Below are 57,671 nucleotides of genomic sequence, written 5' to 3'. Positions count from 1 at the left end.
CCCGATCTCGACGCCGCGCACGCGCACCGCGGCGTCGGGATCGAGCACCAGTCCGGTGCGCGGCGCGTCCACCACGACCGTGGCGGTCGGCTGGAAGCGACCCGTGTACAGCGCCATGGCGAGCACTAGCACCCCCACGATCGTCGAAACCAGCGCCATCCCGGCGATTTTGAGCCGCAGCGTCACCCACGCGGCCCACAGGTTCGGGAAGCGCCCCCGGAAGGACTGTTGCCGTACGTCCAACTCTTCACCCCTTCGCGAGGGCCCTGCGCGCGATCGCGCGATCGCGTATCCCTTGCTCGCGTCCGGCCGACAGTAGTACTGTCCAGACACGTGTCCAGCATATGTCTGGACAGGTATCTGTGGAAGGATTTCCGATGATTCTGGCGAAACCACAGCGCGTCTCCGGCGGCGAGCACGAGCACGGACATCTCGAGGAGTTCCGCTCCGACCCGATCGCGCTGATGCGCCGGGTGCGCGCCGAGTGCGGCGACATCGGCGCCTTCGAACTGGCGGGCAAACAGGTCATCCTGCTCTCCGGGGCGGAAGCCAACGAGTTCTTCTTCCGGGCCGCCGACGAGGATCTCGACCAGGGCGCGGCCTATCCGTTCATGAAGCCGATCTTCGGCGAGGGCGTCGTCTTCGACGCCAGTCCGGAACGCCGCAAGGAGATGCTGCACAACCAGGCGCTGCGGGCCGAGCACATGCGCGGCCACGCCGCCACGATCGCCGCCGAGGTGGAGCGGATGCTGGCGCGCTGGGGTGACGAGGGCGAGATCGACCTGCTCGACTTCTTCGCCGAGCTGACCATCTACACCTCCTCGGCCTGCCTCATCGGCGTGAAGTTCCGCAACGAACTGGACGGCAGGTTCGCGCACCTGTACCACGAGCTCGAACGCGGCACCGACGCGCTGGCCTACGTGGACCCCTACGCACCGATCGAAAGCTTCCGTCGCAGGGACGAGGCCCGCGCCGCGCTCGTCGACTTGGTGCAGGGAATCATGGATCAGCGGGCCGCCCGCGCTCCCGCCGAGCGTGGCGACCGCGACATGCTCGACGTGCTCGTCTCGGTGCCGGACGAGGACGGCGCGCCGCGCTTCAGCGCCAGCGAGATCACCGGCATCTTCATCTCGATGATGTTCGCCGGACACCACACCACCTCGGGCACCGCGGCCTGGACCGTGATCGAACTGCTGCGCCACCCTGAGCTGCTGGACAGCGTCGTCACCGAGCTGGACGAACTGTACGCCGACGGCTCGCCGGTGAGTTTCGGTGCGTTGCGCCAGATCCCGCGCCTGGAGGCGGTGTTGAAGGAAACGCTGCGGCTGCATCCGCCACTGATCATCCTGATGCGTGTCGCCAGGGGCGATTTCGAGGTCTGCGGTCACCGCATCACCGAGGGCGACCACGTCGCCGCCACACCGGCCATCTCGAACCGGCTGCCCGAGGACTTTCCGAACCCCGACGCCTTCGATCCGGGCCGTTATATCGACCCGAACCAGGAGGACATCGTCAATCGCTGGACCTGGATCCCGTTCGGGGCGGGGCGGCACCGCTGCGTCGGCGCCGCGTTCGCGCTCATGCAGCTCAAGGCGATCTTCTCGATCTTGTTGCGAGACTGGGAATTCGAGATGGCCCAGCCCTCGGAGAGCTACCGCAACGACCACTCGAAGATGGTGGTGCAGCTGGAGCAGCCATGCCGGGTGCGCTACCGCAGGCGGGGCGGGCTGGGCGACTGAGCGCAGGGACTCCGGCGGACATGCGCGGACGGCCGCGGCGCCACACCGCGGCCGTCCGAGCGTCACCGGCTCACTCGTAGCGGACCTGCCAGCTCTTGACCCCGTTGATCCAGCCCGACCGTAACCGCACCGGATCCGAGACCTGGCGCAGTGCGGGCATCGCGTCGGCGATCGCGTTGAACATCAGGTCGATCTCCAGCCGGGCCAGGTTCGCGCCGACGCAGTAGTGTGCGCCCGTCCCGCCGAAGCCGACGTGCGGATTGGGATCGCGCAGGATGTCGAAGACGAACGGGTCGGCGAAGCCGTCCTCGTCGAAATTGGCCGAGCTGTAGAACAATCCGAGCCGCTGGCCGGCCCGGATGCGCTGACCGCCCAGCTCGACGTCCTCGGTCGCCGTGCGCTGGAACGCGGTGACCGGAGTGGCCCACCGGACGATCTCGTCGGGTGCGGTGCGGGGGCGGCGCTCGCGGTAGATCTCCCACTGCTCGGGATGATCCACGAAGGCCTTCATGCCGTGCGTGATCGCGTTGCGGGTCGTCTCGTTGCCCGCGACCGCGAGCAGGATGACGAAGAAGCCGAACTCGTCGGAGGCCAGCGCCTCGCCGTCGACGTCGGCGTGCACCAGTTCGGAGACGATGTCGTGCGCCGGGCAACCGCGCCGCTGCTCGGCCATGTTCCACGCGTAGCCGAGGATTTCGGCCGAGGCCACCGTCGGGTCGCCGTACTCGGGATCGTCGTAGTTGAGCATCTGGTTCGACCAGTCGAAGAGCTTGCGCCGGTCCTCCTGCGGCACGCCGAGCAGTTCGGCGATCGCCTGCAGGGGTAGCTCGCAGGCCACCTGCTGCACGAAATCGCCACCGCCCGTGCGCTTCGCGGCGTGCACGATGCGCTCGGCCCGTTCGGTCAGGGCCGCGCGCAGGCTTTCGACCGCGCGCGGGGTGAATCCTTTGGAGACGATCCGGCGGATCTTGGAATGCTTGGGTGCGTCCATGTTCACCAGCAGCGCGCCGGTCAGTTCCATCTGCTCCGGGGTGATGTCGCCCGGCAGGCGAATGATCGCGCCCTTGCGCTGCGAGGAGTACGCCTCCGGATGGCGCGAGATCTCCCTGACGTCCTCGAGTTTGCTCACCACCCAATAGCCCCCGTCGCGGAAGCCGCCCGAGGCATCGTCGGATTGCGCGTTCCACCACACCGGCGCGGTGCGGCGCAACAGTGCGAATTCCTCGACGGGACTGCGGTTCTGCCACAGCGCGGGATCGGTGAAGTCGAAACCCGCCGGCATCGACGGTGCGGTCATGTCTACCTCCTGGGATGGAATGCCATGCTGCGGTGCGTTTCAGGGGGATCGGTGATCGGGCGCGCGGCTTGTGACGTGGTCCTCGGCCCAGCGGTAGTCCGGTTTGCCGCTGGGCGAGCGCGCGATGGCGTCGGTGACCCAGATCTGTTTCGGCACCTTGTATCCGGCGAGGTGACGGCGCACATGCTGTTCCAGCGCACCGAAATCGATCGGGCCGGACCCCGCCGCGTTCACGACAGCGGCGACCTGACGGCCCCAGCGCTCGTGCGGTACGCCGACCACCACCGCGTCGTAGATCCGCGCGTGCGCCTTCAGCACGCCCTCGACCTCCTCGACGAACACCTTCTCGCCGCCGGTGTTGATCACCATGTCGCCGCGCCCGATGAGGGTCACCGAACCGTCGGTCTCGGCCCTGGCGCGGTCGTCGGTCACCACGACGCGCGCACCGTCCACGGTTTTGAACAGCCGGGCGGACCTCTCGGGATCCTTGTAGTAGCCGAGCGGCACCGCCCCGGTCTTCGCCAGCCAGCCTTCCGCGCCCGGCGCCACCGGGCGGCCCTCGTCGTCGACCACCACCGCGCCGCGACCGGTCCGCACCCGGGGTCCGCGCGCCGGATCGTCGTCCTTCTGCGCGAAACCTATCCCGCCGAAACCTGTTTCGGACGACCCGATGGAGTCCGACACGACCGCCGACGGGAACATCTCGAGCAGGGTGTTCTTCGTCGCCTGCGAAAGCAAAGCCGCACCGGAGGCGATGGCCAGCAACGAGGACGCGTCGGCGGGCCGCCGCCGGTAGGCGTCGATCAGCGGCCGCGCCATGGCGTCCCCGGTGATCACCAGCACCTGCGGCCGATGCCGCGCCACGCGCGCCCACACCGCGGCGGGATCGAAGCGGCGCTCGAAGATCACCGCGTTGCCCGACCACAGCGCGGTGAAGGTCGGCATCATCGCCGCCGCGTGGATCAGCGGCGGCAGTACGAACCAGGTGCCCGGCTCGCCCGCCGCGCCGGCGCGCGACTGCTGGTACTCGTCGGCGACGGGTTCACCGGTGTAGAAATCGATGCCGCCGCCGAGCACCCGCCACATGTCCTCTTGCCGCCACATGACGCCCTTCGGCAGCCCGGTGGTGCCGCCGGTGTACATCATGAACAGGTCGTCGGGACCGCGCCGCACGGCGGGCCTCGTCGAGGGACGCTCCGCCAGCGCGCTCTCGTACGGCAAGGCGTCGGCGTCGTCCGGGTGCACGGTTTCATCGTCGACGCGGAGCGCGTGCCGCACGCGCGAGGCCCGAGACCTGGCCTCCCGCACCGCATCCGAATAGCTGGCGTGGTACACGAGCGCGTCCAGATCGGCGTTGTCGTAGACGTAGGCGAGTTCCGCCGGGCCGTAGCGGTAGTTGATGTTGATCGGGACCGCCGCGAGCTTGAAGCAGGCGATCAACGTCTCCATGGTCTCCACGCTGTTGTGCATCTGGAAACCGACGTGGGCGCCGGATCCGACGCCGGAGGCCGCGAGGTGGTGCGCCAGCCGATTGGCCCTGGCGTCCAGCTCCGCGAATCGCACCCGGCGCCCGCCCTGGAGTACCGCGATCCGGTCGGGCATGGCGTCGACGGCGTGCTCGAAAAGGTCGGCGAAATTGTTGGCCATCTGATGTCGTCTCGCTCGTCGGCCGTCACACCACGGTGAGCGGCAAAGGTTTTCCGCGATCGGCGAACTCGAAGCCCGCGCCGGTGCTGAAGCGTGTGACCGCCACCTCGGCACATTCGCGAAACGGTGTGTCGGCGAGTCCGAAATCGACGGTGAGCACGCCGTCCTCGACATCGACGGCCGTGGCGAACCAGCGCGGGTTCACCGCTCGGGCCAGGGCGTCCAGCGGCGCGAGCTGGTCGGCGGCGAGCATGGCGGGCCACGTGCCGTCGGCTCCGGCGCCACTGTCGCGCGGAATACGCAGGCGCACACCGCTGTCCGCATGGTCGATGGTGATGCCGGTGTAGGCCAGCGGGTTCAGCGCCGGATGCGCCGCGAGCACAGTGGCGAGAGCCTCCGCGTCGTCGCCGAGGCGCAGGCAGCGCCGGATGCGGTCCGCGGTGAGCCCGGCGATGCCGGTGAACTGCTTGCGCGCGATCGCCGTCGCGGTCGGCGCGTCGGCCCTGGCCCGTACGGCCAGCACGAAGCCGAGGGTGAGCAGGTGGTGCTGGAGGCACACCTCTTCGGCGATGCGCACCAGCGCCGAGTGCGAGAAGTCCGCGAAACGCAGGTCGCTCAGCAGCGGTCCGGCATAGTCGGACAGCCCGTCGTCCGCGGCGTCGATGGGTTCCAATTCCGTTCGGGCGGCCTCGGATTCGGCGACGAGACCGGCGTTGCGCGGCGTCGGCGGCGGCTCGTGCGTCGGATCGATGCTGACCCGCCATGCGCAGACCGGCGTGCGGTCGGCGGGATGGCGTGGTGGACGGTGGATCGGGCGCACCTGCGCGTGCGGATTGGTCGCCAGCGCGGTGGCGTCGAAGGTCGGGTCCTCGATGTCGTGGCACATCGAGACGACGAAGTCCTCGCCCATCGGCTCCACGTCGGCCAGCGCGCCGCAGTGGTCGAGCCAGAACTCGCCATGATCGCGGTCCTCGACGCGGAAGCGGAAATCCATGAACTGCGGCGGCGCGCCGATGTCGAGCTGCAACCCCTTGAAGATGGTCGGCACGCTGTCGCCCGCGAAACCCAGCGCCCGCTGCATCCTGCGCGTGTACACCGGACTGGCCAGCTGCCACTCCTCGATCGCGACCTCCGCCATGCCCGTCCTGCCGAACGCGGCGATGGAGTGCGCCATTCCGGAGCGGTCGATGAGGTGCCCACACAGCAGCAGTTCCGGCACCAGCGCGGCCAGCGTCTGCCGGGAGAATCGCGCGTAGCGGCTCGGTGTCGTGCTCATCGCCGTCACCAGAGCGCGACAGGCGCTTCGCCGACGCGGTACCAGCCCGGCAGCGGCGTACCGGAGGTCGAGCGGGCGATGCGCTGCTGCATGCCGGGGGTCAGCGCGTTGTTCGTGATCATCTCCATGAACAGCGCCGAGACGTTGCCGAAGTCGAAGAAGTCGCGCTGCCACGACCATTGGAAATCACCGCCGTAGCGGAACCAGCTGCCGCCGATGCCCTCCGGGCTGTACGGGCGCCCGTCGGGGCGTTGCGCGTCGGCGACCTGCTTCCAGAAACCGATCACCGTGCCGGAGCGGTCGTCGACCACGAATTCCTGGTACGGGTAGGTCCAGCCCTCCAGCCCGGTCATCTCCTGCCCGAGGGCGATTTCGCGGATCTCGTCGCGGCCGACCGCCATGAATTCCTGAGTGGGACCGTAGTTCCAACCGTAGGTGGCGTCCACGGTGTACATCTCGGCGAGGGGCTTCCAGTCGCCCTTCTCCTCGCAACGCTGGTTCTCCAGAATCCAGCGGCGGATCATCTCGTCGAGTTCGGCGCGGTCGTAAGTCGCCATCAGCGAGCACCTTTCGCGGCGTGGTGGGTCTCGTCGTCGGTGCGGGAGAGCGCTCCGGTCGGGCAGTAGCGGATCGCGCTCGCGACCGCTTCGCGCTGCTCAGGACCCGGGCTGGGATCGAGGATCTCCACTTGGCCGCGTTTGGGCACGGCGAAGACGGCGGGCGCCTCGGACTGGCAGACGGCGTGCCCCTGGCACAGATCGAGGTCGACGGAGATCTTCACGGCGCTCTCCCCACCTCAGCGCCGGACACCCTGGCTGTCATCACACACACCTCGATTTCGAGAACAGGTTCATCCAGGCCCCGCTCTGACGGATACAACCGTTGGGACAGATAGCTGGACATGTGTCTGGACAGTACCACCGTGACGAGCGGCCAACAACGGTTTCGACGACAAGCCATTCGGCGCTTCCGGGCGGCGGGCGCTCCCGGGTCACCGCCGACCGATTCCGCCGCCGCCGGCTTTTCGGCCCGAGGAACAACCGACCGAGACAGCCGACCCGTCCAAGATCACGACGCGTTGCCAAAACCGTTATCACACAGCGATGTTCGCGCATCTGTACTTGCATCTGTATCGAACACCGACCTACACTCGCCCCGAAAACAGAGGAGCTTCACCGAGCCGTGTCAGCGTTGCCACGAGACTCCTCGCTACATCCCGAAGGTCTTTCACATGGATCAGCCGCTACATCGCTCCCGCCGGCTCGGCGTCGCCGATATCGCCGCCGTCTACGGCACCGAGGCCCTGCACCGACGCATCGCCCAGTTGCGCGCTCGTGGCCAGCACTACGCCGCGGTCGCAATAGAACGCGAGATCCACAGCGGCGCAATGGAAGACGGATCGGAGTAGGCCGCGATCCGAGCGCCCGTGATCGGTACGGACGCCTCGGCTGCCATATCCGGCACGCGTCCCGGCTCGCGCTCGGTCCGGCTCCGGCCGAGCGTGAGCGCGGGCGAGCGCTCGAAGGCGAGGTCGACTACCGCCGCGTCGATCGGTGACCGGCATCGGCGGCCGGCGCGACCGGGCAACCCTCGCCGAGAAGCTCGGAATGCGCGGCCCCGCTGTGACCGTCCCGGACACTTCACGCGCGGTGGCACTCCGTGCCGCGCTCGGGTCGCCGGACGCCTTTCACCCGCCCGGTATTTGGAGCCGCGCACAACAGGGCTGCGGTGTAATCGATCTCGGAGAACACTCGCCCAGCCCATAACCGTTTCGTATAGTGATGCAACGATTCGGGCGCCGTTCCATTACGTCCGACGTGGCACTGGAGCACAGATGACCTTCACCGCGCTGGACCTGTCCGCCGACCCGTCCGCCACGGCGCTCGAAATCGGCGGTCAGCCGGCGTCGGTACCGCTGCAGAACACCGACGGCGTCGCGTCGCGGATGGTCGCCTACTTCGCCACCTGCGTCGCTCCGTGCCGCACGCTGCCCGGTGAGCAGATGCGCGGCGACGTCACCAAGGTGACCCGGTTCTGTCTCGCGCTGGCCGCCGAGATGCTCGACCGCAGGACCGTGCCCGACGACGACCAGCTCGGCGAGGTCAGGGAAGCCGCCGCCCAGTGGGCGCGCGAAGCGGTGCCGCTCGGCACCATCCTGCGCGCCTACCACGAAGGACTGCGCATCGCGTTCGGGATGGTCACCGAGGGCGCCAAGGCCGACGACGTGGACGAGGTGATCGTCGCGACCGACCTGGTGCTGGAACTGCTCGAGGCCATCACGGCCGCGGTCTCCGACGCGTACGTCGACGAGCAGCACCTGGTCGCCCGCGAGCACCAGACCGCCGCGCAGACCCTGGCGTCCGCGCTGCTCAGCGGGCGCGGCAGTTCCGCGCTGGCCAGGCAGGCGGGCATCCCGATCGCGGAGTCGTACCAGGTGGTGGCGCTCTCCGTACCGGAGCACCCGGACGAGCGCGATCCGCGGATCGACGCGCAGGTGGCCGCGCGCCGCAAACTACGCCGACTACAGTCCGAGCTCGCCACCGTCTTCCGCTCGCGGGCGCTGGCCCTGCTGTCCACCAAGGGCGGCACACTGCTCATTCCCGTCGGCGAGGACATCCCCGAGCTCACCCCCGAAACTCTCGACGCTCTCTCCGCCGGGGCCGAGGTCGCGCTCACCGCCACGGTCATCGTCGGGGACACCGATCAGATCCCCGATTCCGCCGAGCAGGCCCACGAGCTGCTGAATCTGGTCCGGGTGGGCGGCCGCCCCGCCGGGCTCTACCAGATGTCCGATCTGGCGGTGGAATACCAGCTCACCCGCGGCGGACCCGCCGCCCGCAGGCTCGCCACCATCCTCGACCCGCTCGACGCCCACTCCGAACTCTTCGACACCATGCGCGCCTACCTGGGCAACGACATGAACCGGCAGCTCACCGCGCGCCAGCTGTATGTGCACCCGAACACCGTCGACTACCGGCTGCGCCGCATCGCGCAGCTGACCTCCATCGACCTGGCCACCTCGGCGGGCATCTCGCAGGCGGCCATCGCCCTGCTGGCCAGGGATCTCGACCGCAGCGTCGCGCGGCGCCTGTAGTCGCTGCGACGCACGCGCACGGCCGGACGCGAAGGCCGCGGTACGCCTGTCGCGACACGACCGCGCAACGATGCGGATTCGTGCTGGTCACACGGTCCCGAACTTGCGATCCTGGAACCCCGTGAGTCTGGATGGTGAAAAGTATGCGAATCGCGGAGATCTTGCGCAGGAAAGGTAGCGAAGTCGCCACGGTGCCGCCCGACACGACGGTGCGCAGTCTGCTGGCCACGCTGGCCGAGCACAATATCGGCGCGGTGGTGGTCTCCCCCGACGGGATACGGATCGCGGGCATCGTTTCCGAGCGCGATGTGGTGCGCCGCCTGCACGAGCTCGGCGCCGACCTGCTGGACACACCCGTAGCGGACATCATGACCGTCGAAGTCCGCACCTGTGTCCCCGACGACCACGTCGACAGCTTGCGCCGAACCATGACCGACCACCGGATCCGGCACTTGCCGGTGGTGCGGGACGGCGTGCTCGTCGGCATCGTCAGCATCGGCGACGTGGTCAAGAGCGCGATCTCGGAGCTCGCGACCGAACGCCAGCACCTGGTCGACTATCTCCAGGGCCGGTACTGAGCTCCGCGGTATCGAGCCGCGGGCGTTATAGCGCCGATAGGTCGCCGAGGTCGGCGGACAACCAGTGCTCGGGTCGCATGTACACGGCGACTTGCTCGCCGTACGCCTCGGCGGCCCGCAGGTAGGCGTCGACCTTGTCCGGCGGCAGGTAGCGGGCGACCATTTCACGGTGCAGCTCGTCGGTCATCGGCGTGATGCGGGTGACCGGCCCTTCCACGCTGACGTAGCGCACCGTCGGCTCCAGCCGCTGCACCATCAGGCTGAAGCGGCCGGTCTGCCGGATGTGCCGCATCTTCTCGGACTCAGGGCCGGTCAGCACCCATACTTCGGCGCCGGGAGAGTACTGGTACCAGATCGGCACGTTCAGCGGGCCGCGATCCTGGCCCGCCGCCACGGCCAACGCCGCGATGTGCGGCTGCGCGAGAAACTGTTGACGCTCGTCTTGGCTCAACGGCATACGCTCCAGGCTAGCGCGTGAATCACGTTGTCCACCTGAAACCTTCGATCACGGTTCGAAATGTGCGTATCGTTGAATGGTGTCCAGGGCATCAGTTTCGACGCCGCTCCTCTCCGACAAGGTACGCGCACTGTTCCCCGCGCTGGCCGAAACGAACGAGGTCTACCTGGACAGCGCGGCCACCACCCAGAAGCCGCTGCCCGTCGTCGAGACCATCCACCGCTACCACTCCTCCCGTACCGCCAACGCCGGTCGCGGCACCTATCCGTGGGCGACCGAACTGACCGCGCGGATCTCGGAGGTGCGCGTCCGCACCGCCGCGTTCCTCGGCGCCGAACATCCCGACGAGGTGGTCTTCACCGGCGGCGCGACCGCGGCGCTCAACGCGGTCGCACTGTCCTGGGGGCTGGCCGAGCTCGCCGACGGCGACGAGATCCTCTACAACCCGCGCGATCACGCATCGGCCGTGCACCCGTGGCACCATCTGCGCGGGCTGCTCGCCCGATTCGGGCGCCGCATCGAACTGATCCCTTATCGGACAACCGAACTCGGTGAAGCCGACACCGCAGACATTCTCGCGAAGCTCACGCCGCGCACCCGGCTGATCGTCACCAGCCATCTGCACCACGTCTTCGGTGCGGTCACCACGCTGGAGGAGCTGCGCGGGCGCATCGATCCGTCGGTGCTGCTGTGCTTCGATTGCAGTCAGAGCGGCGGCCACCTCCCGGTCGACGTGACCGAGCTCGGCGCCGATTTCGCTGTCTTCGCCGCGCACAAGATGCTCGGCGCGCCCGGCACCGGAATACTCTACTGCCGCAGACGGATTCACGATCGGCTGCTGCCCTTCCTGCCGGGCGGCAATTCGGGGGTGCGGCTCACCGAATCGGGGCTGGCCGGCGCCGCCATGCCGGAGCTCCTCGAAGGCGGCACCCACAACCTTCCCGGCATCCTGGCGCTCGGCAGCGCGCTCGACGTGCTCGAATCCTTCGGCATGGCGGCCATCGCCGCGCACAACCGCGAGCTCACCTCGAGGCTCGTCGACGGGCTGCGCGCGGTGCCCGGCGTCGAGTTCCTTCCCGGCCCCGCCTACGCGCCGTGCGCTGTCGGCTATGGCATCGTCTCGTTCCGTATCGCCGGAATCACCTCGGCCGACATGGGTTTCGTACTCGGCCGACTAGGTTTCCTGGTGCGCACCGGCCTGCACTGCACTCCCGCGGCCGGCCCCGGCACCGACGACCTGGACTCGGTGCGGGTCAGCACACACGTCTACAACACCCTCGACGAGATCGACCGGTTCACCGCCTGCGTCACGACGATTGCCGAGGAGGTCACGTGAACACCGACGCCCCGCGCTACGACCGGAGGGCGGCGTCCCGTGTCATCGCCGGACTCGCCCAGCCGGGCCTGTTCGGCGACGTGGCGGTGCCGCCCGAGCCTCGGCGGATCGATTTCACCCGCGCCGCTTTGGTTCCCGAGGAGAACGGCCATCTGACCTATTCGCAGCGGCTGTACCTGGAGCGTTTCATGCGGCCGTGTCGCCCGCAGCAGGTGACCAGCGCGACCCACCGCATGGCGTGGACCGACAGCGACGGGGTCCCCAACACCGGGCACTTCCGCTCCGACGGTCTCGGTCCCCTGGTGCCGATCGCGGTGCGCGAGACCGTTCTGGCGCTGTGGCACGCGTTGCGCGCCGACACCGCGCTGGCGCAGCGCGCCGGGCAACTCGGCCCCCGCGACCGCGCCGTGCTGGCGGGCACCACCACCGACCACGACCCGCTCGAGATCTTCCGCGTCGGCATCGAGGCGACCGGCCGGGCACTGGCACAGCACGCCTTGCTCGCGCGCCAGACGCCCTACCGCGACGCGGTCGAATTCGCGAGGGGCATGCAGGATTCCGGGCTCTTCGCGGCGATCGCGACGCGCTGGTTCTGGGAGTTGCAGGCCTCGACCTACCGGCGCGGCATGATCGCGGCGACCCTGGTCACCCAGCCCGACGGCACCGTCCGCTACACCGCCGAATCGGTGGCCACGCTGCGCGCCATGAAAGACGCCACCATCGCCGAGGCGCACACGGTAATGCGCCGTGCCACCACGGTCGAGGGCCTGAGCGTCGCCGATGCCATCGCCAAGTACCACGAGGATCTCGACCTCATCTCGCGTCAGTACGCGCTCCTGCCGCCGGGCACCCGGCCTTCCTGCCTCGCCGCGATGCCGCATCAGCTCGACGGCGCGCACTACAGCTTGCTGTCCGTGGTGGTCGACAAGTTCATCGAGGTGTTCACCGAGATCGTGGCGGGTTGCCGCCCCGTCGAGACCGCCGCGACGCCGAACGAGCGGACCACCGACGATCCCGCGACCGCGGAGGACCGGACCTTCTACGTCCCGGACATGAACTGCAAGCACTGTGTCCGCACCATCACCGGCATCCTGGAGTCGATGGGACTCGCGGTCGCCGAGGTGGACCTGCTCACCAAGCGGGTGATCGCCGAGTTCCGCAGCCCGCGCAACCGGGCGCGCGCGTTCGAGGCGATCCGCGACGGCGGCTACAACCCCGTCGCCCAGCGGCCCGATCCGGCCGACGACGCCGAAATCGCCGTCCAGCGCTCGGAATCCGCGGTATGACGGCGCCGCTACCGGCGCTACCCGCGAAGATCCATCCGCTGGTTCGCGCCTTCCTCGACACACGCGACGCCCTCGACGAGACCCTGATCCGGTTCGGCTCGCCGGTGCATCTGGTCTTCCCGCAGGTCTTCGCCGAGAACCTGGAACAGCTGCGCGCGGTCCTCGATCGAGAGCTGACGGGGTACCGAATCTGCTACGCGCACAAGGCCAACCAGTCGCGCTCCTTCGTGCGCACCGCGGAACGGGCAGGCATCGCGATCGACGTGGCCTCGCCGCAGGAGCTGGCCAGCGCCATCGGGGCCGGGTTCGGGCCGATGCGGATCGAGGCGACCGGCCCGAAGGGCGAGGCGTTCCTGCGCAGGCTGATCGAGTGCGGCGCGACGATCAACGTGGACAACCTCTGGGAACTACGCCGGATCACCGAGCTGGCCGGTGACCGCGCCGCCGTGCCGGTGCTGCTGCGCGTCTCCGGCTTTCCCGGATCGCCGCTGAGCCGTTTCGGGGTTCCGTTCGAGCACGCCGATCACGCGTTGGATCTGCTCAGCGCCCATCGCGGCCGGATCTCGTTTCTGGGCTTCGCCTTTCACATCGATTCCGGCGAGAACGCCGAACGGGTCCGCGCGATCGAGACCTGCCTGACCTTGGTCGAACGGGCGTACTCGCACGGGCTTTCGCCCCGCGTGCTCGACCTCGGCGGCGGCCTGCGCCAGGTCTTCACCGCCGACGCCGACCGGTTCGACGGCTACGTTCGCGCGTTGCGGGCGGCGCTGGGCGGCCGTGGCGCGCCGATGAGCTGGGGAGACAACACCTTCGGCTATCACGTCGACGGCGCGGCGGTGCACGGCACGCCGGTGTTCCACAAGTACTCCAACACGATCCCGGCCACCCGGATGCTCGCCGAGCTGCTCGGCGCACCCCTGGAAGGGCAGGGTGGGCGCACGGTCGCCCAGGTCGCCGCGGACAACCTGCTCGAGCTCTGGCTCGAGCCGGGCAAGGCCCTCGTCGACCATGCCGGCGTGACGGTGGCGCGGGTCGAATTCGTCAAGGAGCTCGGCGACGGGACCGTGCTGGTGCACGTCGACCTGAGCCGCGACGCGGTGACCCCCGCCGACCAAGAGGTGATGGTCGATCCGATCGTCCTGCCGCGCGCGGCGCACGACACGGGTACGGGCGAGCGCTACGACGACGGTGCGATCACCCCGTTGCGCTCGGCCGCCGACACGGCCCACGCACTGCCGCCGGTGCGCGAAACCGATCCGGTCGGAGTGTATTTCGCCGGACGACTGTGCCTCGAGCGCGACCTCGTCACCAATCACAAGGTCTGGCTGCCGCGGCGTCCCAGGTCCGGTGATCTGGTCGTGTTTCCCAACACCGCCGCCTACCACATGGACCTGTCGGCCGCCTCGGCCTCGATGCAGCCGCCGCCCCCGAAACTGGCCGTGGCCCACCGTGCGGGCAGTTTCCAGGTGTGCCACGACGTCGACTACGAGCCCCCTGTCCCGGTGGGTCCGCCGCCCACCCCGTGGGCTCCGCCCCGGATGCCGGTGCCGAGCGAAACGGAGGCGCGCTGATGCTCTACGGCCACATCACCGAACTGATCGGCAACACGCCGCTGCTTCGCCTCGACCCCGCGGTGCACGGGCTCGAGCGCGTCGAGCTGTACGCGAAACTGGAATCGCACAACCCCTTCGGCTCGGTCAAGGACCGCGTCGCCTGGAGCATGATCCGCGACGAGCTCGACGACGTCACCGCCGCGGGACAGACACTGATCGAGGCGTCCAGCGGCAACACCGCCAAGGCGCTGCGCGTGCTCGGAGCGCTTTCGGGCGTCGGGCTGCGCGCGGTGACCAACCGGATCAAGGTGGCCGAGGTCCGCGATCTGCTGCGGCTGCTCGGCACCGACATCGTCGAGCTTCCCGGGCTTTCCGAGTGTCCCGACCCGACCACGCCGAACGACGTGTATTCAGTGATCGAGTCGACAATGGCGAAAGAGCCCGGCGTCTATCACCATCCCTCGCAGTACACCAACGAGAAGAACGTCGAGGCCCACTGCCTCGGGACCGGGCGGGAGATCCACGAGGACCTGGCGGCCGAGGGTGTCGACCGGGTGGACTATCTCGTCGGCGGGCTCGGCACCACCGGGTCCACCCGCGGCGCCGCGACCTATCTGCGCAAGCACAATCCCGAATTGCGCACGGTCGCGGTGGTTTCCGAGCGCTCGGATTTCATCCCCGGCATCCGCTCGGAGACGGAGATGTGGGACGTGGGTCTGTTCCAGCCCGATTTCTACGACCGCATCGTCAGCGTCGCTTCGGGCGACGCCGTCGACGCGACGCTGCGACTGGCCACCGGATACGGGGTGCTGGCGGGGCCGACCAGCGGCGCGGCCTACGCCGCCGCGCTGGAAACGCTTGGCGCGCTGGATCTTTCGGAACGCTATGCGAGCGATCCCGTGGTCGCGGTGATCATCGTCTGCGACCGGCTCGAACCCTATCTCTCGTACCTGAAGAAGCGCAGGCCCGAGTTGTTCGGCAGGCCGGATCGCCGAAGGGAGCCGACCGCCGCCGAACTCGCCGCTACGCCACGGATGACGCCCGCCGAGCTCGCCGAGCTGGACCGCACCGGACGGCCCACCGTCGTCGACACCCGCGGCGCGATGGCCTATCGGATCGGCCACGTGCCCGGCGCGGTGAACATCCGCGACGATCAGCTCGACGACATGCTCACCCACGGCGTCCCGTTCCCGCGTTCGCGACCGGTGGTGTTCGTGTGCCCGGTCGGTGAGATCTCGCTGCGCTTCGCCGCGCTCGCACGGCACGCCGGATTCGACGCGGCGAGTCTGGACGGCGGCATCGTGTCCTGGCGCGACGCCGGGATGGCGCTGGAAAGCGGGGCCTGAACGGCCGATGCCCGGCAGGCATTACTGTGAATCGGTGCAGACAGGCCAGGAATCAGAGGACGCCGGTCCCCGCATCTGGGGCGGGACGACGCTCACCGAACGCCGGGAGGCGCGGCGCTCCGCGCTGCTGGAGGCCGCCCTGGATCTGATCGGCGAGGCGGGGGCCGCGGGCGTCACGATGCGTGCGGTGTGCCGCCGCGCCAACCTCACCGACCGGTACTTCTACGAGAGTTTCAGCAGCCGCGACGAACTGCTCGACGTGCTCTACCGGCAGGTCGCCGAGGAGTTCCTGGAACCGATGACCGCGTTCGCCGCGTCCGACGATCGGTCGAGGGACCGGGCGCTCTCGGAGGTCCTCGTCGACAAGGTGCTGGAGGATCCGCGCAAGTCGCGCCTTTTCCTGGTCGAGCCGTACTCGAGCACCGGCCTCGGCCAGACCACCATCGCCGTGATGCCCGCCTTCACCCGGCTGATCCAGGACCACCTCTTCGCGCACATCGCGGACCCCGTCCGGCGCCGACTCGCCGCGGTCAGCATGGCCAGCGGCAACGCCGGCATGTTCTCCGCGTGGCTGAACGGTTCGCTGCGCGCGACCCGCGAGCAAATCGTGGAACACTGCGTCGCCACGCTCACGGCATACCGCTCGCTCTACCACTCCTGATACCGGAACTCCACGGCCCCGCCGCCTCCCCGAGGCGCGCGGGCCGTTGTCGTTTGCGGTCCGGTTTCAGGACAAGCATTGACGGCGGATGCCATCACTTCTAAATTGATGGCACCTGCCATCAGATGAAAGGCGCCGTCGCCATGACCCTGTTCAACCCGAAGACCGACACCTTCGCGGAGTTCGACCCGACGACCCAGCGGCTGCTGACCTCGCTCGTCGGCTTCTTCGAGAGCAAGGGCAAACAAGCGCTCACCGCCGACGCGCACCGCGGCGAGTGGTACGACGACTGGATGGCCTTCCTGAAGGAGTCGAGGATCCTCGCCTACATGGCCACCCCGAAGGCGCACGCGGGCGGCGATCCGGACAAGCGCTGGGACACCGCCTTCATCTCCAAGTTCAACGAGATCACCGGGTTCTACGGCGCGCAGTACTGGTACGCGTGGGGCGTCTCGACTCTCGGGCTCGCCACCATCTGGCAGAGCGGCAACGACAAGGCGCACGTCCGCGCGGCCGAGGAACTCGACCGCGGCGGCATCGTCGCCTTCGGCCTGTCCGAAAAGGACCACGGCGCCGACATCTACTCCACCGACATGCTGCTCACCCCCGACGGCGCGGGCGGGTTCACCGCCAACGGCAGCAAGTACTACATCGGCAACGGCAACGTCGCGCGACTGGTGCCGACCATCGGGCGCCGCACCGACATCGAGGGCCCGGACGCCTACGTCTGGTTCCTCGCCGACAGCGGCCACCCCCGCTACACCCTGGTGAAGAACGTCATCCACGGCCAGAACTACGTCAGCGCCTACGATCTGGCCGATTATCCGGTCACCGCCGACGACGTGCTGCACACCGGCCGCAAGGCCTTCGACGTCGCGCTGGCCGCGGTGAACTGCGGCAAGTTCAACATCGGGATGGTCACCCTCGGCATCGTGCAGCACTGCTTCTACGAGACCGTCGATCAGGCGGCGCACAAGATCCTGTTCGGACACCCGGTCACCGAGTTCGGTCAGGTGCGACAGATTTTGTCCGACAACTACATTCGCATCACCGCCATGAAGCTCTACCACGAGCGAGCCATCGACTACATGCGCGAATCGTCTCCGGAGGACCGGCGTTTCGTCATGTTCAACTCGATCGGCAAGATGAAGGTGACGCGCGAGGGCGAGCGCGTCTTCCGTGAACTCTCGGATGTCATCTCCGCCAAGGGTTTCGAGAAGGACACCTACTTCGCGGTGGCGCGCGGCACCATCGACTCGATGCCGCGCCTCGAGGGCACCGCGCACGTCAACATGGCGCTCACGCTGAAATTCATGCCGAGCTTCCTCTACAACGCCGCCGACCTGCCGCCGGTGCCGGTGCGCCGCGACGCGGGCGACGACGAGGCGCTGTTCCGGCAGCCCGGCGCGGCCGGGCTCGGCAAGGTGCGCTTCGCGGACTGGCGGTCGGCGTTCGCCGACTATCGCCACCTGCCGAACGTCGCGCTGTTCCTGGAGCAGGCGGAGCGGTTCGTGCAATTCCCGGTGCAGGCCCCGACGACCGACGCGCAGCTGGCCGACCTGGACTACCAGCTGGCCGTCGGCGAGTTGTTCACGCTGTTGCCCTACGGTCAGCTGATCCTGGAGCAGGCGAAGCTCGCCGGCACGCCCGACGACCTCGTCGACGCCATCTTCGAGCTGTTCGTCCGCGACTTCTCGGCCTACGCCCTCGGAGTCTTCGCCAAGGCGTCTTCCACTGAGGCGCAACAGGAATGGGCCCTCGGTTCGTTGCGCAAACCGATCGGCGACGCCGCAAGGGCCGAGCGCGTGTACGCGGAGGTGCTCGGCCACGCGGGCACGTACCGGATGAATCCGTAGCCCCCGCACACGTCAGCGGCTGCCCGCCGGTACGGCCACGCACCGGCGGGCAGCATGCTGCGCCGAACCGGCGCGATGCCGCTCACAAGTCGTTTGCCAGGCCAGCGCTCCAAACCGGCTGCCCGTGGCGGTCGAGGAACAACCCGTCCGCTACGCGTTCGCGGCGGTGACCACCGACGCGCGCGAGGCGCACGTGCGCGCGCTGCTGGTCCAGGCGTTGACCCGCACCGACTTTCGGCTGATCTCGGTGTCCAGCGCCGGCACCGGCGACACGGGCCGCGTCGAGGTGCGCGCCGAGCTGACCGGCGATCGGCGCGACGACCGCCAGATGGAGTCGGCGGTCAGCACGATCGGCCTGGAGCCGTCGGTGACCAGCGTCGGCCGGCGCAGCTCGTCTCCGCCCCGGCGACGCGCGGGTCTGACCGGTCAGGACGACTCGAGCTCGACGAGCTGGGCGAGCCGCTCGAGATCGCCGCGAAGGGCGCGCGAACGATCGCGGTGGGCGGGGACGAAGCGGTAGATCACCCTGTCGAGCCAGACCGGGAGCGAAAGCACTCGGAACGTCTGCTCGATACACGTCCCGTCGGGAGTGGCGCGCAGCCGGAAGCGCCATTCGGAGTTGTCGCCCAGGACGCCGTCGGTGACCCAGACCAGTTCCCGCGGCTTGTCGGCGACCGTACAGGTGCAGACGCGTCGCCAGCGCCACGGACCCGATTTGTTGCTGCCGCGGAAGCGGGCGCCGACCTCGGCGCGGGTGCTGTCGCCGAGCCAGTCGGCGCCGCGGCATTCGTGGCTCCATTCGCCCACGCGGGGGACGTCGGCCAGCACCGCCCACACCGCATCCGGCGGCGCGGCGCAGAACACCTCGTTCCTGCCGCCCAAAGGCACACGCAGCGGGGAGAATTCGGCGGTGCGCCAGCGCCGGAACGCGGCCTTGCGGTACCGCTTGATCATGAGGGGCAGCATCAGCCGACGTGGCCCGGCGGAAACGATGTCGCCGATCGCGGCGGTGTCGTCGGGCGAGGCGCCGTCCACGATGAACAGTCCCTCGTCGAACAACTCGATCGGGCCGAGCGGTTTGACGTTGTACTCGTCGGCCCAGCGCCGCCATTCGCCCTCGGTGATGGCGGCCGAGACCACCGGCATCATCTGGCGCTCCTCACGTTCCAGCTGCGGGAGCAGCACGGCCTCCAGCTCGTCGAGCGCCGCGAGAACATCGGCGCGAGCCTCAGCGGCGGCACGGTAGGTCACCGCCGCGTCGACCAGCCGATCCATGGCGGGCACGATGGCGCGGTGATCGGCGTCCATCCGGTCGAGCAGCCGCGCCGACGCCGGGTCGTGGTCGCGGACCAGCGGGGAGAGGTGCTCGTCCTCGGATTCGTGGAGGTGGCGCAGGAAGCGCATGATCCAGAGCAGATGCTCGGCGATCGCGACGCGTTGTTCGTCGAACGGGTAAGGCCACGCGCTCAGCGCGCTTCTGGCCCGGCGCAGGTCACGGCGCATCGCCGAGTGCACGATTCCCAGCACGCGGGTATCGGCGGGCCGTTCCAGGTCTGCGGAGGTGGTCATGTGGATAACTCCTCGGCGAGGTCGAGCAGCCGAATCACGGTGTCGGCCGCCCAGTTTCGATATTTGGCGGGCGTCCACGCCGACTCCTCGGTGAGCGCGAGATAGACCTCGCCCCCGAGCACGGCGTGCAGCGAGTCGGTCTCGGCGTCGGTGAGCGGCCTGCCCGTCACCGCCTCGAGCCCCGCCCGCATGGACGTCGATCGATCCGCGCGGTCGCGGGCCGCGAGTGCCGCCAGTTCCGCGTCGGCGGCCGCGGCCTGCACCAGGACCCGATGCAGCGCGGCCGATCTGCGGTTAACGGTCTCGAGCAGGCTCGCCAGCTTGGCGGCGCGTTCGCGGACCACACCGGCCGCGATGGCGTGGAATTCCGGCCGCTCCAGCAGGGGCACCGGCTCGTCGTCCGCGACGGCGGCCAGGTCGAGCAGCGCTTTGAGGATCTCGCGCTTGTTGCCGACGCTGCTGTACACCGTCTCCACGGCGCAGCCCGCGCGCGCGGCGATGTCGCGCATCGACGTGCCCGCCCATCCGCGGGCCACGAACAGTTCGGCGGCCGCGGCGAGCACCGCCGCCCTGGTCGCGCCCGCCTTGGCCTGGCGCAGGGTGGAGCGATATCGCCGCGTGCTCGTGGCCATACTCCATTGTCGAACCGGCCGGTATTCGACACAAGGTCGTTCCAGCGAATCATTCGTTCGTCGTCATTCGCGGCGCACTCGCCGTTTCGAAAGCCGCTACCGAAAAGTGGTCTGGCACACGTAGGCTGACGTGTTCCGGTGTCGAGGGCAGGAGTGCGAGGCATGACCGATCCCGTGCGTGGACTGACGGGAACGATCACCACGCCGATCCGCGGCGCCGGGACATTGGGAGAGGTGCTGGTCGCGATACGCGGGGGGACGGAGTTGTATATCGCGCGGGCCGCTGAGCCGATCGGGACGGGCGCCACCGTGCTGATCGTAGAGGCGCATCCCGGACGCATCGTCGACGTCGTTCCATGGATCCCGCTGATATCGGAGCAGCAGGAACACTGAAACAACAAGGGAGACAGACGTGCTGGGCTATCACGTGCCGGACCCGGACGAGGCGATGCTCGTCAGCGGCGCCAAGAGCAAGGACAACGCGCCGTTCAAGGTGATCATCGGCCGCGGGGCGTGGGCGGTTCCGCTGTTCCGCAAAGTCAGCTATTTGTCGCTGGCCATGTTCGAGGCGGAGATCAAGGAACGCTGCGTCACCAAGCAGGCCATCCAGCTGGATGTCCGCGCGGTGATCGCGTTCAAGGTCGCCAACGACACCCAGTCGATCGTGAACGCAGCGCAGCGCTTCCTCTCCGAGCAGGAACGGGAGATGTCGGTGCTCACCGGACGGATCTTTTCCGGTCACCTGCGCTCGATCGTCGGTTCCATGACGGTCGAGGAGATCATCAGGGAACGCCAGAAGCTGGCCGACGAGGTGCTGGTCGCCTCGAAGGTCGAGATGAGCAATATCGGGCTGTGGGTGGATTCCTTCCAGATCCAATCCATCGACGACGGCAATCTCGGCTACATCAACGCGCTGGCCGCGCCGCACAATGCCGCGGTGCAGCGCAATGCGCAGATCGCCCAGGCGCAGGCCGCCCAGCGGGCCGCGGAGGCCGAACAGGAATCGCTGCGCAGGCAGGCCGAATACCAGCGCGAGACCGCCATCCTCAAAGCCCAGTACCAGCGCGACATCGACAAGGCCAACGCCGAGGCGGCGCAGGCCGGACCGCTGGCCGAGGCCATCGCGATGCAGGAGGTGCTCACCGCGCAGGCCGAGCAGGCGCGCAAAGAGGCGCAGCTGCGCGAGCAGCAGTTGCAGGCCGAGGTGGTGAAACCCGCTCAGGCCGAGGCGGATCGGGTGCGCATCCTGGCCGAGGCGGAAGCCGATCGCACCAGGATCCAGGCCGAGGCCGCGGCCTCGAACAACCGGATCGCGCTCGACCAGCTGCTCATCGAACAGCTGCCGGAAATCGTCAAACAGGCCTCGAACGGTCTGGCAAACGCCAATCTCACCGTGCTCAACGGACCCGACGGTGTCGGCGAATTGGTGAACGGAATGGTCGGTCAGGGACTCACCGTGTTCAACTCTCTGCAAAAGGCGCTTTCGAACAACGAAGCGGATAATGCGAGCTAGAGTGGCCGGGTAGCGACGGCGGCGAGGAGCGGGTGTTGGTGTCCATCGGGAAATTGGTGTCGTTCGACAGCTCTCGGGGGTTCGGGTTCATTCGACCGGAAGACGGTGGACCGGATGTGTTCGTGCACGTGAACGACATCGGGCTGGACGAGGACGAACTGCGCCAGGGCCGGGTCTTCGAATTCGACGTCACCGAGGGCGACCGCGGGCCGAAGGCGGTCAATCTCAGCGCGGTCGGCGGGGCGTCGGCCGCACCGCCCCGCCACAAGAAGGACAGGTCGTCGACCGGCCAGCTCACCGCCGCCGAGCACAAGCGCCTGATCACCGAGCTACTGCTCGACGCCAGCCCCGCGCTCACCGCCGGGGAAATACTCACCATCCGCGACCGTCTCACCGCCTTCGCCGATCAGCACGGCTGGCTGGACTGACCCGCCGCCCGGCGGTAACCACACACCCCTCCGCGCCGACTACGCCCAGCTGACGGTTCCAGCCGGGGAATTGCCGGTGAACGGCGCGCGCCCGGATTTCGAAGTCCTCCTCCTTGTCGTACCCGGGCTCTACGATCGACCGGGACGACCCGCTCCGCACCGATGAATTCGCGTCGGCCACGACGTCGACACGGGTGAGGACCAGACCCGAGGAGGAACGTGTGGACCTACCGGTGATGCCACCCGTCCGGCCGATGCTGGCCAAGACCGCGCCGTCCGTGCCGCGCGAGCCGGGCCTGAGCTATGAGCCCAAGTGGGACGGATTCCGCTGCGTGGTGTTCCGCGACGGCGACGATGTCGAGCTCGGTTCCCGCAACGACCGCCCGCTGACCAGGTATTTTCCCGAAGTCGCCGAACTGTTGAAGCAGGCGCTGCCGGACAAGTGCGTGGTGGACGGCGAGATCGTGGTGGTCACCGAGCACGGCCTGGATTTCGACACACTGCAGAATCGGCTGCATCCGGCCGCGTCCCGGGTGAACAAGCTGTCGGTGGAGACACCGGCCAGTTTCGTCGCCTTCGATCTGCTCGCGCTCGGCGACAAGGATCTCACCGGCGAACCGTTCGCCGAACGCAGGCGGTTGCTGGAGACGATCCTCGACACCGCGCTCGCCCGCGTCCACCTGACGCCGCTCACCCGCGATGCCGACGTGGCCGAGGACTGGTTCACCCGCTTCGAGGGCGCCGGTTTCGACGGGGTCATGGTCAAGGCCGATGCCCTGCCATACCAGCAGGACAAGCGGGTGATGCTGAAGGTCAAACACGAACGCACCGCCGATTGCGTGGTCGCGGGATTCCGCTGGCACAAGGACGGCGAGGGTGTCGGCTCGCTGCTGCTCGGACTGTTCGACGACGAAGGCCGCCTGCACCACGTCGGCGTGGCGAGCAGTTTCACCGCCGCCAAGCGCAAAGCGCTCGTCGAGGAGCTGAAACCGTTGCGGGAGAACGCTTTGGCGAATCATCCGTGGCGGGACTGGGCCGACGCCGCCGCACAGGCCAAGGCGGACGGCAAGATGCCGGGCGGGGTGAGCCGCTGGACCGGCGGCAAGGATCTGTCCTGGGAGGCGCTGCGGCCGGAACTGGTCGCCGAGGTCCGCTACGAGCACGTGCAGTCCGGCAGGCTGCGCCACGGCGGCAGGCTGGTGCGCTTCCGGTCCGATCGCACACCGGATTCGTGTACCTACGCCCAACTGGACGAGGTGGCACCCGCCGAGCTGAGCGCTATCTTCACCGAGACCGGGGCGACCCGATGAGCGAACGAAGTGAGCGAATCAAGTGCCAGCGCGCCTCGCGCATGCCGGAGCCGAGCGCCAGCGAGGTGAAGGCATGAGCGAGTCGGTGGACATCGAGGTCGACGGCAGAACCGTGACGATCAGCAATCCCGGCAAGGTCTACTTCACCAAACGCGGCGAGACCAAGCTCGACCTGGTGCGCTACTACCAGGCGGTGGCCGGGCCGTTCCTCGGCGTCGTGCGGGACCGGCCGCTGCTGCTGGAGCGCTATCCCGATGGGGCGTCGGGCAAGTCCTGGTTCCAGAAGCGGGTGCCCAAATCCGCGCCCGACTGGCTGCACACCGTCGAGGTCTCCACCCCGAACGGCACCACCAGCGACGCGCTGGTCGCCCACGATCTCGCGCACATTCTGTGGGCCGTCAACCAGGGCTGCCTGGGCTTCCACGTCTGGCCCAATCACGTCGCCGATCTGCGCATCGCCGACGAATTGCGCATCGACCTCGATCCCGCCCCCGGTATCACCTTCGAGGATCTGAAGCACGCCGCCGTGCTCACCAGGGACCTGTTCGCCGAACTCGGCATCGAGTCCCGGGTCAAGACCTCGGGGTCGCGCGGCCTGCACATCTATGTGGCGCTGCAAGAGAAATGGGACGGCTACCAGGTGCGGGCGGCCGCCGTCGCGCTGGCCAGGGAACTCGAGCGCAGGCACCCCGATCGGATCACCGCGCAGTGGTGGAAAGAGGAGCGCGGCCACCGGGTGTTCGTCGACTTCAACCAGAACGCGCCGCACAAAACTGTGTTCGGCGCGTGGTGCGTGCGTCCGAAGGTGGGCGCGCAGGTCTCGACGCCGATCTCCTGGGACGATCTGGCCACCGTCGCACCGGACGAGCTGACCATCGCGACCGTCCCCGCCCGGCTCGCCGCGCACGGCGACCCCTGGGCCGACCGGGCGCCCCAGTCCATCGAACCGCTGCTCGAGATGTCCGACCGCGACATGGCCGCCGGCCTGATGGACGCGCCCTGGCCACCGCAGTACCCGAAGATGCCAAACGAGCCGCCGCGTGTGCAGCCCAGCCGGGCGAAGAAGGCGGACTGAGGGCCCGGCGCGGCTAATCCGTCCAGAGCACCCAGACCCCGCCCCGGCCCTGGGTCTCGCACACCAGGGCGCGACCGTCCGACGTGCGGCCGGTCTTGGCGACCGAGGAGTCGCACTTCGAGCCCGCTTCGTAGACGCCGGTGCCGACGTTGTAGGGGCCCGACCACTGGTAGCCGCTTTCGGCGGACGCGTTCGCAAGGCATAGCAGCGTGCCACCGTCTGCCGCGGACCCGATCAGGGCCGCTTGGGTTTCGGTGCAGGCCCCGCCCTTGCGCGCCGCCGGCTGGGTGGTGGTCGCGGGCGGCGGCGGAGCGAGCGTGGTCGGCGCCGAAGTGGTGGCGACCGTCGTCACCTGGGCGGTGGTCGTCGCTGTCGCCTGACCGGCCCGCGAAACGCTGTCGGGCAAGACATTTCCGGCCATGACGAAGAATCCCGCCACCGCCGCTATCTCGGCCGCGCCGAGCAACAGCGCGAAACAGGCCATCACGCGGCCGCGCGGGTGACTGAAGGCGATGAACCCGAAGACGATCGCGACCGGGAACAGCGCGAGCAGTGCGGCCACCAGCGCGACGATCGCGTAGGGATTGACGATCGGCCGCGACTCGTACAGGTGCGGATCGTCCGGTTCCTGCTCGTCCGGCCAAGTCTCCGGCCAGCGCTCGCGCTCCTGCCACTGTTGCGTGCGTGCCATTCAGGTCCCTCTCGCGTCAAAACTCTCGCGCAGGAACCCGGGCTGTCCGGCCCCGCCCGATACGCAGACAGAATACGGAGGAAATGCCGCAATAAGACCGAATTGTCTGATCGGATCGGAATAACGAACTCGGCACAACGCTCGCTCCCGCGGCGCGACAGGTTCATGCTGAGCTAGCGGTGATATCGCTGATAATGCGCTGGTTCACCTCAGGAGGAACCGATGCCCGAACCTACCGCTTCACCGGGCGACGAAAAGCGGCTCTGGCATGCCCAAGCGGGCGATATGCTCGACGATAACCACAACATGCCCGGAATTGTGCTGTGCGCACTCGGGGTCGTCGCGATGGCGTGCACATTGACCGCGGCGGGGTACGGCTATCCCGGCTGGACGCGGCTCGGCGCGATCGCCACGGCGCTGCTGTGGTCTCTCGGAGTCGGCGCGCTGATGATCGAACATCGGCGGCAGCAAATGATCGAACTACGCTACGGCAGGCAGGGCCACGCGCCAGGCGGCCTGCGTCCGGTGCACTACAGCGCCGCACGCCGCCCCGAACGCCTGAGCCGACCGCGTTAGCCGGCCCAGGCTATCCGACATACAGCGAGCTCGACGATCTCAGATACACCAAACGACGCTGCCGAGCGGCACGCAGAGGACGACGGACCCCCCGGCCGGAGTGGCTGCGGCGGAAACCGGAGTCACTTGCGCGGGAGAAGAATCCGCCGAGGCCGCGGGAGCCGCGAGGAAACACAGCGGGAGAGCTATCGCGGTCGCAGCGGCGGTTTTGATGATTTTGCCAGACATGTGCAATCCCTTGATTCGATCGAATAGTTCACGAGTGCCCGAGACAGCCGTTTGGGGTGGTGGGCCGGGGGCGCCTCGCCGATAGCCCGGAGCAGTTCTGCCGACGGGCTACCCCGCCGAGCCCTGGTGGGCAGGCGTGGTCTGCCGGTCGCCGGGGGATGTCCCCGTGAGCGCATGCCGAGAAGTCGCGAGGTCGTAGTCGCTGACGTCCATCTCTGGTCACCCAGGTCTGCCGAGGGCGGACAGGGCGGCACGACGCCCACGCGTCCAGATCGGCACGCCGACCGGCAACTGGCCGGTGCGTGATCATCAGGTAACGGGCTCTCCGCGGGTCGCGAGCAAACCGACGGGAACGCCGCCACGACCGCGACGACGGTCCACCCTGGTTCAGCGGCGGAAAGGCGTCCAGATCAGCTTACTTCCGGCTACCAAATGTGAAAACAGAAACGGCAAATATTTCGAGTACTCTTCTCCGGCCAAATGGCCGATCCGACCGAGCGATTCCGGCAGATCGGGCATCGTGCGCGCCGTGCGACGCCGCCCGCCCCCACGGTCAGCGCCGGCTGTCGACCTTCGGCATCGTCTCGGTGACCAGGGTGAACAGCATGTCGGCGAGCAGTTCGTGTACCTGTTCGCGGGTCAGATTGCCGCGGGTGATCCACTCTCGTCCCGCGACCTTCACCAGCCCACCGTAGGCCCGCACCATCGCGCGCAGTTCCGCACTGTGTGCAGAATCGGCCAGCCCGACCATCACCAGCGTGCGCTCGGCGGCGGCGTCGTCGGCCTCGTCGAGTATCTGCTGCACCTCGGGATCGTCGCCGACGCCCTCGTGGCTGGTGACCTTGACCCAGGTGCTGCCGTGCTCGCCGATGGTGTCGAGCAGCCAGTGCACGCTGGCGTCGACGCGCTCGCGATCGGTGCCGACCGGCGCGACCATGGCGTCCAGCTTGGGCAGGGTCACCATGCGGCGCACCACGGCGAGATACAGGTCGCGCTTGTTGCCGAAGTAATGGTTGATCAGGCCGCGGGCCACCCCGGCGCGCTGCGCGAGCTCCGCGGTGGACACCGCCGCGTAGGGACGCTCGCCGAACATGTCGATCGCGCAGGCGAGGATCTGCGCGCGCCGCTCGTCGGGTTCGAGCCTGCGCCTGCGCGGTGACCCGTCGGCGGCGGCGTTCGACGCCGCCGGGGAGGTTCCGCCGCTTCGGGTTTCAGAGAGACCGCGCAATGAGATCCTTCATCACTTCGTTGCTGCCCGCCAGGATGCGCAGGACGCGGGCGCCGGTGTAGAGCTGGGAAATCGGATACTCCGTCATATAGCCGTAGCCGCCGAACAATTGCAGGCAGCGATCGACAACGATACCGAGTTGGTCGGTGATCCAGTATTTGGACATGGCCGCGGTCGGGATGTCGAGCTCGCCGCGCAGATGCTTGACGATCGCGTCGTCGAGGAAAGTGCGGGAGACCTTGGCCAGCGTCGCGCACTCGGCGAGCTCGAACTTGGTGTTCTGCATCGCGAACAGCGGCTTGCCGAACGCCTCGCGTCCCTTGGTGTAGTCGACCGTCAGCTCGACGGCCTTCTCCATCATGGCGGTCGCGAGGATCGCGGTGACCAGCCGCTCCTGGGCCAGCAGCTGCATCATCTGGTAGAAACCCTGGCCCTCGGCCTCGCCGAGCAAGTTGGACGCGGGCACCCGGAGTCCGTCGAAGAACAGTTCGGCGGTGTCCTGCGCCTTGCCGCCGATCTTGTTCAGGATGCGGCCGCGGGTGAAGCCCGGGGTGTCGTCGCCGACCTCGGCGAAGATCAGCGAGACGCCCGCCGCTCCCTTCGACGGGTCTGTCTTGGCGGCGATGATGATGCCGTCGCAGAGCCAGCCGTTGGTGATGAAGATCTTCGAGCCGGTGATGACGTACTCGTCGCCTTCACGCACCGCGCGGGTCTTGATGTTCTGCAGATCCGAGCCGGTGCTCGGTTCGGTCATGCCGATGGAGAGCACCATCTCGCCGCTGGCCGCCTTGGGCAGCACCCGCCGCTTGAGGTCCTCGGACCCGAATTCGATGAGGTACGGCGCGATGATCGAACTGTGCACCGCCATGCCGAGCGAACCGTCGCCGGCGAAGGCCTGCTCTTCGATGATCGCCGCCTCGTGCGCGAATGTGCCGCCGCCACCGCCGAATTCGGCCGGGATCGCGGTGCACAACAGACCGAGCTCGCCCGCCCGGTTGTACAGATGCCGGTCGGGGTGGCCCTGCCCGACGAACTTCTCCTCGTGCGGGACGACTTCCTTCTCGAAGAACGTCCGTGCGAGGTCGCGCACGGCCTCCACCTCGTCGTCACTCCACGCGGCCCGTGCCATGGTCTCGATCCTTTGCTCACCTCGGCCCGGCCTCGATGCCGGTCCACCGCCATCAGATTCCAGCACTATTGGCAGCTTGTCAACAACTCGGCCGCGAGTTCGTCCCTGGTGATGCGAGGGACCGGGTCGGGTCAGCCCGTGGGGCGCTGAGAATTCACGGTGGCCAGGGTCGTGAAGATCGGCGAGTCGGGGTCGGCGGTGATGCCCTGCGCGCGCAGGAATCCGTCGATCAAACCCCAGACGAATTCGGCGGTACGGTCGACGAATTCGGCCGTGCCGGCCGGGTCGGGGCGGCCGGACTCGCCAAGCCACAGATCGGTGACGGCGACGACCGAACCGACGACGGCGCGGGCGAGATAGTCGACTCCCGCGGGGTCGATCGAGACGGATTCGGCGATCTCGCGGGCCTGCCGGGTGAAGCGATCCGCCGCCGCGCGACCGAGGTCGAATTGCAGCACCGAACCGTCTGCCCGCTGGCTCACCTGCGCCTGACCGAGAAAGCGAAAGACGTTGGGGTGCTGCCGAATACTGCTGGCGTATCCGGCCAGCAAGCGGCGCAGTGCGATACGCGGCGGTTGCAGCACCAGGGTGAGATTGCCACCCGCGCCGCCCGCGGCGGATCTGGCCATCCGGTCGCCGATCGCGGTGTACAGATCGGCTTTGTCGGCGAACCGCCGGTACAGGCGCGGTTTGGTGATGCCCGCTTCCTTGGCGATGTCGTCCATGCTCGGCCGTGGGCCGTCGCGATCGATGACCCGCACGGCCGCGTCGACGATCTCCTCGCGGGTGATCGTCGTCCTCGCGGTTCTGCCATGCGTGCGGGCCACGTGCGCAGCCTACCCGTACCGCCGGTACGCCTGCCGGCCACAGGCCATACCGGAGTGATCCAGCTCATATCATCGCCGATTCTCCGACCATTGCTCTCGTGCCTGACCACTGTCAGTATCGTGGAACGTACCGGCAGTACGTTCGGGACTCCGCACCCCCGATGGACAGTGACCGAGGCGAGTACATGACCGAATCGTTCGAAAGCATCGGACCGCGCGGGACACATCTCCCGCGACGAGCGCGCCGGATCCGCGGCGCCGACGGCGACCTCGCGGTCTTCGAATGGGGCGACCCGCGCGGCGTCCCGCTGGTCCTGATGCACGGTCTCAGCGACACCCATCTGGTGTGGCGCGAGGTCGCCACGCTGCTCGCCGACGACTTCCGCGTCGTCGCGTACGACGCACGCGGCCACGGCGACTCCGAAACACCCTCCGGCGCAAGCGCTTTCCGCCTCGATCGAATGGCCGACGATCTCTTCGCCGTGGTGGACGCGGTCAGCCCGAACCGGCCCGCGCACGTCTGCGGGCACGGATGGGGCGCGATCCAGGGGTGGGAGGCGGTCTGCGATCCGCGCGCCAACACCAGGATCGCCTCCTTCACCGCCATCTCCGGGCCCAACCTCGATCACCTCGGCGCCCAGCTGCGCGAGCTCGCCGCGCGGCCGCACCGGATCCGGCGGCTGGCGACCGACCGCAAGTTCTGGCGGCACGGCGCCGGCTCGGCACGCACGGCCGCGCTGCGCGTCACCTATCCACCCCGCGTCCGCACCTGGCTCATCGAACGGCTCGGCGGCATCCCAGCGGCACACGCGCCCATCGCACCGACCTGGCGCGCGGATCTGCTCACGGGCGCGCGCATCGTGCACGCCAATCTGGTGCCCAGGCTGGTGTGCCCGCGTCCGCGGTCGACCGCGGTGCCGGTGCAGATGGTGGTCGACACCACCGACGTGCTGGTCCCGCCGTTCCTCTACTACGGCAGCGCCCGCTGGGTGGACCGGCTGTGGCGCTGTTCGATCCCCGCCGACCACTGGCTCCCCAGCACCGATCCGCTGCTGGTCGCCGAGGCGGTCGGCAACTTCGTCGAAGACCTGGCCGCGGCCGACAGCAGCATGCCCCGCGGCTGACGCGGCACCGGCGACCGCGACGTCTCAGGCCTCGTGGCCCGGGGGAAGATCGGCGACCGCCCGGGTGCGCAGCGCGGGACGCGCCGAGTCGGCGGCGTGTCCCGCGGTCGGTTCGAGGACCACGCCGACGTGGTCGCCGAAGTCGTACCTGGCCAGGATCCGCCCGGTGAACCAGTACGGCGCTGCGCTCAGGATCGGCAGCCCGTGCGGGCCCTCGGTCCACTCGCAGCGCGCGAATTTGTCCGTGGTGTCGCCGGTTTCGGTGGCGAACAGCCGCGCGATCGGCCCGTCGTCCTCGGTCAGCAGGTGCACCGCGAGATATTCGGCGTCGGCGGCGACACGGAAGGTGTGGTTGTTCTCGGACAGACCGACCACGAAACGTGGCGGATCGATGCTCACCTGGGTACCGAAGCCGACCAGGCACCCCGCGCGGATTCCGCACGCCGCCGTGGTGACCACCCAGACGGGATAGTCCGCCGCGGCGAGCACCGCGTCGAACCCGGCGCGCGCCTGCTCGAGGTCGTTCTGCATCGACTGTCCCTTTCCGTGAACACCGGCCGCGGGCGCCGCCGAGGGATGCGCTTCGCCCCTCGACGACACCGGCGCGCCGGTCACCACCGATACGGTTCGCGGGTTTCGTCGATACCGTCGCCGCGTTCCGTGCGAATCCTGTCGGCCACGGCTTCTTCGTCGACAATGTCGTCTATCTCCAGCTGCACCGGTTCCGCCGGCACCAGTGCGTCGGGCGCGGACGACATCGCCACCGTCGATTCGTCCTCGACGTGTCCGCGGCCGCGCGCGGTGCCGGCAGCCTCGGGATCGGCGCCGATGTTCAACCGTTCCTCCGAACGGATCAGCTCCTCGTCGGTCCGGCCGCCGCTGTCGGCGGCCCACTCGGCGGCCGTGACCCGAGCGTTCACCGGGTGCTCGCCATAGGGCCTGCCGTAGGTCTTCCATGCCGAGAGGGCCGGGTCGATGTCGTAGTGCTCGAACAATTCTCGTTCGCTGCGCTGGCTGATGTTGCCGTCCTCGTCCAGGTACGGCGCGGATTTGACCTGATCCTTGCCGACCCGCACCTGCAGCGTCGCGCGCTCGCGCCGATGCTCGGCGCCTGCCAGCGGCACCAGCGCGTCGTGACCGAACAACCCCGTGGAGATGGCCACCCAGGTCGGGAAGCCGCTGGCGTTGTCCACGTAGATCCGCTTGACCTTGCCGACCTTGTCCCCGTCACGGTCGTAGACGATGTTGCCGAGTACCGAATCCAGCAGACTGCTCATGGTCTCCTCCTCGATCCTCATTCCGGGACGATTGCGGCGACCGGCCGAAAGGGCGATCGGCGAGACACCGCGGAGCTGCATGATCAATCGTTCACACAGCGACAACTACCCCCTGTCCCCACCGGCAAACAGTGCTCGGTCGAGCGTCTGTTTCGCCGCGGCCACGACCGGCGCCGGCGAACGAGGCACAGGCGGACCGCGACCGCCCGCGCGGGTTTGCGACAATGGGAACTTCGATTGCCCAGCTCACGAAGGACCTCCGCACACCCGATGGCCGACAGCAGTATCGATCCCGACGAGCTCGCCACCTGTCTTCGGGTACTCGACCAGGCCGGACAGTTGGACAAGGACCACCCGGATTCGCTGCTCGTGCAGCGAGCGGTCGGTCACATGTTCAAGAAGCTCAAGCAGCGCCGCCGCGTAGAAGCGCGCGACAAGGTCGCGACCGCGGACCGCGCGGTCGTCGCGGCCACCGCCACGGGCTCGCCGAATCGCATCGACGACGAGACCGCGGGCATTCCGCTGACCTCGACGGCCAAGGGCGCCAGCGCGGGCACCCTGCTCCGCCCCCGGCCCTGCTACATCTGCAAGCAGCGCTACACCCGCGTCGACGCCTTCTACCACCAGCTGTGCCCGGACTGCGCCGCGAGCAGCCACGCCAAGCGCGACGCGCGCACCGATCTCTCCGGCCGCCGCGCGCTGCTCACCGGCGGCCGCGCCAAGATCGGCATGTACATCGCGCTGCGGCTGCTGCGCGACGGCGCGCACACCACCATCACCACCCGCTTCCCCAACGACGCCATCCGCCGTTTCGCCGCGATGGACGACAGCGCCGACTGGCTGCACCGGCTGCGCATCGTCGGCATCGACCTGCGCGATCCGGCGCAGGTGGTGGCCCTCGCCGACGACATCGCCGCGCAGGGCCCGCTGGACATCCTGATCAACAACGCGGCGCAGACCGTGCGCCGCTCCCCCGGCGCCTACAGCGCCTTGGTGGAGGCCGAATCGGGTCCGCTGCCCGCGGGCGCGCTGCCCGATGTGGTGACCTTCGGCAAGACCATGCAGGCGCATCCGACCGCGCTCACCGCCTCGCTGGCGCCGACGCTCACCGCCGCTGATGTCGCCGAGCTCGCGCTGGTCGCGGGATCCGCCACCCCCGAACGGATTTCGCGCGGGGTGGCGATCGACGCGGGCGGGTTGGTGCCCGATCTCGCGCACACCAACAGCTGGGTGCAGACGGTCGGCGAGGTCGATCCGACCGAACTGCTCGAGGTCCAGCTGTGCAATTCGGTGGCGCCGTTCATCCTGGTGTCGCGCCTGCGTCCGGCCATGGCCGCAGCGTCGTCCCGCCGCAAGTACATCGTGAACGTCTCCGCCATGGAGGGTCAGTTCGGCCGCGGATACAAGGGCCCTGGCCACCCGCACACCAATATGGCCAAGGCCGCGCTGAACATGCTGACCCGCACCAGCGCCAAGGAGATGTTCGAGTCCGACTCGATCCTGATGACGGCCGTCGACACCGGCTGGATCACCGACGAGCGCCCGCACTACACCAAGATCCGCCTCGCCGACGAAGGCTTCCACGCCCCGCTCGACCTGGTGGACGGCGCCGCCCGCGTCTACGACCCGATCGTGCAAGGCGAGGACGGCGTCGACCTCTACGGGTGCTTCCTCAAGGACTATCAGCCCTCACCGTGGTGAGCCTCCGCCGCCGGACGGCGCCGGACGAGCAAGATCGGTGGTGACACGGTCACCACGACTTGGAGGGCGCATGGCGGACAGGACTGGATCGCGCCGGACCGGACTCGGCGCGCTGCTGCGCGACAAAGCCCCGTTCCTGCGCTGGTCGACGATCCGCTTCGCGCTCGGCGGCCGGTCGGTGCTGCGCACCGGGCAGGTGGGCGACGGGCGCGAGGAGGCGGTGCGACAGCACGTGCTCGACACCGCGACACCCGGCGATCCCGACAGCGTGCTCGCCGCGATCGACGATTTCGCGCGCACCCGCAGCATCCTGATGAACGTCGGCGATGAGAAGGGCCTGCTGCTCGACGCCGCGGTCCGGCGCGCGAAGCCGCTGCTCGCGCTGGAACTGGGCGCGTACTGCGGATACAGCGCGGTGCGCACCGGACGGTTGCTGCCGCCGCGCGGACGGCTGGTATCGGTGGAGGCCAGCGCCGCCAACGCGGCGATCGCGACCGACGTCATCGCGCACGCCGGACTCGCCGACCGGGTCGAGGTGGTGGTCGGCAAGATCGGCGACGGCGGAGCGACCATGCGCAGGCTCGCCGTGGACCACGGATTCGCCTCGAGCGCGGTCGATTTCGTCTTCCTCGACCACCTGAAGACCGCGTATCTGCCCGATCTGCTCGCGCTGCTCACCGTGAACTGGTTGCACCCGGGCTCCATCGTGGTCGCCGACAACGTGCGGATCCCTGGTGCGCCGCGGTACCTGCGCTACATGCGTGGGCAGGAGGGCAAGACCTGGCGCACCATGGAACACCGCACTCACGTCGAATACCAATCCCTGCTACACGATCTCGTCCTCGAATCGGAGTATCTCGGCTGATCGCGGCGGCGGTGCGGGACGAACCGCCGCCGCGGGCTACCGGGCGCGGCGTGCGCTGTCGGCGAGTTGCCGAGTGACGAAATCGGCTACCGCGCCGACGTGTTCGTCGAGATAGAAGTGGCCGCCGGGGAAGATCTCGCGGGCGAACGCGCCCGAGGTGAACGTCCGCCATTCGTCGGCCTGCTCGGGTGTCGTGGTCGGGTCGTCGATGCTGACCAGTGCGGCGAGGTCGCAGGCGAGCGGCTCGCCCTGCCGGTGCCGATAGGTCTCCACGGCCTGGTAGTCGCTGCGCACGGCGGGCAGCACGAGATCGGCGAGTCCGGGCTCGGTGCGCAGCAGTGCGATCGGCGCCGGGTCGGCGGCGAGGCGCTCCAGGTCCGCGATGAGCGCCTCGTCGGAGTCCAGATGCAGGCGGCGGTGCTCGGCGAAAGTCGGTGCCGGACGGCCCGAGACGAACAGTGCGGCGAGTTCTTGCCCGCGTGCCTCCAGCCTGCGGGCCGTCTCGTAGGCCAGGGTGGCGCCCATGCTGTGCCCGAACAGCGCGAGACCGGACCGAGGACCGCGTCCCAGCAACTCTCCGGCGATCAGATCGGCGAGTGCGTGCAGATCCGGGACCGCCGCTTCGCCGAGCCGGTCCTGCCGTCCCGGATACTGGACGGCCAGTACCGCCACGCCGGAACCGAATTCGAGGGCAAGCTCACGGTAGGCCGCCGCCGAACCGCCGCCGGGCGGGAAACACACCAGGTAGTGGCGCGGCGCCGGGTCGCTTCGCATGACCCGCAGCCAATCGGTGGCGCTGATCGTCTCGTCCACGTCCGTCTCCTTCTCCGCCGGTGCCGCTAGTCTCGATCTGGTGAACGCGCACGCACGGCTGGTCCACGAGTACGAATCCGGAATCGGTGTTCCCATTTCCGGCATTACCCACTCCCCCGATCCCGGCAGCAATCTCGCTGCGACACTGCCGGTCTGGGCACTGGCGTCGGGTTCGGTGGCCGCGGTGGCGGCCGCGGCCAACCGGTTGCGCGACGCGCACGGACTCGCTCCCGTGCCGCATCGAATCGACCCGGAACGGATCACCGCCGCGTTCTCGAGCGACCGACTGCTGCGCGCGGACGGCCGCCAGGTGCCCATGTTCGCCGATCTCTCCGGATTCTTCCCCACTTTCGACGGTTGGGTGCGCACTCACGCCAACTATCCACATCACCGGACCCGGCTGCTCGCCGCGCTCGGCCTACCGGACGACGCGCCACTGGATCTGGCGGTCGCCCACATCGCCATGAGCCGCGCAGCCGATATCGAGGACAACGCCGCCATGGCCGGCGCGATCGCGGTCCAGGTACGCACCGAGGAGGAGTGGGCCGCCACGCCGCAGGCGGCGGCCGCCGCGTCTGGTCCGCTGGTCGCCATGCAGCCGCGACAGGACCGCGCGGGCGCCCCCTTCCGTTCCGAGGCAACACCTTTCCAGCCGCTACGCGGAGTGCGTGTGCTCGACATGACCCGCGTGATCGCGGGCCCGGTCGCGACCAGGACGCTCGCGCTGCTCGGCGCGGAAGTGCTGCGGGTGGATCCGCCGTGGCTGCCCGAGATCCCGTGGCAGTACGCCGACACCTGCCAGGGCAAGCACTCCGCGATGGTGGACCTGCGCGCCCACTCGGCGGTCTTCCACGACCTGCTCGCCTCGGCCGACGTGCTCGTCACCGGCTACCGGCCCGGCGCGCTGGAGCACGCCGGGCTGACCACCGCCGTGCGTCCCGGCCTGGTGCACGGCCGGGTCAGCGCCTGGGGTGAAGCCGGTCCGTGGGGCGGGCGCCGCGGCTTCGACAGCATCGTGCAGGCCGCCACCGGCATCTCCATTCTGGAAGGCGCGCCCTCGGTGCCCGGCGCGCTGCCCGCCCAGGCGCTCGACCACGCGTCCGGCTACCTGCTCGCGGCGGGCGTGATCGACGCCCTCGCCGCGCGCACCTACGACGGAATCGGCCGTGACGTGCGAGTCTCTCTGGCGCGCACGGCGTCCTGGCTCCTCGCCAACCCGGACCGCGGCCTGAGCCACGGCCCCGCCGCTGCGCCCAACCCGGAGTTGACCGTCAGCCACGGATCCCTGGTGACGGCCACGCCCGCCCTGGCCGAGTACCCGGATTACGCCTGGCCCGCACCGCAATACGGGGCCAGCGCACCGGCCTGGCCGGTGCGTACCCGGTAGCCGGCCGCCGCCTCACGATTGCGTTCAGGACGACCTCGGCGTTGTCCTCGGTCAGGTCGTCGGCGCGCATCTCGATCCGGCGCCACCGAATATTCGCCGTCCGATGGCAGGCGGAAAATCCCTTGCGCCGGCCTGCGCGGCGGCGATGAAATGAGTATTCGCAGATCGTCTGCACTCACATGACAGCAATCGACATCGGCCCTCCGGAAGGGACCCGCCTCGTGGACACCGTCGACCAGAGCGCGCGCAGGGACGCCGCGGCGCTCGCGGGACGGACCGAGTGGGCCGGCCTGGTGGTGCTCGCCCTCGCCTGCCTGGTCTACGCGATGGACCTCACGGTGCTGCACCTCGCGGTGCCCATGATCAGCGCCGATCTGCACCCGACCAGCTCGCAGCTGCTCTGGATCATCGACGTCTACGGCTTCATGGTGGCCGGGCTGCTGATCACCATGGGCACTCTCGGCGACCGGATCGGGCGGCGGCGCATGCTGATGATCGGCGCGGCGCTGTTCACGGTGGTGTCGGTGGCGGCGGCGTTCGCGCCGACCGCGGAGGCGCTGATCGTCTGCCGCGCCCTGCTCGGCATCGCGGGCGCCACACTGGCGCCGTCGACGCTGTCGTTGATCTTCGACATGTTCCGCGATCCCCGGCAGCGTTCGGTCGCGGTGGGCGTGTGGGTCGGCGCGTTCTCGGCGGGCGGCGCGGTCGGGCCGATCTTCGGCGGCGCGCTGCTGGAGAACTTCTGGTGGGGCTCGGTGTTCCTGCTCGCCGTTCCCGTCATGGTGCTGCTGCTCGCGCTCGGCCCGAAGGTCCTTCCCGAGTTTCGCGACCCCGACGCCGGACGCCTCGATCCGCTCAGCGCGGCGCTCTGCGTGGCGACGATGATCGCCGTCGTGTTCGGCATGAAGAAGATCGCCCAGGACGGTCTCGGGGCGGCCGCGCTCGCCGGCCTCGCCGGGGGCGCCGCGCTCGGCGTGCTGTTCGTGCGGCGTCAGCTCACCGCCGCCGACCCGATGCTCGACCTGCGGCTGTTCCGCTCGAGCCGGTTCCGCGTCGCCTTGCTGGTCAACATCGTCGGTATCTTCGTCGCCTTCGGCTACTTCCTGTTCGTCGCGCAGTACTTCCAGCTGGTGCTCGGGATGTCGCCGTTGCGGGCCGGTTTGGTGATGGTGCCGTCCGGCGTCGGTTTCATCGTCGGATCGCAGCTGGCGCCGCGGCTGGTCCAGGTGGTGCGGCCCGCCTACCTGATCGGCGGCGGACTCGCCGCGGCCGGTGTCGGACTGCTCATGATGACTCAGCTGAGCGCGTCCGGCGGCTACGGCCTGGCGCTGGCCGCCTCGGTGATCTCCTCGCTCGGGCTGGCCCCGGTGTTCGGCATCACCACCGAGCTCATCGTCGGCGCCGCACCACCCGAACAGGCGGGCGCCGCCTCCGGCGTCTCCGAGACCGGCGCGGAATTCGGCGGCGCGCTCGGCATCTCGATCCTCGGCAGCATCAGCATCGCGGTCTACCGCGGCGATCTGTCGTCCTCGCTGCCCGCCGGACTCTCCGAGGCCGACGTGGGCTCGGTCCGTGACACCTTGGGCGCGGCGGTGCAGGTCTCCAGCCAAGTTCCAACGGCCATAGGCGAATCCGTGCTCGCGGCGGCACGCGATGCCTTCCTGCACGGCGTGCACGTCACCGCGGGCATCGCCGGTGTCGCCGCGCTGGCGATCGCGCTGATCTCGGTGCGCAAGCTGCGCGACATCCCGGCGGGGCCGCTGACCCACGAGGACTGACCCTCGTGGGTCACCCTTCGGGCGAACCGGCGATCGCCGCGAACGCGGTCGACAAGGTCTCCCCGTCCGGAACCTCCGAGCTGATCATCCAGAGCACCGAGAGACCCTGCGTGAGCGCGAAATAGAGTTTGCCGATCGCTTCGGCCTGCTGCTGGGTCAGTCCGGGGTGGGTTTCGCGCAGCGCGACGGCGAGATCCGCGTGAGCGTGCGGAATGCTCTCGGCCATGTACCGCTGTGACTCCGGCGAGCGAGCCACGCGCAGCAGGTTCTCCATGCTGGCCAGCATGCCTTCGTGGTTGGCGGCGAACACCGCGGGCAGGCCGTCGATCATCGACGCGAACGCCTCCGGCATCGGACGCCCCTCGGTCTCCTTGATCAGCTCGGACATGCTGTCGCCGATTCCGGTGCCGAGCGCTTCGGCCAGCGCCTCGGTGATCAACCTGTCCTTCGAACCGAAGTGGTAGCCGATGGCGGCCAGACTGACCCCGGCGGCGTTCGCGATGTCGCGGGCGGTGGTCTTGGCGACGCCGCGCTCCATGATCGCCTTGCGGGCTCCGGCCAAAAGGTCTTCTCGGTTTCCCATGCACCTCAGGCTACCGCACGTCTCAGACGTATGTCCAAGACGTGTGTACTAGCGCTTCCGGAGATAACTCCGCCTTCGCTCGGCCGTACGGGGCTCGGGCGGTTCGCCTTCCGCCCTGTCTACTACTGTCGAATCGTGCGGCAGAAGATGATCGTGGACGTCGACACCGGAATCGACGATTCGCTGGCCCTGCTGTACCTACTGGCCTCCCCCGAGGCCGAGATCCTGGGTATCGCGGCCACCGCGGGCAATGTGCCCGCCGCCCAGGTCGCCGCCAACAATCTCGCGTGGCTGGAGGTGTGCCGGGCGCCCGAGATCGAGGTCGCTCTCGGCGCGGCCGAACCGCTCGCCGTCCCGTTGCGCACCACCGAGGACACGCACGGCCCGCAGGGCATCGGCTACGCCGAACTGCCCGAAACCCAGCGCACCTGTTCGGGCCGGACGGCCGCGCAGATGTGGGTGGCGCTGGCGCGCGAACATCCCGGGGAGATCGTCGGCCTGTGCACCGGTCCGCTGACCAACCTGGCCCTGGCGCTGCGCATCGAACCCGAACTGCCGCGGCTGCTGCGCCGGTTGGTGATCATGGGCGGCGCGTTCAATCACCCCGGCAACACCACGCCCACCAACGAGTGGAACATGCACGTCGATCCGGAGTCGGCCAAGGAAGTGTTCGACGCCTTCTCCGCGGCGCCGCCGGATCGCCGCCCGCTGGTCTGCGCGCTCGACATCACCGAGACCATCGAGATGCATCCGAAACACCTGGCGCTACTGGCCGAGCGCGCGCTCAGCCACCCCGCCGAGACGGTGTCCGAGGACGACGTTCCCGGCTCACGGTCCGCGGCCTCGAATCCCGTTGTGCGCCATGTGTCCGACGCCGTGCGGTTCTACTTCGAGTTCCACCGCGCCTACGACCAGGGCTATCTCGCGCACATGCACGACCCCTTCGCCGCCGCGGTCGCCCTCGATCCGTCGCTGGCCGTGACCAGGCCCGCGACGGTGGACGTGGAACTGACCGGCACGTTGACGCGCGCGACGACGGTGGCCGACTGGGCGGGCATGTGGGGACGCGAGCCCAACGCCGACATCGTCGTGGCCACCGATCCCGAGCTGTTCTTCGAACGGCTCATCGCCCGGGTCGGCGATTTCGCCAGGAACCTCTATCCCCCTCGGGTGAGCCGCGCATGACGCACGCTCTCCCCGCTCCATTCCGGCCGACGAAGGACCCTCGGTGATCGACGACGACAACGCTTACCTGGCCGATTTCCGCGCACGGCTCGACCTGCCCGGAATCATCGACGTGCACACCCATTTCATGCCGGAGCGGGTGCTCAGCAAGGTGTGGTCGTACTTCGACTCGGTGGGCCCCCTGACCGGACGCAGCTGGCCGATCGCGTACCGCGAAGACGAGCAGGTGCGCCTGAAGACGTTGCGCGACTTCGGCATTCGCGCGTTCACCTCGCTGGTGTACCCGCACAAGCCGGAGATGGCCGCGTGGTTGAACGACTGGACCGCCGAGTTCGCCGCCCGCACCCCCGACTGCCTGCACACCGCCACCTTCTACCCCGAACCCGGCGCGGCCGGCTACGTCGCGACCGCACTCGACCGCGGTGCGCGCGTCTTCAAAGTGCACATCCAGGTCGGTGACTTCCCGCCAGGCGACCCGCTGCTCACCCCGGTCTGGGGGCTGCTCGAGGACGCCGGGATCCCGGCGCTGATCCACTGCGGCTCCGGGCCCGCTCCCGGCCGCTTCACCGGCCCCGAGCCGATCGCCGAACTCCTGCAACGGTTTCCGCGCCTGCGGCTGATCGTCGCCCACATGGGCACGCCGGAGTACTCGGAATTCCTCGACCTGGCACAGCGGCACGCAGGCGTCTACCTCGATACCACCATGGTGTGGACCGATTTCAGCGAGGCCGACTCGCCGTTCCCCGTCGCCGAGCACGGACGGTTGCGCGAGTTCGGCGAGCGCATCCTGTTCGGCAGCGATTTCCCCAACATCCCCTACAGCTACGGCCACGCCATCCATGCCTTGGAGCGCCTCGAGCTCGGCACCGACTGGCTGCGTCAGGTCTGCTACCGCAACGCCGCCGAGCTTTTCGCGGTCAGCTGACTCGGTTTCGTTGCGAGACCGCATGTTTCGAGGTGCAGCGCCTCGCACCAACGCAGCGCCTCGCAACGGCCTTACCTCTTCGGCCAGACCGCAGCGGTCGGCGTAACAGCGCCGGTCAGCGAGCCGCGCGGCGGGAGAGCCCGCTGGCCCGCAGCACGCGGCGCGCCACGGCAGCGCGGATGGCGTCGTCGGTGCCGATGATGCGCACGTGCTTGCGCGCTCTCGTGATCGCGGTGTAGAGCAATTCCCTAGTGAGCAGTGTGGATTCGGGTTCAGGCAACACCACCGAGACCGTGTCGTACTGACTGCCCTGGCTGCGGTGGATGGTCATGGCGAAAACCGTGACCACCGCGGGGAATTGGGTGGGATGCACCAGATACGGTTCGCTGCCGCGCTGGAGCGCGGCGCGCAGCGACCCGTCCGGCAGGCGGACGATGACGCCGGTGTCGCCGTTGTAGATGCGGGCCTCGTGATCGTTGGCAGTGACCAGCAGCGGCTGGCCCGGATACCAGGCCGCGTAGTGCGTGTCGGTTCCCGCGCCGGAGGCGGCCGCCCAGTCCGCGGCCATCCGATCCCAGCGCTCGACACCGAACGGACCCTGCCGATGCGCGCACAGCAGCCGGTGCGATTCCAACGCGATCAGCGCGCCCGCCGCATCGCCCTCCAGCGCCGCGTCGGTGACCGCGTGCGCCGCCCGGACCACGTCCCCGCGCACCGGGGCCGTGTCCTCCGGCGCGCACAGCGACAGCTCCGGACCGCCCGCACGCAGCAACTCCAGGGCCGCGTCGGCGTCCCCGGCCCGCACCGCGACGGCCAGATCGGCGATCCGCCCGCCGAAGCGCCGCCCCCTGGTGAGCCGGACGATGCCGCCGCGCAGCCTCGTTCGCTCCAAGGTTGTGAGCGCTTCCGTATCGTGTTCCCGCGCAGCAAAATCCGCGCTGATGATCTCGTCGAGCACCGGATTAGGCTCGCCGGCAACGGGTCCGGCGACCAGGTCGGCGAGCACGGCGCCCGCGTCCACCGAGGCGAGCTGGTCCGGGTCGCCCACCAGGACCAAGCGCGTGTCGGGGCGCAACGCGGCCAGCAGGCTGCTCATCATGGTGAGCGACACCATGGAGGTCTCGTCGACCACGATCACGTCGTAAGGCAGGCGGTTGAACTCGTGGTACTTGAACCGGGTGCGGCGGCCGCGCTGCCAGCCGAGCAGCCGGTGCAGAGTGGCGGCCGTCAGCTCGGGCAGACCGAGATCGTCCGCCTGCTCACGAACCGCCTCCTGGAGCCGCGCGGCCGCCTTGCCGGTCGGCGCGGCGAGCGCGATGCGCAGCGCGGCAGCCTTGGGATTCGCTTTGCGGTGCGCCTCCAGCAGCGCCAGCACCCTGGCGATGGTGTGCGTCTTGCCGGTGCCGGGGCCGCCCGCCACCACGGTGGTCCAGTGCGTGGCGGCCAGCGCGGCGGCGAGGCGCTGGCGGTCCGGGCCCTCGCCGAGCGGGCTGTCGAAGAGCCGGTCCAATTCCCGGCGCACCACCGCGACGTCGACTTTCGGATGGCCAGCGGCGCGTTCGGTGAGCACCCGGCGGATGGTCTGTTCCTGCTGGTAGTAGCGGTCCAGGTAGAGCAGGTGGCCGGAGTCGTCACCGCGCTCGGGCGGCACCAGCCGCAGCGGACACAGCGGTCCGGCCGGTCCGCCACATACCAGCGGGCTGACCCGCAGCGCCGCCGTCACCGCGTCGATGTCCGGCCACGGCAGGGTCGCCGGATCGACGCCCGCGCCCGCGTCCCAGTCCTCGTCGGCGTCGACACCTATCTCGCGCATCCGGTTCAGCTCGAGGCAGACCGAGCCGGAGCGTACCGCCCGCACGGCCAAGGCCGCCGCGAACAGCACTTCTTCGGATTCCTCTCGCCCGAGCCGCCCGAGCCGCACCGCGACGTGCACGTCCGCCGCGGACAACACCCCTGCCTCGTTGAAGACCCGCAGCAGTCCGGTGCCGCGCTGCGCCAGCTGAATCGACGTCATCGAGCCTCCCCCGTTTCGCCCGCGAGCAGATCCGTTTCGCCCGCGAGCAGGTCGGACAGCGCGGTGACCAGAGCGGCCGGTGGCGTCCAATCGAAAACGCCTCGGCCGGGCGGTGTTCCGGGACCGACCATGCCGCGCACGAACAGGTAGCGGCAGCCGCCCAAGTGCCGGGCCGGGTCGTAACCCGGCAACCGCCAGCGCAGGTACCGGTGCAACGCGACCGAATACAGCAACGCCTGGAGCGGATAGTGCGAGCGCAGCATCTCGGCGGTCATGCGCTCCCTGGTGTAGTGGTCGACGGTGAGGTCGCCGGCGCCGAGGCGGTTGGTCTTGTAGTCGACGACGACGAAACGCGGTGTGCCCGAGGGATCCTCGACGCGAAGCACGGCGTCGATGCTGCCGGTGAGGTAGCCGCGCAGCTGGACGTCGTCCAAGCCCGCCAGCAGGTCGGCGTAGGAGACCAGGTCGTCATCGGATGACAGATGCGCGCGCAGCAGGTCCGCGATGCCACGCAAGGTCGCCGCGTTCGCGGCCGGAGCGTCGCCGCCGGCCAGCGGCAGTTCGAACTCGAGTTCGGGGAGTCGATCGCGACGGGAAATGTCTGCCAGGCAACCGATTCCGAGCGGGGTGCGCAGCACAGCGAGCAGCGCGGCGCCGAGCACGGCGGGATCGATCTCCGCCATGAGCTCCTCGACCGCGGCGCGGCACCGGGCGTGCACCTCGGTGTCGAGGTCCGCGGCGTCGGTATCGATCTGCTCCAGCACGCCGTGCACCAGAGTGCCGAACTCCGCGCCGTAGGGCAGGTCGTTCATCAGCGACGGCGCGGCCGCGGTGACCGGTTCGGCGGCGGCGGGCGGCGGCGCGGACGGCTCGTCCTCCGGTCCGCGCTCGTCCTCGGGCTCGGCGTCCAGCGCCATCTCGTGCGCGCCCGCGGTGAGCGCGGAGTAGGAGGTGCGCCGCCAGTGCTGGTCCATGGCCCGGTCGAAGCGAGCCGCCGCGAGATCGCCGATGACCGGTTCGGTGCGCGCCCGGCGCGGCTCGACCTCCTCGGGCGGTGCGACCGCGGTCACCGAGATCGCCTCCGGCGCGGCGGCCGCCCACGCCGCCAGCATCGGCACCGCCTGTTGATCGGCGGGCACCGCCGCCCGTCCCGGCACCGTCCCCCCGCCGTCGGGCCTGCCGAGGATCATGCGGTGCAGCGGCGCCGCCGCGGTGGTGATGGCGGGCGCCCACCAGGCCACGATCTGGCACATGGCCCGGGTCAGCGCGACGTAGAGCAGCCGCAGCTCCTCGCCCGCCTCCTCGGCTTCGCCGCGCAGCTTGCGCGCGGCGTAACCCTGGGCGTCCTGACCGCCCACGTCGAGCACGCGCGCGCCGTCGTCATCGTGGAACAGCAGTGTGGCCGGGTACGGGTTCTTGGCGCTGTCCCACGCGAAAGGCAGGTAGACGATGGGGAATTCGAGTCCCTTGCTGGCGTGCACGGTGGCGATCTGCACGGCCGCCGCGTCGCGATCGAGCCTGCGGGAGCGGTCGGCGACGACGCTCGCGGCGGGGTCGCGCACCTGGTCGGCCAGCCAGCGGGTCAGCGCGGTCAGGCCGAGTCCCTCGGTCAGCGCGACCTGGTCCAGCAGCTGGGCGATGTGCCGCAGGTCGGTGAGCTGGCGTTCGCCGTTCTCGATCGAGAGCAGCCGCGGCGCGAGCCCCGCCTCGGCGGAGAGCTTCTCGAAGACGGCGGCGAAGCCCGCGCGGGCGAACAGCCGAGCCGCCTCGCGCAGCTGCGCGCTCACACGTCCGACGAGATCGGCTCCGCCGCGGTCGATGTCGGCGGCGGTGCAGCCAAGGATCGGCGTGCAGGCGGCCAAGCGGACGCGGTCGGAGCGGTGCGGTTGTTCCAGCGCGCGCAGCACCCACAACCAGTCGGTGGCGCTCGGCGTGCCGAAAACGCTTGTGCCACCGGCGAGCACGGAGGCGACGCCGACCCGGTCCAGCGCCGCGCGTACCACGTCGATCTGGGATCGCGTGCGGACCAGGACGGCGATGTCGCCCGGGCCGACTGGACGTCGGACAGTTCCGTCGTTCTCGTTGTCCGCCACATCTTCTCGCGGCCGATCGGATGCCGTCCGCGCCTTCGGCGCCGGAACGGTCACCCGCACACCGGATTCGAGCAGGCGCACGATGTCGGCGGCGAGGTCGTCGGCGACCTTCGCGCGCTGGCGGCCCACGGACGGGAACCCCGATTTGTTCAGCGGGCCCGCGCCGGTGCGCGGCAGGCAGCGCACCCGCATCGGGGTGACGAATTCGGCGGGCCCGGTCAACCGCGACCACGGGCGCGTCGCCGCGACGGGATAGACGCTGATCTCGGGATGTCCGAGCGCCGCGCCGCCCTGGACGCGTTCCAGCGCGGCGAGCAGTCCCGCGTCGCTGCGCCAGTTGGTGGTGAGCTCGCTGCGCCGGTCGGCGTGCCCGACGGCGTCCAGGTAGCTGAGCACCTCCGCGCCGCGGAAGGCGTAGATGGCCTGTTTGGGATCCCCGACCAGCACCAGGGTCGTCTCGCCGTGGAACGATCGGCGCAGGATGTCCCACTGGAGCGGGTCGGTGTCCTGGAATTCGTCGACGAGCGCCACCCGGTAGCGCTCGCGAATGCGAGCGCAGGCGAGGGGGCCGTGATCGGGATCGGCGAGCACGTCGTGCAGCAGCACCAGCAGGTCGTCGAAATCGCGCAGTCCCGCAAGGCGTTTGCGACGCTCGGTCTCCGCGCGCACCGCCTCGGCGAAGGCCACGCGCTCGCCAGCGAGCCCGTCGACGCGCGGGACGAGGCGGGCGTGCCGGTCGCGGACCGCCGCCAGCGCGAGCGTGTGCGCCTCTTTCAGCGACAACGGTGGCGTGTCGCGCGCGTAGCGCTGCAGATAGAGATCGTCGGCGACCGTGCCGACGAGCTCGTCGACCGACTCGACCAGGCGGGCGCCCGGATCGTGTTCGCCTGCCAGCCCGAGTTCGTCGAGCATGCGCTGACAGAAACTGTGCGTTGTGGCGATGGTGCCCGCGTCGAAGTCCGAGAGCGCGGCGAGCAGCCTGGCCCGCCTTCGCCCGACCTCCGCGGCGTCGGCGCCGGCCAGATGCCGCACCAGCTCGTCAGAATGAGCCTGTGCGGCAACGGGATCGGTCAGCGCCGTCGCCACCGCGACGAACCTGTCGCGAGCCCGTTCGCGCAGCTCTTGCGTCGCGGCCCTACTGAAGGTCACCAGCAGCAGCTGGGCGATGTCGACGCCCGCTTCGGCCACGTAGCGCACCGCGAGCCCGACGATGGCGTGCGTCTTCCCGGTGCCCGCGCTGGCTTCCAGAACTGTCGTGCCGGTGGGCAGCGGACCGTACGGATCGAACGGCGCGATCGCGTCCGTCGCCGGGGCCAGAACGGCGTCTTCAACTGTCATGCCACGCACCGCCTTTCGCCCTGCCACCACGCATCACCGATCCGGGCGTCGCACGGACGCCCGAAGAAATCGCACCACGTCGCCGCCGGTAGGTTCGCAGACACGCCGGGGCGCATGCGAATTCCGAGGGATGACACCGTGCTCACGGCTGCCCCTGGCTCTCCGCGCCCAGCAGCGGCGCCCACAGGCGACGCGCCAGCGCGCCGAACCGGGTGGTCTCCCCCGGCTCGCCCGCCGGGGCGGGCGCGTCCATCAGGTGTTCCAGCCGTGGCGCCGATCCCCACACGTAGCGCAAGTGGCGGTCGGTGTGATCCCCGAAAGCGCCGGGACCGTTGGGGCCACCGTTGAATTCGCGTTCGGCCGCGGCGAAGGCCTCCTCCGCGGTGGCGCCGCGGAAGCGTCGCTCGGCGTAGGCCGCCGTCGCGGTCGGCGCGATCGGGAGCGGTTCGCACAGGCCCGCGTCCCGCAGTCGCACCAGTTCGCGCAAGACCGCAACGGCGGCAGGCGCATCCGGCGCGGTGAGCACGGATCGCCATGCGGGACGGCCGAATTGGCCGCGCCCGGTGGTCACCGCCCGCCAGGAACGGTCCTCGGTGGCCGCCAGCGCCAGCAGCGCGACCCAGGCGGCGATCCGGTGTTTCGGCGCGAGGCGGGAAAACGTGGTACGTACCAGGGTTTCTCCGCGCACCTCCGGCACCGTGCCGGTGAGTCTGCGGCCGTTGCCGAGATCGATCGCCACATCGACCGCCCTGGCGTGGCCCTCGTAGTCCGGCAGCGAAGCGCGCACCAGTTTGTCCACGGTGTGCTCGATCTCGTCGAGCACCGCACCGCCGAGCCCGAACGGCGGCAGGCTGCCGCGCCGCCATTCCGCGGCGCGCAGCGCGTTCGCGTCCGCGCCGGTGAGCCGCGCGGTGAGCATCCGTTCGCCGAGTTCCCATTTGGCGAGGCCGTCGAGTTCGATGGGCAGCCGGTCGGCGATGTCCTCCTCGTGTTCGGGGACCCGCAAGCCGAGCCGCTGCCACAGGAAGGCGCGCACCGGATGTTCGGCGAACGACATCAGGTCGGCCAGCGCCACGTCCGACGGTTCCGGCGCTGGCAGCGGTTCCGGCAGGAATGCCGGGCGCGGCTCGGGCGGGCGGCCCGCCGCCCGCGCACCGGCCAGCGCGACCGTGTCGAAGCTGAAGGGGCGCTCGGCGTGAAAGTTGCGGCGGTCGAAGCCTTGCAGCGGGTGGCGGGTCAGCACCGCGTCCATTCCCGCCGCGCCGACGTGGGCGCGCAGCGCGTCGAGCAGTTCGGCGACCGGGATCGCGGGCGGCCGGTGCGCGCCGCTGACCGGGTCGGCGCCCGTGTGGAATAGCAGCAACTTCTCGCGCGCGGCCAGGACCGCGTCCAGCAGCAGCTGCCGGTCCTCGCTACGCGGATCTCGTTCGCCGAGCCGCGGATTGCGGGCGAGCACGTCGTCACCATCCACTCCGCCCGCGCGCGGGAACACGTCGTCGTCCAGGCCGAGCAGCACAACGACGCGGTGCGGTACCGACCGCATCGGGACCATGGTGCAGACGGTGAGTTCGCCGGTGCGGAAGTTGGCGCGGGTGGGCCGGGCGGCGAGCCTGCTCGACAGCAGCACCGCCACATCGGCCAGGCGCAGCGGCACCTCACCCGCGTGGTCGGTGGCCGAGGCGATCTCCCTGCGCGCCTCGGTGCGCACCCACGCCTGACTTTCGGGGACATCGGTGAGCAGGTCGAGCGCGCGGCCGAGCACGGCGGTCCATTCGCGCGCGGGACGCGGCCCGCGCAGATCGCGCAGACACACCGCGAGCCGATCGATGAACTCCGCGAACCGGCCGGCCAGATCGACGTCGTTGCTGTCCACGTCGTCCAGCGGCAGCGCGAGATCCAGCCAGTCGTCGGCGGATTCGTCGGCGGTCACGCCGAGCAGGATCCGGTCGACCGCGCCGTTCAGTGTGTTCTGCGCGAAATCGGCCAGCCCGAACGCCTGGCGCTGCCGCTGTCCGATCGCCCACCGCGCTCCAGATTCGGCCGCCCAGCCGCGCAGCCGTTCGATCGCGTCGTCGTCGAATCCGCAACGACGACGGACGGTTTCGGACGCGGCTAGATCGAGCACCTGGGTGACGGTGACGCGCCCGTCGGCCATCTCCAGCAGCACCTCGATCACCGCGAGCAGCGGATTGGTCACGCCGCGACCGCGATCGGCCAGCCGGACCCGCAGCAGGTGCGCGGGATGGGCCGCCTCCGGCGTCGGCTCCCCCGCGCCGGCGCGGGAGCCGAAGGCAGCACGCACCAGCGGCGCGTACGCCTCCACCTCGGGACACATGATCAGCACGTCGCGCGGTTCCAGCGTCGGGTCGGCCGCGAACAGGCCGAGCAGGCATTCGCGCAGAACCTCCACCTGCCTGGCCGGTCCGTGGCAGGCGTGTACTTGCACGCTGTCGTCGGCGGGGACGCGTTCGGCGGGCGGCCATGCGTCGTCGCGAATGCCGGCCTGCAACGCGGCCAGCAGCGAAGTCGCCTGCGGCGCTCCGCGCTCCCACGGAGCCGAGCTACTCGCGGGCGCGACGTCTTTCGATCGACCCGCCCGTTCGGACTCGTGCCCCGGCTCCGCTCCGGAGGCGACCATCCGCGCGCCACGCCCCTCCCCCGAGATATGCGCATCGGACCCCAGCGCGGCAGTTCCGGACAATCGCTGCTGCAACTCGCGCACATCACGCGCGAGACCGGCGAGCAGCGGATGACGCACCGATCGCCCCGACGCGTCGTCCACCCGCGAGACCGTCCCCGACGACTGCGCGATCCGCGACCACATGACCGGGCTCGGGTGCGCCAGCCACAGGTGCACGTCCCTCGCGTGGCCGAGCGCGTCGAGGACGGCCAGCTGATCCGCGGGCAACCGGGTCATCCCGAACAGTGAAAGTCGTTGTGGCAGTTCGACGAGATGGGGTTCGGCGCGCAGCAGCGCGCAGGCCGCGTCCAGCCGTTCGGCGGGGCTCGGCGCGCCGATCTCGGCACGTAGCCGCCGCCACAGCGTCGGCTGCCAGAGCAGATCGTCGGGCACCCTGCGACCTGCCCCGTCGGTGTCTTCGCCCGCAGCCCATTCGGTGAGCAGGGCGGGGCGCTGGGCGCCGTACCCATCGAACAGCCCGGACAGGTGCGCCGCGGTGGCATAGCGCCTGCCGACCCGGTGATCGCGGCCGGCGGGGTCGGCGCCGCCGAGGTGGCGCGCCAGCACCGCGCACCACGGCTCGCCGAGCGCGGCGTCGATCACCCGGAGCAGCGCCCACACGGTGCGCTGCGGCGACCACGGATCGTCGTCCTGCGCTATCCCGGTGCTCGCCGCGAGCGCCTCGGCGACCAGCGCCGAAGGGGAAGGGAATCGAATGTTCGCCGCGACACCGTCACGGCGGCCCGCCGAGACGCCGAGCACCGCGGACAACCGCTGGGTCAGCCAGCGCTCCACGCCTTTGGCGGGCACGGAGACGATCTCCGCCGCGAACGGATCCGGCTGCGGTGTCGCCAACAGCTCGGCGAGCGCGTCCGCCAGGGCGTCGGCGCGCTCGGCCCGGTGGATGTGCAGCGGCATTGCACGTTTATACGCCAGCGACCGTCGCGCAACCGCGCCGCCCCGCCAGGTCGAGAGTGAATTGAGCCACACGGGAACGGAATACTGCGCCGTGTCACGCCGGACCGGTCGGACCCGTATGCAACAGTGCTCATGCCTTCGCCTCGCCGGCGCTCAGCTCCGACATGCGCACGGGCGCTGGCACATTATTCGCTCACTGCGTTCGCTCCTCCGGGGGAGGGCGAGCTGCATCGAAAGGCTGGTTCGCATTCATGAATGCGATGGTGATGCCCCTGCTGCCGAGAGACGGGTTCACGGTTCGCCGTGTCGGTGAACGATGGGAACTGGTCAACTCGCGTTACTACGGGCGCGCCGTCGTCCTGCACAGCTGGCCACGCGACCGCCACACCGAGGCGTTCGAGCACTGCTATCGGCTCAACGGACGCACCGTCGAAGAATTTCGCGCCGCCTTCCGCTGACCCGCGGTTCGGCGAAACCCCATGCGGTACAAGCGCACAACGGTCGCTGTAACACACCGGGCTGCCGAGCTCAAGACGTGCGTCCTCGGCGCGGATGTGCGATCGTGGTCCCTCGTGCGTTACCCCATGGCCCCCACCCGGACAGTTCCCCGCGTGGCCGCATCCGCCTGTGTCCTGGCAGCGGCGGCGATCCTGATCCCGACCGCGCCCACCTTCCTCACCGGTGCCGCGGCGCCGAGCGCCTACGCCGCGCCCGGCTGCCTCGCCGGATTCGACTGCGATATGAGCAGCCGGATCGCCGCGGTCGACGCCTACCTGAAGACGCGGCCCGGCGTCACGGGTTATGTCGTCCGCGACCGGGTGACCGGCGGGGTGCACGCGAACGAGCACGCGGAGGACTCCGTCTGGACCGCCTCCACCATCAAGCTCGCGATCGCCGCCGACCTGCTGAACCGGGCCCGCGTCGGCGCCATCACGCTCCCGCCGGAGGACCGCGGCCTGCTCGAGTCGATGCTGGCGACCTCCAACGACGCCGCCGCCGACCTGCTCTGGAACAAGTACGCGGGCCCGGACCGGATGGCCTACAACAACGCCTTCCGCGCCAACGGCATGGTCTCGCTCGTCCCCCAGCCCACCAGCACCGCGCTCTTCCCCGACTGGTCGTTCCAGAAGTGCACCGCCGCCGACCTGGACCGGCTGATGGATCACGTGCTCACCGCGATGCATCCCGACGACCGCAACTACCTGCTCGATCGGATGCGCTCGGTCGACTTCAACCAGCACTGGGGCGTCTGGGGCGCTGGCGCGCGCATGCGGCCCGGACTCAAGAACGGCTGGTCGGCCGAGCAGGGCGGCTGGGTGGTCAACTCGGTCGGCTTCGCGGGCCCCGACGAGCGGTACACCCTGGCGATCATGACCTCGCTGGGCGACGCGGGCGGGTACACCGAGGGCGCCGAGACCGACACCAAGGTCGCGGAGATGCTGCTCTCCGGTCGCTGACCGGTCCTACCGCCGGCGGCGCAGCATCATGGGGGCGCCGTCGCGCGGGAAAGGAATCGTGGTGAATCCCCACGGCATTCGATAGTCGTCGGGGATCCGCCACTCGTATTCGCGCACCATCGCGGCGATCAGGGTCTTCACCTCGAAGGTGCCGAAGTGCATGCCGATGCACTTGTGCGCGCCCGCGCCGAAGGGCAGCCAGGCCAGGCGGTGCGAGTGGTCCTCGCGACGCGGTTCGGCGAATCGCAGCGGGTCGAAGACCTCGGGACGCGTCCACAGTTCCGGCAGCAAGTGGTTGACCTGATAAGCGAGGTCGACGGCGGTGCCCGCCGGAATGTAGTGGCCGAGGATCTCCGTGTCGCGCACGGCGCGGCGTACCAGGCCGGGCACCGGCGGCATCAGCCGCAGCGATTCCTTGACCACGAGGTCGAGCTCGCCCAGGCGGTCCAGATCCGCGATGGTCGTCGCGGCGTCGCCGGTTTCGGCGTCGGCGGCGAGCACCTCGTCGCGCACCCTGCGCTGCCATTCCGGATGTTTGCCCAGGTAGTAGGCGACGGCGGTGGCCGTGGTCGTCGTGGTGTCGTGGGCGGCCATGATCAGGAAGATCATGTGGTTCACCACGTCGGCGTCGGTGAACACCTCGCCGTCCTCGCTGCGGGCGTGGCACAGACCGGAGAAGAAGTCGGGCTCCTGCGAGCGGCGCTTGGCGGGCAGCATCTCGGTGAAGTACCGCTCCAGCACCCGTCTGCCACGCAGGCCGGCGCGCCAGTGCCCGCCCGGAATGGGATGACGCACGATCGACAGACCGGCGTGCGTGCATTCGACGAAGGCCTCGACGAGTTCGCGCCGCCGCGACCCGACATCGACCGCCATGAAGGTCTCCCCCGCGATCTCGAGCGTCAGCTCCTTGATCGTCGGGTACAGCCGCACCCTGCCGCCGTCTCGCCCCGGCGGCACCCAGCGGGCGACCGCGGCCCGCGCGACCGGCGTCAGCGTAGCGAGGTGCGCCGCGAGGCGTTCCCTGGTGAAGGCCTGCTGCATGATCCTGCGATGGAACATGTGTTCGTCGAATTCGAGCAGCAGTAGTCCGCGCCGGAAGAACGGGCCGATGAAATAGTCCCAGCCCTGGCCGAAATCCCGGCGTCGCCTGCCGAGCACCTCGTCGAGCGCCTCCGGTCCCGACACCAGCACGCGGTCGACGCCGAGCGAAGTGTTCAACGACACCGGTCCGTAGCGGCGGTGCCGCTCCATCATCTCGGCCGGGCCCCAGCGCATGTAGTGCAAAGCGCGACCCAGATAGGGCAGTCCGATATCGCCGCGCACCGGGACGGTCGCGCTGCCGCGCGGCGGAGCGGCCAGCACGCGTTGGCGTTCGGGCAGCCTGCGCAGCATGCGATCGATGACGCCCGTGTCGGGAATGTCGATGAGATACGCGTTCTCCGATGCGGCGTGCACCCTGCGGTTCCGGACGGCGACCCGGTCTTCGGTGACCATCGCACACCTCCCTGAACGACAGCATCTATCGTATTCTCTTCTTCGCAATCGTTCAGGCAGATCGGCGGCGGTCACTTCACTTCCCCACCCCGTCGATCGTGAGGTTCCGCACTACAGCACCCCCGGAACGGGGATCTCATGTGACGGTCCATGGCGGGCCGACTACGGTTGAAGCTTGTCGATAACCGTTCGCGGGGGAATCAGCCCCCCGATTGTCGAGGAGCAGGACGATGAGCACTCAGTCTGTGGAGAACCGTCGCCACAGGGTGGTGGTGATCGGCTCAGGCTTCGGCGGCCTGTTCGGCGCCAAGCACCTCAAGCGCGCCGACGTCGACATCACCCTGATTTCCAAGACCTCGACCCACTTGTTCCAACCGCTGCTCTACCAGGTCGCCACCGGCATCCTCTCGGTCGGCGAGATCGCGCCCGCCACCCGGCTCGTGTTGCGCAAGCAGCGCAACTGCCAGGTGTTGCTGGGTGATGTCATCGACATCGACCTGGCCGAGAAGACCGTCACCTCGACGCTGCTGAACCAGAACACGGTCACGCCGTTCGACAGCCTGATCGTCGCCACCGGCGCGCAGCAGTCGTACTTCGGCAACGACCAGTTCGCCACCTACGCCCCCGGCATGAAGACCATCGACGACGCGCTGGAGCTGCGCGGCCGCATCCTCGGCGCGTTCGAGGGCGCGGAGCTGGCGACCACCCAGGAACTACGCGACCGGCTGCTCACCTTCGTAGTGATCGGCGCGGGACCGACGGGCGTCGAATTGGCCGGGCAGATCGCCGAACTCGCCGATCGCACGCTCGAGGGCACCTTCCACAACATCGACCCGCGCGATGCCAGGGTCATCCTGATCGAGGGCGCGGGCGCTGTGCTCGGCCCGATGGGTCCCAAGCTGGGCGGCAAGGCTCAGCGCAGGCTCGAGAAGATGGGCGTCGAGATCCAGCTCAACGCCATGGTCACCGACATCGACGCGCACGGCGTCACGGTCAAGGACTCCGACGGCACCATCCGCAGGATCGAATCCTCGTGCAAGGTCTGGTCGGCGGGCGTGCAGGCGAGCCCGCTGGGCAAGATGCTCGCCGAGCGCTCCGAAGGCACCGAGGTCGACCGCGCCGGGCGCGTCATCGTCGAGCCCGATCTGACCATCAAGGGCCACCCCAATGTCTTCGTCGTCGGCGACTTGATGTCCGTGCCCGGCGTGCCCGGCCAGGCGCAGGGCGCGATCCAGGGCGCCACCTACGCCGCCAAGCAGATCAAGGCCGGGCTCAAGGGTGAGTCGCCCGCGGACCGTAAGCCGTTCAAGTACTTCAACAAAGGCAGCATGGCCACCGTCTCGCGGTTCAGCGCCGTCTGCCAGGTCGGCAAGCTGGAGTTCGGCGGGTTCATCGCCTGGCTGGCCTGGCTCGGACTGCACCTGTACTACCTGGTCGGCTACCGGAGCCGGATCATCACGGTCATCCAGTGGTTCGTCACCTTCCTCGGGCGCACCCGCGGACAGATGGCCGCCACCGAGCAGTGGGTGTTCGCGCGGCTCGCGTTGGAACAGGTCAACGAGGATCAAGAGGAGGCCGACGAACTCGCGGCCGCCCTCGGCGCGCCGCCCGCGAGCAACGGCCGCGCGCCAGGGAAAACGGTAACCGACCGCGCGGTTTCCTAACTCCGCGAAAGCCGCTCCTCGCCATTGGTTTTCGGCCGGGTGGCGAGCTTTCGCGCGGTCCGGTCGAGTCGACCGACCGTGACTCACTTGTCGTACTGCGGATTTCCACCAATCCGTGTGGCGCTCGGGTCCGAATGTGGGACGTCGAGCAATGTCATCCACGACGAAAGGTGAGTATGGGGACAGGCAAGCACAGGGCTCCCAACCCGCAGCGGCAGAAGGTGGGCTCGATGGTCGCGGCGGGCGCGGTTCCGCTGGTGTTGGCGCTCGTCGGCACCGGGACCGCGAATGCCGAGCCCGCACAGTCGAATACTGTCTCCCAGCGCGAGCAGGCGAAGCAGTTGCCCGCGGCCGATGCGTCCGACGTCGTTCCGTACGAGGGCCTGATCATTCCGGACGACACGCACAGCTCGCTACAGTGGGCGCGGCCCGCGCCGGAGCAGAGCTACCTGGCACCGGTCGGTGTGCTGCACCCGCCGATCCCTGTGGAGCCGGTGCCGCCGATCGCGCCGCCGCCGGGTCAGTTCCGCTTCGGTGACGTCACGGTGGCTACTCCCGACTGGATCGACCACGAACAGGCGATCCAGATCAACGATGCCGCCGCCGTGACCGAGGCGAATCTCGCGACGTTCCTCGACTCGGTCGGCATGGAGCGCAGCCGGTCCGACCGCATCGCCGCGCAGACCGTCGGCACCGCGGCCATGGGCGCCGTGGCGGGCGTCTCGTCGTCGGTGCCGATCGCGGTTACCTCGGGGATGGTGGGCGCGGCGGCCGGCCTGGTGGCCGGTCTGCCGTTCGCGCCGATCGGCCTCCTCGTGGGACCGGCGCTGGGCGCCGCGATAGGCACCGCGGCGATCACCGTCCCCGCCGCCATCGTGGGCGCGGCCGCCGGTGCGGCAGTCGGCGCGGCAGGCGGCTTCATCGCCCCCGCGCGAGTTCTCGGCGACTGAACGCGCGGTACGCGCTTCCGGCGGGAAGGTGTTGCCGGAAGGCAGAGAGCAGGGCGGGATTTCGACGCGAATGTCGGAATCCCGCCCTTTGGGCATCAGCGGGGAGTCGCGGCCGCCCGGCCTCGGTCAGGCGGCTGACCACCGACCGGCACCGAAACCGCTGTGCCGCTCGATGTTCGCGGGCTCACCGTCGCGCTCAGCCGCGGCCCCACCGCGGTGAACAGGCTCCCGCCCGCGGCGAGCGGCAGCCGCGCCGCGGTCAGTCCGAAGGTCTCGACGGGCCGATCGTCGGGGTAGACGAGTTCGCTGTCGAGTGCGCGCGGAGCCGCGAGCGCGTCGTCGGTGGCGGTGTGAGCCCCGAGCTCGAGACGATGGCGCAGCAGCGGCAGATTCGCCAGATCGGCGATCAGGTCGCCGCGCCACGCGCCGCGCTCCTCGTCCGCACGGCCGACCTGCACGCGTTCGCGCAGCCGCAGGCGTGCGCTCGCCGCGAGCAGAACAGTGGTGACCGCACAGTGGTCGGCGCCGCCCGCCACGATCGTCGGTTCGGTCTCCACATCCAGTTCTCCGCCGTCGGCGACCTCGAAACGCCAGCGCGCGAACGACATTCGGGTCGCGGCGCCGGGGAGCGCGATGGTCGCCGCGACCGACCGCAGCGTGAGCCGGGCGCCGGGGCCGACCGCGACCGAGACGTCGATTTCGTCGCCGCCGAGCGGGGTTGCGGCGGTCCCGATCAGGTGCACGGTGTCCGGTCCGGTCCGGCGGGCGGCCAAGCCGCCGGAGGCGTGAATCTCCGGAAGCGTGCCCGCGGCGACGATCCTCAGCTCGGTGCGCAACGGTTCACTGCGCTGTAGTTCATCGCGCAGCGGTTCACTGCGCTCGGCTCGATTGCGCTGCGGTTCGCAGCGCCGTGCTTCATCGTCCTCCGGTTCGCAGCGCCGTGCTTCGACGCGCCGGGGTTCACTCCGCCTCGGCCGCGGCGGCGAGGGCTGCGGCGGCGAGCTGTTCGCGCACCCATGCCAGCACCGGGGTGGCGGCGGGGTCCTCGGTCAGGGAGAGCATCGCGGTTGGCCTGCCCTCGCGCACCTTGGCCGCGTCGCGCTCCATCACCCCGAGATCCGCGCCGACCAGCGGGGCGAGGTCGGTCTTGTTGACCACCAACAGGTCCGAGAAGGTGACGCCGGGGCCACCCTTGCGCGGCACCTTGTCGCCGCCGGCCACGTCGACGACGAAGATCTGCACGTCGATCAGGCCGGAGGAGAACGTCGCGGTGAGGTTGTCGCCGCCGGATTCCACCAGGATCAGATCCAGCGGCGGGTTGGCCGCGATCAGGTCGTCGATGGCGTCCAGGTTGGCGGTGATGTCGTCGCGGATGGCGGTGTGCGGGCAGCCGCCGGTTTGCACGGCGGTGATCCGCTCGTCCGGCAGCACCGCGTGGCGGCGCAGGAAGTCCGCGTCCTCGGTGGTGTAGATGTCGTTGGTCAGCACGGCCAGCGACAGTTCCTCGCGCAACTGTCTGCACAGCGCCGCGACCAGCGCGGTTTTGCCCGAGCCGACGGGACCGCCGATGCCGATGCGCAGCGGCTCCCCCGGTGTCCGCTCCCGTTTCGGCCGGTCGTGCGAATGGTGGTGCGGTTCACCGTCGATCAGGTGCGGTGGCATCCGGCATCTCCTCTCTCGAAAACGTGTCAGCTGGCGAACAGCGGCATGTCGCGGTGACGGTGCCGCTCGGCGAGCACGTCTTGCAGCGGATCCGACAGCGCGGCCAGACCGTCGGCGGCCTCCGACGCGGTGCGGTCGCAGAGTTCGGCCAGCCGGACGGTGCAAGCTGCGACGGCGGCGGGATCGAGCGCGAGCAGCCGCTGGGCGGCGGTGGCGGCGCCGGTGAGGGTGGTGTAGACGACGACGTCGGCCGTCTCGCGCGGACCGATCGCGCAGGCGCGCCCCACCGCGCCGAACACCGTCGACAGGTGCGGGCGTGCCGCGAGCTCGGCCCAATCATGGTGCGGCCAGATATGTTTGGCCAAGCGCAACAGCCCGCGACCCTGCGCGCGCGAGGCAGCTCGCGCGGCCGGTGCCGGGGTGCGCGCGTC

General features: G+C 69.5%; 52 protein-coding genes (1 of these 52 running past the window's edge). 28 read left to right on the top strand and 24 right to left on the bottom strand.

The genetic code is table 11. From position 1 onward, the window contains the following. On the bottom strand, positions 1–243 hold the 5' portion of the coding sequence (locus NX1_RS25540) for an MCE family protein (protein WP_245668679.1). Its footprint begins 987 nt before the window's first position; 243 of the gene's 1,230 nt are visible here — the first part of the coding sequence; its start codon is at positions 241–243; its stop codon lies beyond the left edge, outside the window. 134 nt (positions 244–377) lie between these two features. Between NX1_RS25540 and cyp51 the strand changes: the two genes are divergently transcribed. Next, the gene (gene cyp51 / locus NX1_RS25535; RefSeq protein ID WP_068064194.1) at positions 378–1,739 is read left to right on the top strand and encodes a lanosterol 14-alpha demethylase; all 1,362 of its coding nucleotides are present in this window, start codon (positions 378–380) and stop codon (positions 1,737–1,739) included. 70 nt (positions 1,740–1,809) lie between these two features. Here cyp51 and NX1_RS25530 read toward each other — a convergent pair whose 3' ends face one another. From NX1_RS25530 to NX1_RS25510, 5 genes are read right to left on the bottom strand one after another with little or no spacing between them, the layout of a single operon-like run. Beyond that, positions 1,810–3,036, bottom strand: coding sequence for a cytochrome P450 (locus tag NX1_RS25530; protein ID WP_068064192.1), 1,227 nt, complete (start codon positions 3,034–3,036; stop codon positions 1,810–1,812). A gap of 39 nt (positions 3,037–3,075) precedes the next feature. Beyond that, positions 3,076–4,683, bottom strand: a complete 1,608-nt coding sequence (locus NX1_RS25525) for an acyl-CoA synthetase (RefSeq protein WP_068064190.1) — start codon at positions 4,681–4,683, stop codon at positions 3,076–3,078. A 25-nt stretch (positions 4,684–4,708) separates the two neighbouring features. After that, a complete protein-coding gene (locus NX1_RS25520; protein ID WP_174555519.1) occupies positions 4,709–5,959 on the bottom strand; it encodes a hypothetical protein in 1,251 nt (416 codons plus the stop codon). A 5-nt stretch (positions 5,960–5,964) separates the two neighbouring features. Further along, positions 5,965–6,516, bottom strand: a complete 552-nt coding sequence (locus tag NX1_RS25515; RefSeq protein ID WP_068064188.1) for a Cif family virulence factor — start codon at positions 6,514–6,516, stop codon at positions 5,965–5,967. Then, positions 6,516–6,740, bottom strand: coding sequence for a ferredoxin (locus tag NX1_RS25510; protein WP_068064186.1), 225 nt, complete (start codon positions 6,738–6,740; stop codon positions 6,516–6,518). The genes NX1_RS25515 and NX1_RS25510 overlap by 1 nt, the downstream gene beginning before the upstream one ends. A 450-nt stretch (positions 6,741–7,190) precedes the next feature. Between NX1_RS25510 and NX1_RS37015 the strand changes: the two genes are divergently transcribed. The 3 genes from NX1_RS37015 (at position 7,191) to NX1_RS25500 (ending at position 9,631) form a co-directional block, all read left to right on the top strand. Next, positions 7,191–7,367, top strand: a complete 177-nt coding sequence (locus NX1_RS37015) for a hypothetical protein (protein ID WP_169812283.1) — start codon at positions 7,191–7,193, stop codon at positions 7,365–7,367. A 426-nt stretch (positions 7,368–7,793) separates the two neighbouring features. Further along, positions 7,794–9,053, top strand: coding sequence for a PucR family transcriptional regulator (locus NX1_RS25505; RefSeq protein ID WP_084501753.1), 1,260 nt, complete (start codon positions 7,794–7,796; stop codon positions 9,051–9,053). 143 nt (positions 9,054–9,196) lie between these two features. Continuing rightward, complete coding sequence (locus NX1_RS25500) at positions 9,197–9,631, top strand: CBS domain-containing protein (RefSeq protein WP_068064185.1); 435 nt, start codon at positions 9,197–9,199, stop codon at positions 9,629–9,631. Positions 9,632–9,656: 25 nt separating this feature from the next. On the opposite strand, the gene NX1_RS25495 is transcribed toward NX1_RS25500, so the two are convergent. Further along, positions 9,657–10,088, bottom strand: coding sequence for a pyridoxamine 5'-phosphate oxidase family protein (locus NX1_RS25495; protein WP_068064183.1), 432 nt, complete (start codon positions 10,086–10,088; stop codon positions 9,657–9,659). Positions 10,089–10,167: 79 nt separating this feature from the next. On the opposite strand from NX1_RS25495, the gene NX1_RS25490 reads away from it, so the two are divergent. The 7 genes from NX1_RS25490 to NX1_RS38740 all read left to right on the top strand — a co-directional run bounded on the left by NX1_RS25490 (position 10,168) and on the right by NX1_RS38740 (position 18,646). Next, entirely contained in the window at positions 10,168–11,424 is a 1,257-nt protein-coding gene (locus NX1_RS25490; RefSeq protein ID WP_245668678.1) for an aminotransferase class V-fold PLP-dependent enzyme, read from the top strand. Then, complete coding sequence (locus tag NX1_RS25485) at positions 11,421–12,710, top strand: heavy-metal-associated domain-containing protein (protein WP_068064179.1); 1,290 nt, start codon at positions 11,421–11,423, stop codon at positions 12,708–12,710. Before NX1_RS25490 ends, NX1_RS25485 begins: the two co-directional genes overlap by 4 nt. Then, positions 12,707–14,281 (top strand): type III PLP-dependent enzyme domain-containing protein, encoded by a 1,575-nt coding sequence (locus NX1_RS25480; RefSeq protein WP_068064177.1) that lies wholly within the window; start codon positions 12,707–12,709, stop codon positions 14,279–14,281. The genes NX1_RS25485 and NX1_RS25480 overlap by 4 nt, the downstream gene beginning before the upstream one ends. Beyond that, positions 14,281–15,609: a pyridoxal-phosphate dependent enzyme gene (locus tag NX1_RS25475; protein ID WP_068064240.1), complete on the top strand. Its 1,329-nt coding sequence runs from the start codon at positions 14,281–14,283 to the stop codon at positions 15,607–15,609. The genes NX1_RS25480 and NX1_RS25475 overlap by 1 nt, the downstream gene beginning before the upstream one ends. Positions 15,610–15,643: 34 nt before the next feature. Beyond that, positions 15,644–16,270, top strand: coding sequence for a TetR/AcrR family transcriptional regulator (locus NX1_RS25470; protein WP_068064175.1), 627 nt, complete (start codon positions 15,644–15,646; stop codon positions 16,268–16,270). 143 nt (positions 16,271–16,413) lie between these two features. Beyond that, positions 16,414–18,126 (top strand): acyl-CoA dehydrogenase family protein, encoded by a 1,713-nt coding sequence (locus NX1_RS25465; protein ID WP_068064238.1) that lies wholly within the window; start codon positions 16,414–16,416, stop codon positions 18,124–18,126. Between the two features lie 124 nt (positions 18,127–18,250). Then, the gene (locus tag NX1_RS38740; RefSeq protein WP_373864914.1) at positions 18,251–18,646 is read left to right on the top strand and encodes a hypothetical protein; all 396 of its coding nucleotides are present in this window, start codon (positions 18,251–18,253) and stop codon (positions 18,644–18,646) included. Here the strand turns inward: NX1_RS38740 and NX1_RS25455 are convergent. Further along, entirely contained in the window at positions 18,553–19,695 is a 1,143-nt protein-coding gene (locus NX1_RS25455) for a hemerythrin domain-containing protein (protein WP_068064171.1), read from the bottom strand. The two genes, NX1_RS38740 and NX1_RS25455, sit on opposite strands and share 94 nt — an antisense overlap. Further along, positions 19,692–20,327 carry a TetR/AcrR family transcriptional regulator gene (locus NX1_RS25450; protein ID WP_084501752.1) on the bottom strand — a complete coding sequence of 212 codons (636 nt, stop codon included), beginning with the start codon at positions 20,325–20,327 and terminating at the stop codon, positions 19,692–19,694. The genes NX1_RS25455 and NX1_RS25450 overlap by 4 nt, the downstream gene beginning before the upstream one ends. Positions 20,328–20,489: 162 nt before the next feature. Here NX1_RS25450 and NX1_RS25445 point away from each other — a divergent pair, with 162 nt between their 5' ends. The 5 genes from NX1_RS25445 (at position 20,490) to ligD (ending at position 24,653) form a co-directional block, all read left to right on the top strand. Then, the gene (locus NX1_RS25445; protein ID WP_068064169.1) at positions 20,490–20,720 is read left to right on the top strand and encodes an NfeD C-terminal domain-containing protein; all 231 of its coding nucleotides are present in this window, start codon (positions 20,490–20,492) and stop codon (positions 20,718–20,720) included. Between the two features lie 19 nt (positions 20,721–20,739). Further along, positions 20,740–21,840, top strand: coding sequence for an SPFH domain-containing protein (locus NX1_RS25440; RefSeq protein WP_068064168.1), 1,101 nt, complete (start codon positions 20,740–20,742; stop codon positions 21,838–21,840). A 38-nt stretch (positions 21,841–21,878) separates the two neighbouring features. Next, complete coding sequence (locus NX1_RS25435; protein ID WP_373864913.1) at positions 21,879–22,268, top strand: cold-shock protein; 390 nt, start codon at positions 21,879–21,881, stop codon at positions 22,266–22,268. Between the two features lie 221 nt (positions 22,269–22,489). After that, a complete protein-coding gene (locus NX1_RS25430) occupies positions 22,490–23,578 on the top strand; it encodes an ATP-dependent DNA ligase (protein ID WP_218024183.1) in 1,089 nt (362 codons plus the stop codon). Positions 23,579–23,651: 73 nt separating this feature from the next. Beyond that, positions 23,652–24,653 carry a non-homologous end-joining DNA ligase gene (gene ligD / locus NX1_RS25425; RefSeq protein ID WP_068064165.1) on the top strand — a complete coding sequence of 334 codons (1,002 nt, stop codon included), beginning with the start codon at positions 23,652–23,654 and terminating at the stop codon, positions 24,651–24,653. A 13-nt stretch (positions 24,654–24,666) separates the two neighbouring features. Here ligD and NX1_RS25420 read toward each other — a convergent pair whose 3' ends face one another. Further along, positions 24,667–25,344 (bottom strand): hypothetical protein, encoded by a 678-nt coding sequence (locus NX1_RS25420; protein WP_068064164.1) that lies wholly within the window; start codon positions 25,342–25,344, stop codon positions 24,667–24,669. Positions 25,345–25,566: 222 nt separating this feature from the next. Between NX1_RS25420 and NX1_RS25415 the strand changes: the two genes are divergently transcribed. Further along, entirely contained in the window at positions 25,567–25,920 is a 354-nt protein-coding gene (locus NX1_RS25415) for a hypothetical protein (RefSeq protein ID WP_068064163.1), read from the top strand. Positions 25,921–26,701: 781 nt separating this feature from the next. On the opposite strand, the gene NX1_RS25410 is transcribed toward NX1_RS25415, so the two are convergent. From NX1_RS25410 to NX1_RS25400, 3 genes are all read right to left on the bottom strand, one after another. Continuing rightward, the gene (locus NX1_RS25410; protein ID WP_068064161.1) at positions 26,702–27,376 is read right to left on the bottom strand and encodes a TetR/AcrR family transcriptional regulator; all 675 of its coding nucleotides are present in this window, start codon (positions 27,374–27,376) and stop codon (positions 26,702–26,704) included. After that, the gene (locus tag NX1_RS25405) at positions 27,360–28,505 is read right to left on the bottom strand and encodes an acyl-CoA dehydrogenase family protein (protein WP_068064159.1); all 1,146 of its coding nucleotides are present in this window, start codon (positions 28,503–28,505) and stop codon (positions 27,360–27,362) included. The genes NX1_RS25410 and NX1_RS25405 overlap by 17 nt, the downstream gene beginning before the upstream one ends. A gap of 131 nt (positions 28,506–28,636) precedes the next feature. Then, positions 28,637–29,332, bottom strand: coding sequence for a TetR/AcrR family transcriptional regulator (locus tag NX1_RS25400; RefSeq protein ID WP_068064157.1), 696 nt, complete (start codon positions 29,330–29,332; stop codon positions 28,637–28,639). A gap of 185 nt (positions 29,333–29,517) precedes the next feature. Between NX1_RS25400 and NX1_RS25395 the strand changes: the two genes are divergently transcribed. After that, positions 29,518–30,456: an alpha/beta fold hydrolase gene (locus tag NX1_RS25395; protein WP_084501758.1), complete on the top strand. Its 939-nt coding sequence runs from the start codon at positions 29,518–29,520 to the stop codon at positions 30,454–30,456. A 24-nt stretch (positions 30,457–30,480) separates the two neighbouring features. On the opposite strand, the gene NX1_RS25390 is transcribed toward NX1_RS25395, so the two are convergent. Further along, positions 30,481–30,987, bottom strand: coding sequence for a flavin reductase family protein (locus NX1_RS25390; RefSeq protein WP_068064231.1), 507 nt, complete (start codon positions 30,985–30,987; stop codon positions 30,481–30,483). A gap of 80 nt (positions 30,988–31,067) precedes the next feature. Continuing rightward, positions 31,068–31,733: a PRC-barrel domain-containing protein gene (locus NX1_RS25385; protein ID WP_068064229.1), complete on the bottom strand. Its 666-nt coding sequence runs from the start codon at positions 31,731–31,733 to the stop codon at positions 31,068–31,070. 270 nt (positions 31,734–32,003) lie between these two features. On the opposite strand from NX1_RS25385, the gene NX1_RS25380 reads away from it, so the two are divergent. Together NX1_RS25380 and NX1_RS25375 are read left to right on the top strand one after the other, a co-directional pair. Beyond that, the gene (locus NX1_RS25380) at positions 32,004–33,434 is read left to right on the top strand and encodes an SDR family oxidoreductase (protein ID WP_068064155.1); all 1,431 of its coding nucleotides are present in this window, start codon (positions 32,004–32,006) and stop codon (positions 33,432–33,434) included. 70 nt (positions 33,435–33,504) lie between these two features. Beyond that, a complete protein-coding gene (locus tag NX1_RS25375; RefSeq protein WP_068064152.1) occupies positions 33,505–34,299 on the top strand; it encodes an O-methyltransferase in 795 nt (264 codons plus the stop codon). 36 nt (positions 34,300–34,335) lie between these two features. Here NX1_RS25375 and NX1_RS25370 read toward each other — a convergent pair whose 3' ends face one another. Then, positions 34,336–35,112: a thioesterase II family protein gene (locus tag NX1_RS25370; protein WP_245668677.1), complete on the bottom strand. Its 777-nt coding sequence runs from the start codon at positions 35,110–35,112 to the stop codon at positions 34,336–34,338. Between the two features lie 40 nt (positions 35,113–35,152). Between NX1_RS25370 and NX1_RS25365 the strand changes: the two genes are divergently transcribed. Together NX1_RS25365 and NX1_RS25360 are read left to right on the top strand one after the other, a co-directional pair. After that, complete coding sequence (locus NX1_RS25365) at positions 35,153–36,499, top strand: CoA transferase (RefSeq protein WP_169812282.1); 1,347 nt, start codon at positions 35,153–35,155, stop codon at positions 36,497–36,499. Between the two features lie 179 nt (positions 36,500–36,678). Further along, positions 36,679–38,277: an MFS transporter gene (locus NX1_RS25360; RefSeq protein ID WP_084501750.1), complete on the top strand. Its 1,599-nt coding sequence runs from the start codon at positions 36,679–36,681 to the stop codon at positions 38,275–38,277. Positions 38,278–38,287: 10 nt separating this feature from the next. On the opposite strand, the gene NX1_RS25355 is transcribed toward NX1_RS25360, so the two are convergent. Then, complete coding sequence (locus NX1_RS25355) at positions 38,288–38,860, bottom strand: TetR/AcrR family transcriptional regulator (RefSeq protein WP_068064146.1); 573 nt, start codon at positions 38,858–38,860, stop codon at positions 38,288–38,290. A gap of 147 nt (positions 38,861–39,007) precedes the next feature. Here NX1_RS25355 and NX1_RS25350 point away from each other — a divergent pair, with 147 nt between their 5' ends. Both NX1_RS25350 and NX1_RS25345 read left to right on the top strand, forming a co-directional pair. After that, positions 39,008–40,045, top strand: a complete 1,038-nt coding sequence (locus NX1_RS25350) for a nucleoside hydrolase (RefSeq protein WP_169812284.1) — start codon at positions 39,008–39,010, stop codon at positions 40,043–40,045. A gap of 43 nt (positions 40,046–40,088) precedes the next feature. Beyond that, positions 40,089–40,970 carry an amidohydrolase family protein gene (locus NX1_RS25345; protein WP_084501749.1) on the top strand — a complete coding sequence of 294 codons (882 nt, stop codon included), beginning with the start codon at positions 40,089–40,091 and terminating at the stop codon, positions 40,968–40,970. Positions 40,971–41,085: 115 nt separating this feature from the next. On the opposite strand, the gene recD is transcribed toward NX1_RS25345, so the two are convergent. From recD to recC, 3 genes are all read right to left on the bottom strand, one after another. Further along, positions 41,086–42,984 carry an exodeoxyribonuclease V subunit alpha gene (gene recD / locus NX1_RS25340; protein WP_068064144.1) on the bottom strand — a complete coding sequence of 633 codons (1,899 nt, stop codon included), beginning with the start codon at positions 42,982–42,984 and terminating at the stop codon, positions 41,086–41,088. Next, positions 42,981–46,415 (bottom strand): UvrD-helicase domain-containing protein, encoded by a 3,435-nt coding sequence (locus NX1_RS25335; RefSeq protein ID WP_068064222.1) that lies wholly within the window; start codon positions 46,413–46,415, stop codon positions 42,981–42,983. Before NX1_RS25335 ends, recD begins: the two co-directional genes overlap by 4 nt. Before the next feature lie 142 nt (positions 46,416–46,557). Further along, positions 46,558–50,013, bottom strand: a complete 3,456-nt coding sequence (recC, locus tag NX1_RS25330) for an exodeoxyribonuclease V subunit gamma (RefSeq protein WP_068064143.1) — start codon at positions 50,011–50,013, stop codon at positions 46,558–46,560. A gap of 251 nt (positions 50,014–50,264) precedes the next feature. Between recC and NX1_RS25325 the strand changes: the two genes are divergently transcribed. Then, a complete protein-coding gene (locus NX1_RS25325; protein ID WP_068064141.1) occupies positions 50,265–50,471 on the top strand; it encodes a hypothetical protein in 207 nt (68 codons plus the stop codon). A 153-nt stretch (positions 50,472–50,624) separates the two neighbouring features. Continuing rightward, a complete protein-coding gene (locus tag NX1_RS25320) occupies positions 50,625–51,470 on the top strand; it encodes a serine hydrolase (protein ID WP_245668676.1) in 846 nt (281 codons plus the stop codon). Between the two features lie 6 nt (positions 51,471–51,476). Here NX1_RS25320 and NX1_RS25315 read toward each other — a convergent pair whose 3' ends face one another. Further along, on the bottom strand, positions 51,477–52,964 hold the full coding sequence (locus tag NX1_RS25315) for a cytochrome P450 (protein WP_068064139.1): 1,488 nt from the start codon (positions 52,962–52,964) through the stop codon (positions 51,477–51,479). Positions 52,965–53,194: 230 nt separating this feature from the next. Between NX1_RS25315 and NX1_RS25310 the strand changes: the two genes are divergently transcribed. Then, positions 53,195–54,628, top strand: a complete 1,434-nt coding sequence (locus NX1_RS25310; protein ID WP_068064134.1) for an NAD(P)/FAD-dependent oxidoreductase — start codon at positions 53,195–53,197, stop codon at positions 54,626–54,628. Between the two features lie 176 nt (positions 54,629–54,804). Next, positions 54,805–55,578 carry a hypothetical protein gene (locus tag NX1_RS25305; protein WP_068064132.1) on the top strand — a complete coding sequence of 258 codons (774 nt, stop codon included), beginning with the start codon at positions 54,805–54,807 and terminating at the stop codon, positions 55,576–55,578. A 95-nt stretch (positions 55,579–55,673) separates the two neighbouring features. Here the strand turns inward: NX1_RS25305 and NX1_RS25300 are convergent, their stop codons facing one another. The 3 genes from NX1_RS25300 to NX1_RS25290 all read right to left on the bottom strand — a co-directional run. Next, positions 55,674–56,414 carry an urease accessory protein UreD gene (locus tag NX1_RS25300; RefSeq protein ID WP_084501748.1) on the bottom strand — a complete coding sequence of 247 codons (741 nt, stop codon included), beginning with the start codon at positions 56,412–56,414 and terminating at the stop codon, positions 55,674–55,676. Positions 56,415–56,538: 124 nt separating this feature from the next. Beyond that, positions 56,539–57,240 (bottom strand): urease accessory protein UreG, encoded by a 702-nt coding sequence (ureG, locus tag NX1_RS25295; RefSeq protein ID WP_068064130.1) that lies wholly within the window; start codon positions 57,238–57,240, stop codon positions 56,539–56,541. A 26-nt stretch (positions 57,241–57,266) separates the two neighbouring features. Next, a partial coding sequence (locus NX1_RS25290) for an urease accessory UreF family protein (protein WP_281217088.1) occupies positions 57,267–57,671 on the bottom strand: 405 nt, incomplete at its 5' end.

Origin of the sequence: Nocardia xishanensis NBRC 101358 (genome assembly GCF_001613365.1) — a bacterium.
Classification (GTDB): Bacteria; Actinomycetota; Actinomycetes; order Mycobacteriales; family Mycobacteriaceae; genus Nocardia; species Nocardia xishanensis.
The sequence above is the reverse complement of the archived record's forward strand: the minus strand, read 5'-3'. Positions and strand labels throughout refer to the sequence as shown.

Bases quoted from the DNA above. Each gene is read 5' to 3' on its own strand.
- cyp51 (WP_068064194.1), top strand. From the start codon at position 378: ATGATTCTGGCGAAACCACAGCGCGTCTCCGGCGGCGAGCACGAGCAC.
- NX1_RS25530 (WP_068064192.1), bottom strand. From the start codon at position 3,036: ATGACCGCACCGTCGATGCCGGCGGGTTTCGACTTCACCGATCCCGCG.
- NX1_RS25525 (WP_068064190.1), bottom strand. From the start codon at position 4,683: ATGGCCAACAATTTCGCCGACCTTTTCGAGCACGCCGTCGACGCCATG.
- NX1_RS25520 (WP_174555519.1), bottom strand. From the start codon at position 5,959: ATGAGCACGACACCGAGCCGCTACGCGCGATTCTCCCGGCAGACGCTG.
- NX1_RS25515 (WP_068064188.1), bottom strand. From the start codon at position 6,516: ATGGCGACTTACGACCGCGCCGAACTCGACGAGATGATCCGCCGCTGG.
- NX1_RS37015 (WP_169812283.1), top strand. From the start codon at position 7,191: ATGGATCAGCCGCTACATCGCTCCCGCCGGCTCGGCGTCGCCGATATC.
- NX1_RS25505 (WP_084501753.1), top strand. From the start codon at position 7,794: ATGACCTTCACCGCGCTGGACCTGTCCGCCGACCCGTCCGCCACGGCG.
- NX1_RS25500 (WP_068064185.1), top strand. From the start codon at position 9,197: ATGCGAATCGCGGAGATCTTGCGCAGGAAAGGTAGCGAAGTCGCCACG.
- NX1_RS25495 (WP_068064183.1), bottom strand. From the start codon at position 10,088: ATGCCGTTGAGCCAAGACGAGCGTCAACAGTTTCTCGCGCAGCCGCAC.
- NX1_RS25480 (WP_068064177.1), top strand. From the start codon at position 12,707: ATGACGGCGCCGCTACCGGCGCTACCCGCGAAGATCCATCCGCTGGTT.
- NX1_RS25475 (WP_068064240.1), top strand. From the start codon at position 14,281: ATGCTCTACGGCCACATCACCGAACTGATCGGCAACACGCCGCTGCTT.
- NX1_RS25465 (WP_068064238.1), top strand. From the start codon at position 16,414: ATGACCCTGTTCAACCCGAAGACCGACACCTTCGCGGAGTTCGACCCG.
- NX1_RS25455 (WP_068064171.1), bottom strand. From the start codon at position 19,695: ATGACCACCTCCGCAGACCTGGAACGGCCCGCCGATACCCGCGTGCTG.
- NX1_RS25450 (WP_084501752.1), bottom strand. From the start codon at position 20,327: ATGGCCACGAGCACGCGGCGATATCGCTCCACCCTGCGCCAGGCCAAG.
- NX1_RS25445 (WP_068064169.1), top strand. From the start codon at position 20,490: ATGACCGATCCCGTGCGTGGACTGACGGGAACGATCACCACGCCGATC.
- ligD (WP_068064165.1), top strand. From the start codon at position 23,652: ATGAGCGAGTCGGTGGACATCGAGGTCGACGGCAGAACCGTGACGATC.
- NX1_RS25420 (WP_068064164.1), bottom strand. From the start codon at position 25,344: ATGGCACGCACGCAACAGTGGCAGGAGCGCGAGCGCTGGCCGGAGACT.
- NX1_RS25415 (WP_068064163.1), top strand. From the start codon at position 25,567: ATGCCCGAACCTACCGCTTCACCGGGCGACGAAAAGCGGCTCTGGCAT.
- NX1_RS25405 (WP_068064159.1), bottom strand. From the start codon at position 28,505: ATGGCACGGGCCGCGTGGAGTGACGACGAGGTGGAGGCCGTGCGCGAC.
- NX1_RS25395 (WP_084501758.1), top strand. From the start codon at position 29,518: ATGACCGAATCGTTCGAAAGCATCGGACCGCGCGGGACACATCTCCCG.
- NX1_RS25390 (WP_068064231.1), bottom strand. From the start codon at position 30,987: ATGCAGAACGACCTCGAGCAGGCGCGCGCCGGGTTCGACGCGGTGCTC.
- NX1_RS25385 (WP_068064229.1), bottom strand. From the start codon at position 31,733: ATGAGCAGTCTGCTGGATTCGGTACTCGGCAACATCGTCTACGACCGT.
- NX1_RS25380 (WP_068064155.1), top strand. From the start codon at position 32,004: ATGGCCGACAGCAGTATCGATCCCGACGAGCTCGCCACCTGTCTTCGG.
- NX1_RS25375 (WP_068064152.1), top strand. From the start codon at position 33,505: ATGGCGGACAGGACTGGATCGCGCCGGACCGGACTCGGCGCGCTGCTG.
- NX1_RS25360 (WP_084501750.1), top strand. From the start codon at position 36,679: ATGACAGCAATCGACATCGGCCCTCCGGAAGGGACCCGCCTCGTGGAC.
- NX1_RS25355 (WP_068064146.1), bottom strand. From the start codon at position 38,860: ATGGGAAACCGAGAAGACCTTTTGGCCGGAGCCCGCAAGGCGATCATG.
- NX1_RS25350 (WP_169812284.1), top strand. From the start codon at position 39,008: ATGATCGTGGACGTCGACACCGGAATCGACGATTCGCTGGCCCTGCTG.
- recD (WP_068064144.1), bottom strand. From the start codon at position 42,984: ATGACGTCGATTCAGCTGGCGCAGCGCGGCACCGGACTGCTGCGGGTC.
- NX1_RS25335 (WP_068064222.1), bottom strand. From the start codon at position 46,415: ATGACAGTTGAAGACGCCGTTCTGGCCCCGGCGACGGACGCGATCGCG.
- recC (WP_068064143.1), bottom strand. From the start codon at position 50,013: ATGCCGCTGCACATCCACCGGGCCGAGCGCGCCGACGCCCTGGCGGAC.
- NX1_RS25325 (WP_068064141.1), top strand. From the start codon at position 50,265: ATGAATGCGATGGTGATGCCCCTGCTGCCGAGAGACGGGTTCACGGTT.
- NX1_RS25315 (WP_068064139.1), bottom strand. From the start codon at position 52,964: ATGGTCACCGAAGACCGGGTCGCCGTCCGGAACCGCAGGGTGCACGCC.
- NX1_RS25310 (WP_068064134.1), top strand. From the start codon at position 53,195: ATGAGCACTCAGTCTGTGGAGAACCGTCGCCACAGGGTGGTGGTGATC.
- NX1_RS25305 (WP_068064132.1), top strand. From the start codon at position 54,805: ATGGGGACAGGCAAGCACAGGGCTCCCAACCCGCAGCGGCAGAAGGTG.
- ureG (WP_068064130.1), bottom strand. From the start codon at position 57,240: ATGCCACCGCACCTGATCGACGGTGAACCGCACCACCATTCGCACGAC.